This is a genomic window from Kitasatospora sp. NPDC059722 (assembly GCF_042733235.1).
GTDB lineage: Bacteria > Actinomycetota > Actinomycetes > Streptomycetales > Streptomycetaceae > Kitasatospora.
The window spans coordinates 138,054-194,418 of the sequence record NZ_JBHWGD010000007.1 but is presented as its reverse complement, the minus strand read 5'-3'; the positions used below and the strand labels follow the sequence as shown (position 1 = coordinate 194,418).

At 74.6% G+C, this 56,365-nt stretch carries 51 protein-coding genes and 1 pseudogene; 32 read left to right on the top strand and 20 right to left on the bottom strand.

What is annotated here, in order from left to right:
• Positions 1–178: 178 nt before the first annotated feature.
• Entirely contained in the window at positions 179–760 is a 582-nt protein-coding gene (locus ACFV4F_RS06950) for a TetR/AcrR family transcriptional regulator (RefSeq protein WP_380500699.1), read from the top strand.
• Positions 761–767: 7 nt separating this feature from the next.
• Here the strand turns inward: ACFV4F_RS06950 and ACFV4F_RS06945 are convergent, their stop codons facing one another.
• Positions 768–1,712: a molybdopterin-dependent oxidoreductase gene (locus ACFV4F_RS06945; RefSeq protein WP_380500698.1), complete on the bottom strand. Its 945-nt coding sequence runs from the start codon at positions 1,710–1,712 to the stop codon at positions 768–770.
• A gap of 289 nt (positions 1,713–2,001) precedes the next feature.
• On the opposite strand from ACFV4F_RS06945, the gene ACFV4F_RS06940 reads away from it, so the two are divergent.
• Together ACFV4F_RS06940 and ACFV4F_RS06935 are read left to right on the top strand one after the other, a co-directional pair.
• Positions 2,002–3,612, top strand: a complete 1,611-nt coding sequence (locus ACFV4F_RS06940; protein ID WP_380500697.1) for an alpha/beta hydrolase — start codon at positions 2,002–2,004, stop codon at positions 3,610–3,612.
• Positions 3,613–3,670: 58 nt separating this feature from the next.
• The gene (locus ACFV4F_RS06935; protein ID WP_380447912.1) at positions 3,671–3,946 is read left to right on the top strand and encodes a hypothetical protein; all 276 of its coding nucleotides are present in this window, start codon (positions 3,671–3,673) and stop codon (positions 3,944–3,946) included.
• Here ACFV4F_RS06935 and ACFV4F_RS06930 read toward each other — a convergent pair.
• Positions 3,943–4,644 carry an ABC transporter ATP-binding protein gene (locus ACFV4F_RS06930; RefSeq protein ID WP_380447910.1) on the bottom strand — a complete coding sequence of 234 codons (702 nt, stop codon included), beginning with the start codon at positions 4,642–4,644 and terminating at the stop codon, positions 3,943–3,945. The genes ACFV4F_RS06935 and ACFV4F_RS06930 overlap by 4 nt on opposite strands.
• Before the next feature lie 242 nt (positions 4,645–4,886).
• On the opposite strand from ACFV4F_RS06930, the gene ACFV4F_RS06925 reads away from it, so the two are divergent.
• From ACFV4F_RS06925 to ACFV4F_RS06915, 3 genes are read left to right on the top strand one after another with little or no spacing between them, the layout of a single operon-like run.
• A complete protein-coding gene (locus ACFV4F_RS06925; RefSeq protein WP_380500696.1) occupies positions 4,887–8,138 on the top strand; it encodes an FtsX-like permease family protein in 3,252 nt (1,083 codons plus the stop codon).
• On the top strand, positions 8,135–10,927 hold the full coding sequence (locus ACFV4F_RS06920; RefSeq protein WP_380500695.1) for a hypothetical protein: 2,793 nt from the start codon (positions 8,135–8,137) through the stop codon (positions 10,925–10,927). Before ACFV4F_RS06925 ends, ACFV4F_RS06920 begins: the two co-directional genes overlap by 4 nt.
• A 55-nt stretch (positions 10,928–10,982) precedes the next feature.
• Positions 10,983–11,969, top strand: a complete 987-nt coding sequence (locus ACFV4F_RS06915; RefSeq protein WP_380447905.1) for an ABC transporter ATP-binding protein — start codon at positions 10,983–10,985, stop codon at positions 11,967–11,969.
• Positions 11,970–11,989: 20 nt separating this feature from the next.
• Here the strand turns inward: ACFV4F_RS06915 and ACFV4F_RS06910 are convergent, their stop codons facing one another.
• Both ACFV4F_RS06910 and ACFV4F_RS06905 read right to left on the bottom strand, forming a co-directional pair.
• Entirely contained in the window at positions 11,990–12,169 is a 180-nt protein-coding gene (locus ACFV4F_RS06910) for a hypothetical protein (RefSeq protein WP_380447904.1), read from the bottom strand.
• 151 nt (positions 12,170–12,320) lie between these two features.
• Positions 12,321–13,856, bottom strand: a complete 1,536-nt coding sequence (locus ACFV4F_RS06905; RefSeq protein ID WP_380500694.1) for an AMP-binding protein — start codon at positions 13,854–13,856, stop codon at positions 12,321–12,323.
• Between the two features lie 138 nt (positions 13,857–13,994).
• On the opposite strand from ACFV4F_RS06905, the gene ACFV4F_RS06900 reads away from it, so the two are divergent.
• Positions 13,995–14,609, top strand: a complete 615-nt coding sequence (locus tag ACFV4F_RS06900) for an AAA family ATPase (protein ID WP_380447901.1) — start codon at positions 13,995–13,997, stop codon at positions 14,607–14,609.
• 215 nt (positions 14,610–14,824) lie between these two features.
• On the opposite strand, the gene ACFV4F_RS06895 is transcribed toward ACFV4F_RS06900, so the two are convergent.
• Both ACFV4F_RS06895 and ACFV4F_RS06890 read right to left on the bottom strand, forming a co-directional pair.
• Positions 14,825–15,238: a hypothetical protein gene (locus ACFV4F_RS06895; protein ID WP_380500693.1), complete on the bottom strand. Its 414-nt coding sequence runs from the start codon at positions 15,236–15,238 to the stop codon at positions 14,825–14,827.
• Between the two features lie 203 nt (positions 15,239–15,441).
• Positions 15,442–15,654, bottom strand: coding sequence for a hypothetical protein (locus tag ACFV4F_RS06890; protein WP_380500692.1), 213 nt, complete (start codon positions 15,652–15,654; stop codon positions 15,442–15,444).
• A 338-nt stretch (positions 15,655–15,992) separates the two neighbouring features.
• On the opposite strand from ACFV4F_RS06890, the gene ACFV4F_RS06885 reads away from it, so the two are divergent.
• The 9 genes and pseudogenes from ACFV4F_RS06885 to ACFV4F_RS06845 all read left to right on the top strand — a co-directional run bounded on the left by ACFV4F_RS06885 (position 15,993) and on the right by ACFV4F_RS06845 (position 24,166).
• Complete coding sequence (locus tag ACFV4F_RS06885; RefSeq protein ID WP_380500691.1) at positions 15,993–16,529, top strand: GNAT family N-acetyltransferase; 537 nt, start codon at positions 15,993–15,995, stop codon at positions 16,527–16,529.
• Between the two features lie 102 nt (positions 16,530–16,631).
• The gene (locus ACFV4F_RS06880; protein WP_380500690.1) at positions 16,632–17,867 is read left to right on the top strand and encodes a serpin family protein; all 1,236 of its coding nucleotides are present in this window, start codon (positions 16,632–16,634) and stop codon (positions 17,865–17,867) included.
• Between the two features lie 74 nt (positions 17,868–17,941).
• Complete coding sequence (locus ACFV4F_RS06875) at positions 17,942–18,712, top strand: thioesterase II family protein (protein WP_380437149.1); 771 nt, start codon at positions 17,942–17,944, stop codon at positions 18,710–18,712.
• 68 nt (positions 18,713–18,780) lie between these two features.
• Positions 18,781–18,879: pseudogene (locus tag ACFV4F_RS06870) on the top strand (NAD-binding protein); the annotation flags it as partial.
• A 128-nt stretch (positions 18,880–19,007) separates the two neighbouring features.
• Positions 19,008–20,024: a styrene monooxygenase/indole monooxygenase family protein gene (locus ACFV4F_RS06865; protein ID WP_380500689.1), complete on the top strand. Its 1,017-nt coding sequence runs from the start codon at positions 19,008–19,010 to the stop codon at positions 20,022–20,024.
• A gap of 191 nt (positions 20,025–20,215) precedes the next feature.
• Positions 20,216–20,653, top strand: a complete 438-nt coding sequence (locus tag ACFV4F_RS06860) for an archease (protein WP_380500688.1) — start codon at positions 20,216–20,218, stop codon at positions 20,651–20,653.
• Positions 20,654–20,665: 12 nt separating this feature from the next.
• A complete protein-coding gene (locus tag ACFV4F_RS06855; protein WP_380500687.1) occupies positions 20,666–22,093 on the top strand; it encodes an RtcB family protein in 1,428 nt (475 codons plus the stop codon).
• A 256-nt stretch (positions 22,094–22,349) separates the two neighbouring features.
• A complete protein-coding gene (locus ACFV4F_RS06850; protein WP_380500686.1) occupies positions 22,350–23,336 on the top strand; it encodes an ABC transporter ATP-binding protein in 987 nt (328 codons plus the stop codon).
• The gene (locus ACFV4F_RS06845) at positions 23,333–24,166 is read left to right on the top strand and encodes an ABC transporter permease (protein ID WP_380492221.1); all 834 of its coding nucleotides are present in this window, start codon (positions 23,333–23,335) and stop codon (positions 24,164–24,166) included. The genes ACFV4F_RS06850 and ACFV4F_RS06845 overlap by 4 nt, the downstream gene beginning before the upstream one ends.
• Before the next feature lie 10 nt (positions 24,167–24,176).
• On the opposite strand, the gene ACFV4F_RS06840 is transcribed toward ACFV4F_RS06845, so the two are convergent.
• Entirely contained in the window at positions 24,177–24,599 is a 423-nt protein-coding gene (locus ACFV4F_RS06840; RefSeq protein ID WP_380437136.1) for a hypothetical protein, read from the bottom strand.
• Between the two features lie 237 nt (positions 24,600–24,836).
• Positions 24,837–25,745, bottom strand: a complete 909-nt coding sequence (locus ACFV4F_RS06835) for a LysR family transcriptional regulator (protein WP_380437134.1) — start codon at positions 25,743–25,745, stop codon at positions 24,837–24,839.
• A gap of 175 nt (positions 25,746–25,920) precedes the next feature.
• On the opposite strand from ACFV4F_RS06835, the gene ACFV4F_RS06830 reads away from it, so the two are divergent.
• On the top strand, positions 25,921–26,589 hold the full coding sequence (locus ACFV4F_RS06830) for a type 1 glutamine amidotransferase domain-containing protein (RefSeq protein WP_380500685.1): 669 nt from the start codon (positions 25,921–25,923) through the stop codon (positions 26,587–26,589).
• A 148-nt stretch (positions 26,590–26,737) separates the two neighbouring features.
• Here the strand turns inward: ACFV4F_RS06830 and ACFV4F_RS06825 are convergent, their stop codons facing one another.
• Positions 26,738–27,922, bottom strand: a complete 1,185-nt coding sequence (locus ACFV4F_RS06825; RefSeq protein ID WP_380500684.1) for an erythromycin esterase family protein — start codon at positions 27,920–27,922, stop codon at positions 26,738–26,740.
• An 81-nt stretch (positions 27,923–28,003) separates the two neighbouring features.
• Between ACFV4F_RS06825 and ACFV4F_RS06820 the strand changes: the two genes are divergently transcribed.
• Both ACFV4F_RS06820 and ACFV4F_RS06815 read left to right on the top strand, forming a co-directional pair.
• Positions 28,004–28,879, top strand: coding sequence for a MerR family transcriptional regulator (locus ACFV4F_RS06820; protein ID WP_380500683.1), 876 nt, complete (start codon positions 28,004–28,006; stop codon positions 28,877–28,879).
• Between the two features lie 149 nt (positions 28,880–29,028).
• Positions 29,029–30,078 carry a TIGR03617 family F420-dependent LLM class oxidoreductase gene (locus ACFV4F_RS06815; protein WP_380437126.1) on the top strand — a complete coding sequence of 350 codons (1,050 nt, stop codon included), beginning with the start codon at positions 29,029–29,031 and terminating at the stop codon, positions 30,076–30,078.
• Positions 30,079–30,126: 48 nt separating this feature from the next.
• Here ACFV4F_RS06815 and ACFV4F_RS06810 read toward each other — a convergent pair whose 3' ends face one another.
• A complete protein-coding gene (locus tag ACFV4F_RS06810; protein ID WP_380437125.1) occupies positions 30,127–31,809 on the bottom strand; it encodes a serine/threonine-protein kinase in 1,683 nt (560 codons plus the stop codon).
• 130 nt (positions 31,810–31,939) lie between these two features.
• Between ACFV4F_RS06810 and ACFV4F_RS06805 the strand changes: the two genes are divergently transcribed.
• Positions 31,940–32,656: a hypothetical protein gene (locus ACFV4F_RS06805; RefSeq protein WP_380500682.1), complete on the top strand. Its 717-nt coding sequence runs from the start codon at positions 31,940–31,942 to the stop codon at positions 32,654–32,656.
• Between the two features lies 1 nt (position 32,657).
• Here ACFV4F_RS06805 and ACFV4F_RS06800 read toward each other — a convergent pair whose 3' ends face one another.
• The 3 genes from ACFV4F_RS06800 to ACFV4F_RS06790 all read right to left on the bottom strand — a co-directional run bounded on the left by ACFV4F_RS06800 (position 32,658) and on the right by ACFV4F_RS06790 (position 36,339).
• Complete coding sequence (locus ACFV4F_RS06800) at positions 32,658–34,361, bottom strand: urease subunit alpha (RefSeq protein ID WP_380500681.1); 1,704 nt, start codon at positions 34,359–34,361, stop codon at positions 32,658–32,660.
• Complete coding sequence (gene ureA / locus ACFV4F_RS06795) at positions 34,358–35,071, bottom strand: urease subunit gamma (RefSeq protein ID WP_380437119.1); 714 nt, start codon at positions 35,069–35,071, stop codon at positions 34,358–34,360. Before ureA ends, ACFV4F_RS06800 begins: the two co-directional genes overlap by 4 nt.
• Positions 35,072–35,142: 71 nt before the next feature.
• A complete protein-coding gene (locus ACFV4F_RS06790) occupies positions 35,143–36,339 on the bottom strand; it encodes an agmatine/peptidylarginine deiminase (protein ID WP_380437117.1) in 1,197 nt (398 codons plus the stop codon).
• 288 nt (positions 36,340–36,627) lie between these two features.
• Between ACFV4F_RS06790 and gcvH the strand changes: the two genes are divergently transcribed.
• A complete protein-coding gene (gene gcvH / locus ACFV4F_RS06785) occupies positions 36,628–37,008 on the top strand; it encodes a glycine cleavage system protein GcvH (RefSeq protein WP_380437115.1) in 381 nt (126 codons plus the stop codon).
• A gap of 59 nt (positions 37,009–37,067) precedes the next feature.
• Here gcvH and ACFV4F_RS06780 read toward each other — a convergent pair whose 3' ends face one another.
• Together ACFV4F_RS06780 and ACFV4F_RS06775 are read right to left on the bottom strand one after the other, a co-directional pair.
• Positions 37,068–38,792, bottom strand: a complete 1,725-nt coding sequence (locus tag ACFV4F_RS06780) for a protein kinase (RefSeq protein WP_380500680.1) — start codon at positions 38,790–38,792, stop codon at positions 37,068–37,070.
• Between the two features lie 128 nt (positions 38,793–38,920).
• Positions 38,921–39,511: a TetR/AcrR family transcriptional regulator gene (locus ACFV4F_RS06775; RefSeq protein ID WP_380437111.1), complete on the bottom strand. Its 591-nt coding sequence runs from the start codon at positions 39,509–39,511 to the stop codon at positions 38,921–38,923.
• 160 nt (positions 39,512–39,671) lie between these two features.
• Here ACFV4F_RS06775 and ACFV4F_RS06770 point away from each other — a divergent pair, with 160 nt between their 5' ends.
• From ACFV4F_RS06770 to ACFV4F_RS06730, 9 genes are all read left to right on the top strand, one after another.
• Positions 39,672–40,868: an agmatine deiminase family protein gene (locus ACFV4F_RS06770; RefSeq protein WP_380500679.1), complete on the top strand. Its 1,197-nt coding sequence runs from the start codon at positions 39,672–39,674 to the stop codon at positions 40,866–40,868.
• 143 nt (positions 40,869–41,011) lie between these two features.
• A complete protein-coding gene (locus tag ACFV4F_RS06765; RefSeq protein WP_380500678.1) occupies positions 41,012–42,016 on the top strand; it encodes an agmatine/peptidylarginine deiminase in 1,005 nt (334 codons plus the stop codon).
• Between the two features lie 103 nt (positions 42,017–42,119).
• Positions 42,120–43,778, top strand: coding sequence for an ABC transporter substrate-binding protein (locus ACFV4F_RS06760; protein ID WP_380500677.1), 1,659 nt, complete (start codon positions 42,120–42,122; stop codon positions 43,776–43,778).
• Positions 43,775–44,788 carry an ABC transporter permease gene (locus ACFV4F_RS06755; protein WP_380500676.1) on the top strand — a complete coding sequence of 338 codons (1,014 nt, stop codon included), beginning with the start codon at positions 43,775–43,777 and terminating at the stop codon, positions 44,786–44,788. The genes ACFV4F_RS06760 and ACFV4F_RS06755 overlap by 4 nt, the downstream gene beginning before the upstream one ends.
• The gene (locus ACFV4F_RS06750) at positions 44,785–45,657 is read left to right on the top strand and encodes an ABC transporter permease (RefSeq protein WP_380437101.1); all 873 of its coding nucleotides are present in this window, start codon (positions 44,785–44,787) and stop codon (positions 45,655–45,657) included. Before ACFV4F_RS06755 ends, ACFV4F_RS06750 begins: the two co-directional genes overlap by 4 nt.
• A complete protein-coding gene (locus ACFV4F_RS06745) occupies positions 45,654–46,610 on the top strand; it encodes an ABC transporter ATP-binding protein (RefSeq protein WP_380492265.1) in 957 nt (318 codons plus the stop codon). Before ACFV4F_RS06750 ends, ACFV4F_RS06745 begins: the two co-directional genes overlap by 4 nt.
• A complete protein-coding gene (locus ACFV4F_RS06740; protein ID WP_380500675.1) occupies positions 46,603–47,400 on the top strand; it encodes an ABC transporter ATP-binding protein in 798 nt (265 codons plus the stop codon). The genes ACFV4F_RS06745 and ACFV4F_RS06740 overlap by 8 nt, the downstream gene beginning before the upstream one ends.
• Positions 47,401–47,662: 262 nt before the next feature.
• Positions 47,663–48,862, top strand: a complete 1,200-nt coding sequence (locus ACFV4F_RS06735) for an agmatine deiminase family protein (RefSeq protein WP_380500674.1) — start codon at positions 47,663–47,665, stop codon at positions 48,860–48,862.
• Complete coding sequence (locus tag ACFV4F_RS06730) at positions 48,859–49,749, top strand: DUF4436 family protein (protein WP_380500673.1); 891 nt, start codon at positions 48,859–48,861, stop codon at positions 49,747–49,749. Before ACFV4F_RS06735 ends, ACFV4F_RS06730 begins: the two co-directional genes overlap by 4 nt.
• Before the next feature lie 33 nt (positions 49,750–49,782).
• On the opposite strand, the gene ACFV4F_RS06725 is transcribed toward ACFV4F_RS06730, so the two are convergent.
• The 5 genes from ACFV4F_RS06725 to ACFV4F_RS06705 all read right to left on the bottom strand — a co-directional run bounded on the left by ACFV4F_RS06725 (position 49,783) and on the right by ACFV4F_RS06705 (position 53,742).
• Entirely contained in the window at positions 49,783–50,256 is a 474-nt protein-coding gene (locus ACFV4F_RS06725) for a hypothetical protein (RefSeq protein WP_380500672.1), read from the bottom strand.
• Between the two features lie 8 nt (positions 50,257–50,264).
• Positions 50,265–51,467 (bottom strand): agmatine/peptidylarginine deiminase, encoded by a 1,203-nt coding sequence (locus tag ACFV4F_RS06720; protein WP_380492277.1) that lies wholly within the window; start codon positions 51,465–51,467, stop codon positions 50,265–50,267.
• 63 nt (positions 51,468–51,530) lie between these two features.
• The gene (locus tag ACFV4F_RS06715; protein WP_380500671.1) at positions 51,531–52,568 is read right to left on the bottom strand and encodes an agmatine/peptidylarginine deiminase; all 1,038 of its coding nucleotides are present in this window, start codon (positions 52,566–52,568) and stop codon (positions 51,531–51,533) included.
• A gap of 243 nt (positions 52,569–52,811) precedes the next feature.
• The gene (locus ACFV4F_RS06710) at positions 52,812–53,366 is read right to left on the bottom strand and encodes a TetR/AcrR family transcriptional regulator (protein WP_380500670.1); all 555 of its coding nucleotides are present in this window, start codon (positions 53,364–53,366) and stop codon (positions 52,812–52,814) included.
• A 79-nt stretch (positions 53,367–53,445) separates the two neighbouring features.
• A complete protein-coding gene (locus ACFV4F_RS06705; protein WP_380437085.1) occupies positions 53,446–53,742 on the bottom strand; it encodes a hypothetical protein in 297 nt (98 codons plus the stop codon).
• 189 nt (positions 53,743–53,931) lie between these two features.
• Here ACFV4F_RS06705 and ACFV4F_RS06700 point away from each other — a divergent pair, with 189 nt between their 5' ends.
• Entirely contained in the window at positions 53,932–54,390 is a 459-nt protein-coding gene (locus ACFV4F_RS06700) for a DUF5709 domain-containing protein (protein ID WP_380437083.1), read from the top strand.
• A 128-nt stretch (positions 54,391–54,518) separates the two neighbouring features.
• Positions 54,519–56,219 (top strand): DUF885 domain-containing protein, encoded by a 1,701-nt coding sequence (locus ACFV4F_RS06695; protein WP_380500669.1) that lies wholly within the window; start codon positions 54,519–54,521, stop codon positions 56,217–56,219.
• Positions 56,220–56,365 lie beyond the last annotated feature (146 nt).

Sequence of the window (56,365 nt, the reverse complement as noted above, 5' to 3'; positions counted from 1 at the left end):
TGTTCTCGCCGTTGGCAGTCTGAAAATCACCCGTCACGCCCCTCTCCGCGGCCACCCCCTCCGCCACCCCCTCCCGCAGCCCGACCCTCTCGCCTTGGGTGGGGTCGGGGGAGGGGGTGGGGTGGGTGCGTTGGTGTGGGGCGGTGGGTGGGTCCTTTTTTGCAGGTAGAAATGAGGGATGGGGCAGAAGCAGGGTGAGACTCGTGATCGGCGTACGGTGCTCGCGGACGCGGCGATCGGTGTGCTGGCCGACGCCGGGGTTCGGGGGCTGACGCACCGGGCGGTGGATGCGGCGGCGGGGTTGCCCGTGGGGACGACCTCGGCTTACCTCCGCACGCGGCAGGCGTTGCTCACCGCTCTTGTTCGTCGTCTGGTGGAACTGGACCAGGGGGAGCTGCAGTTCCTGGGGGAGCAGGCTCCGCCGATCGGTTCGGTGGATGAACTGGTCGCCGGGATCGGGGAGTTGATCCGGCGGCGGCTCACGGGCGAAGGGCGGCGCCGCTCGTTGGCGCGTTATGCGTGTGCCGTGGAGAGCGTCCGTGATCCCGAACTGCGCGAGATCCTCGTTCCCCGGGAGAACGCGGGGCGTGCCCGCGTGCGGGCCTTCCTCGTTGCGCAGGGGGTCGTCGCGCCTCTTGAGCGCACGACGACCCTCCTGGCTTGCATCGACGGGCTGGTCTTCGACCGGCTCGTGGGGGGTGGTGAGGTCGGGCAGGACGAGATTCGTGGCCTGGTCTTTGCCGCGCTGCGGAGAGACTAGGGGAGTCTCAGGAGGCCGTGATTTCTATTTCGTGGACCTCGTTGCGTGCCCCTGCGGGTGGCTGTACTCGGCCCGCGCTGTCGGTCGCCCGGCTGCGGATGCGGTGCGGCCCGGGGGTGAGGTGGTGGGTGAGGGCGAAGCGCTGCCAGGTGGGGTGGGTGCCGCGTGGTTCCAGGGTGGCTCGCTGCCATGGGCCGTCGTCTATTGCTACGTCGACGGTCGTCACGTCGGTGTAGCTCCAGGTGCGGCCTGCCAGCTCGGTTGTTCCGGCGGGTACGTGGCGGGGGGTCAGCAGTTTGCTGTTGACGTCGATCTCGCGGGCCGGGCGGGGTTCGGTCTCGCCGGGGTGGGTGCGGGTGTAGAGGCGCGTGGTGAACAGGTGGTCCGGGCGCTCCGCGGCGAGCACGATGCGGGTCAGCCACTTGACGGAGTTGGTGGTGAACATCCGGGGTGCCACCGCGCGGACCGGGAAGCCGTGTTGGGGCAGCAGCGGTTCGCCGTTCATCCGGTGGGCGAGGAGGACCTCGGCGCGTGCCTGCTCCAGGGGGAGGTCCTTGAGGTAGGAGATGTCGTGCTCGTCGGCGAAGTTGCCGGTGTCGGCGCCCTCCAGCCAGACGTGCCGGGCTTCGGGGCGCGGGCCCGCCAGGTCCAGCACGGTGGACAGCGGGACTCCGGTCCAGTCCAGGTTCGCGACGGCGCGGGTCGGCACGTCGGGGTGGAGCGGGTTGCCCAGGCACTCGTGGACGGCGGTGAGGTGCGTCTGGGGGAGTGCCAGGAGGGTGGGGAGGTCCAGTTCGAGGGGGCGGTCGACCAGGCCCTCGATCGTCAAGCTCCAGGCGGAGGCCTCCAGTTCGGGGTGCTTGCCGAAGTGCGTGCGGACGAAGACGCGGTCGACCGGGGTGATGAAGCTGTCGGGGGTCGTCGGGTCGGCGGGGCGGGTGTGCTGGGTCACGTGTCACGACATCCTTGGTCAGGTGGTTCGGTGGCGCACGTTAACCGAACGGTGAGCTTGCGTCAGGTCATTTCGGCGGCGACGCCGGCCGGCGGCACGCGCAGTCGTGGCCGGCGGTCTCGCCGTCCACCACGAGGACGACCTCCCGCGGCCGGCCGACGGGTAAATCGACCGTCAAGTCCGGCTATTCACAGAATAATTCACAGCTGATTTGCGGTGCCACAAGGTCTTCACACGGAGATCACGGGCTGACAGGCTGGGGCCGCCCTTGCATCCCGGAGGAGGTTCCTTGTCCCGCATATCCACGCTGGCCGGAGCGGTCACCTGTGCTCTCGCCCTGGTCACCGGCAGCGCCGTGGCCGCGTCCGCCGCCCCGATCGACCTGGCGCCGACGGCAGAGGCGAAGGTCGATCCCGTCGCCTGGAAGCCGTGCAACCCCGATCCGAGCAAGCCGGACCCGGGCATCTACGACTGTGCCGTCTACCCGGTGCCGATGGACTACGACAACCCGGACGGCGAGAAGGTCGGCATCGCGATGATGCGCCGCCGGGCGAGCGACCCGGCGAAGCGGATCGGCTCGCTGTTCATGAACCCCGGCGGCCCGGGCGGCAGCGGCTACCTGTGGGCCACCACCACCCGTTTCGGGGCGGAGGTCCAGTCGCGCTTCGACCTGGTCGGCTTCGACCCGCGCGGTGTGGCCCGGAGCCAGGCGCTCAAGTGCTTCAAGACGCAGGAGGAGGCGGACGCCCTCCAGGCCCGGCTGATCGGCGTGCCGCTCACCAAGGCCGAGGTCAACCAGACCCTGGACGCCGACCAGGACTACACGGACGCCTGCAGCAAGAACGCCGGCCCGCTGATCGAGCACATGTCGACCATCAACGTGGTCCGTGACCTCGACCGGATGCGCCGCGCCGTCGGCGACTCCCAGCTCACCTTCGCCGGCTTCTCGTACGGCACCCTGATCGGCTCCACCTATGCCGCCATGTACCCGAACAAGGTCCGCGCGGTCATCGTCGACGGCAACGTCGACCCGGACCTGCGCCTGAGCGACGGCCTGGAGTACGACCGCCAGCGCGCCGGCGGCTTCGAGATCGCCCTGGACGAGTTCCTGAAGCGCTGCCAGACCGCGGGCGCCCCGCGCTGCGCGTTCGGCGAGGGCGACACCCGGGCGAAGTTCGACGGGCTGCGCGACCGCCTGCACGACGGCCCGGTCACGCTGGCCGACGGCAGCAAGGTCACCCTGAGCACCTTCACCGACCAGGTCGCCAACGCGCTGTACTCGCAGTCCCGGCTGGCCGGCCTGGCCAAGCAGCTCCAGGCGCTGTACCAGGCGGTCCAGAAGCCCGCCGCGGCCACGCTGCTGGCCCCGAAGGCCGCCGCCGACGACGACGCCAAGGGGCTCGCGGTGGCCGTGCCGCACGCGCTGCGCGAGGCGCCGGCGGACTCGGAGTACACCGGCGACGACTCGTACCTGGCCGTCAACTGCCAGGACAAGCCGTACCCGTCGAACGACCGGGCCTTCGCCAACGCGGCCCGCAAGTGGGAGAAGGAGTCGCCCACCTTCGGCCGCTTCCAGGCCTTCGACGCGCCGGCGTGCGCGAGCTGGCCGGCCCCGGCGGTCGACGCCGAGCGCTTCGCCGGCCCGTGGGACCGCAAGAGCGCGAACACCGTGATGGTGATCGGGAACCTCTACGACCCGGCCACCCAGTACAAGTTCGCGCAGCGGATGCAGCAGGAGCTGGGCAACGCCGTGCTGGTCAGCGTCGACTCGATCGAGCACTGCGCGGTCGGCCGCAGCAAGGCCCTGAACGAGCTGGTCACCCGCTACCTGGTGGACCAGAAGGTGCCGGCGGCCGGTCAGCTGCTGAAGCCGGACCTGGACCCGTTCCCGGCGGTGTGACGGCCTGAGCCGATTCGAGCGTGCGGCGGCCGGCGGAGGTCTGGCGCAGGGTCGACGTATGACTGGTGTTGTGGTGATGCTGGAACTCGAACCGTCCACGGAGGTCCTGGACGCGGGCGAGGTCGACCTGAGTGCCCGGGTGCGGTTCGTGCACGCGGCGGCGGCCGACCCGGACGTGCCGGAGGACCCGGGTCCCGTCACCTTCTGCGGGCTCGACACGGCCGGCCTGGAGCGCGAGCCCTACCGGCCGTCCGGGCCCGGCGAGCCGTGGTACCCGCCGTCCCAGCGGACCCGGCGGTGCCGCGAGTGCGAGGCGGCGCTCCAGGCCGGTTAGTCGAGGATCCTGCCGTCGCTCAGCTCGATCACCCGGTCGGCGAGTTCCATCAGCGTCTGGTCGTGGGTGGCGACCAGGACCGTGACGCCCTCGCTGTGGACCACGGCGCGCAGCAGCTGCATGATCGCGCGGCCGGTCTCCGAGTCGAGCTGGCCGGTGGGCTCGTCGGCGATGATCAGGCCGGGTTCGTTGGCGAGGGCCCGGGCGATCGCGACGCGCTGCTGCTGTCCGCCGGAGAGCTCGCCGGGCCGCTGGTTGGCGTGCTCGGCGAGGCCGACGAGGGCGAGCAGGGCGCGGGCGCGCTCCTCGCGCTCGGCGGGGGCCGTCTTGCGCAGCCGCATCGGCACGCCGACGTTCTCGGCGGCGGTGAGCATGGGGATCAGGCCGAAGGACTGGAAGACGAAGCCGATCCGCTCCCGGCGCAGTGCCAGCCGGCCGTCCTCGTCGAGGCCGCCGAGGTCGGTGCCGTCGAGGGCGATGGTGCCGCCGGTCGGCGCGTCCAGGCCGCCGACGAGGTTGAGCAGGGTGGTCTTGCCCGAGCCCGAGCGGCCCTTGAGGGCGGTGAGTTCGCCCCGGCGGATCTCGAACGAGACGCCGCGCAGCGCGTGGACCGTCCGCTCGCCGCTGCCGAAGCTCCGCCGGAGGTCGGTCACGGCCACCATCGGTGCGGTGGCGATGACGTCCGGTTGCTGCGTCATGTGACGTCTCCCTTCGTTATCCGATTGTCGAACCCGCGGTCGCGGTTTGTGCGTTGAGGTCCCCGCGCGGACCGAATTCCTGAACTGTGCATGGCGTACTGACGATGTGTGGAGTCGTGGTGCAAGGAATTTGCTCACTACTCACCTGATTCGCGCAAGTCCCTTCCGTTCGTTGAACGAATCTGACAGCATCGTCCGCTATCCGGCGATCATGCGCCGTGGACGTACGGGGGAGGAACTCGATGCTCGGCTTCGTCGTGCGCCGGCTGCGCGGACGGCTGCCGCTGGCCGCCGCCGTCCTGCTCACCGTGCTGATCACGACGGCCGTGCTGACGGCGCTGGTCGCGTTCAACCGGAGCGTCGGCGATGCCGGACTGCGCCGGACGCTCCAGGGCCCCGGGCACGCCCGGACCACCGTCCTGGTGACGGTCGAACACGGCCTCGACCGGCAGGCGAAGGACGACCCCGCGCTCGACGCCTACCGCTCCGCGCTCTTCGGCTCCCTGCCCGTGCAGACCCAGGGCGTGCTCCGCAGCCGCTCCTACGGCCTGCCGGGGACCGGCGACTCCGGCGGCACGGCCAAGGCCGACCTCACCGTCCTCGCCGACCTCGACCGCGGCCGGGTGCGCCTGCTCGCCGGGGCCTGGCCGGGCGCCGCCACCGGGCCGGTCCCGCAGGCGGCCGTCCCGCAGACCACGCTGACCCGCCTCGGCCTCGCCCCCGAAGCCCTGCCCGCCGACGTCAGGCTGGACGACCGCTCCTCGGGCACCCCGCTCACCGTCCGCATCACCGGCGTCTACCGCGCCCTCGACCGGACCGACCCGTACTGGCGCCTCGACCCGCTCGGCGGCCGGGAGGTCGCCGCCGGCGGCTTCACCACCTACGGACCGATGCTCGTCGACCACAGCGCCTTCACCACGGGCGGACTCCCGCAGGACGGCCGCGGCTGGCTGCTCGACGCCGACTTCGCGGGCGCCGACGAGGCCGGCGCGAAGGCCGTCGGCGACCGCGCCCAGGGCCTCGCGGACCGCCTGCGGGACCGCGCAGGACTCCAAGCGACCACCGAACTCCCCGACGTGATGCACGAGTTGGCCTCCGGCCTGCTCGTCGCCCGGTCCACCCTGCTGATCGGCGCCCTCCAACTGAGCGTCCTCGCCGCCGCGGCCCTGCTGCTCGTCGTCCACCTGATCGCCTCCCGCCAGGAACGCGAGAACGAACTGCTCGCCGCCCGCGGTGCGTCCGGCGGCCGGATCGGCGCCTTCACCGCCGTGGAATCGCTGCTGCTCGCCCTGCCCGCCGCCGCGCTCGCGCCGCTGCTCACCCCGTTCCTCGTCCGCGCCCTCGCCGGCCGGGTGACCCTCGACACCGGGATCAGCCGGGCGCTGTGGCCGATCGCCGCCGCCTGCGCCCTCGCCTGCGTCCTGCTCGCCGCCGTGCCCGGCCTGCTGCGCGGTGCCGGCGCCGCCCTGCGCGCCCGCACCGGCCGCCGCCAGGCGCTCGTCGCCGGCGTCGCCCGCAACGGCGGCGACCTCGCCGTACTGGCCCTGGCCGCCCTCGCCTACCAGCAACTTGCCCAGTACGGCGGCGGGTTGTCCACCGACTCCAGCGGCCGCCTCGGCGTCGACCTGCTGCTCGTCGCCACCCCGACCCTGGCGCTGTGCGCGGGCACCCTCGTGGTGCTGCGCCTGCTGCCGCTCGTCGCGCGCCTCGGCGCCCGGATCGCCGCGCGCGGCCGGGGCCTCGGCCCGGCCCTGGTCGGCTGGCAGCTCGCCCGCCGGCCCGGCCGGGCCACCGGGCCGGTCCTGCTGCTCGTGATGGCGGTGTCCACCGGTGTCCTGGCGCTCGGCCAGCACGCCACCTGGTCCGCCTCCCAGCGCGACCGGGCCGCCTTCGGCACGGCCGGCGGCCTGCGCATCGCCGACTCGCAGAACTCCCCGATGGGCCAGGCCGGCCGCTACGGCGCCCTGCCCGGCGGCGACCGGCTCGTCCCGGTGCTCCGCTCCGAGCAGCCGCTGCCGCAGGGCACCGGCCAGTTCGTCGCGGTGGACGGCGCCGCCCTCGCCGAGCGCGTCCCGGTCCGCGCCGACCTGCTCGCCGGGCACTCCCGGCAGGAGCTGTTCGGTGCCCTCGGGCAGCCCGCGCCGACCGGCGCGCAGGCCGGGATCCCGTTGCCCGGCAAGCCGCTGCGGATCGACGCCGACGTGTCGGTCACGCAGCAGGACGTGGCCGGCCGCCCCGACGGGCCGCGGGCCGAGCCGGTGCGTCCCGAGGCCTGGTTGCTCCTGCGCGACCGCTTCGGGATCACCTACAAGGCCGCCCTCTCCGTGCTCCCGTTCAGCGGCGACGTCCACGCGACGGCCGACCTGAGCACGCTCGTGGACGCCCCGCTGGGCTCACCCGCCGCGCCGCTGACGCTCGTCGGCGCGATCGTGTCCTTCGGCGACCGCGCCGACGGCGAGCTGACCGTCCACCGGATCGCCGTCTCCGACACCGCCGGCGGCCCGGCCGCGCCCGTCGCCGTCCCCGCCGGGTTCGGCTGGAGCGCGACCGCGCCGAACGTCGGCAAGGAGGTGGAGAAGCCCGGCCCGGCCGCCGAGCTCGCCGCCCAACCGGCCGACCCCGCAGCGCTGTTCACCCTCCGCTACCGCTTCGCCGACGGCCGCGGCGACACCCTGCGCGCCGTCCTCACTCCGGCCGGGGCCACCGCCCCCACCGGGCTCAGCGGCGTCGCCACCCGCGGCTACCTGACCGCCGCCGGGGCCGCCGTCGGCGACACCCTGCGGGTCCAGACCGCCGGGACCGTCCTCCAGGTCAAGGTCACCGCAGCCGTCGACGCACTGCCGGTCGTCGGCGACAGCGCCCTCGTCGTCGACCTCGCCACCACCTCCCGCCTGCTCGCCGCCCAGGGCCGCGAACTGCCCGGCCGCGCCGAGTGGTGGCTGCCCGCCACCGGCCCCGGCGACCGCACCCCCGCCGAGGCCGCCGCCGCGCTGCGCGCCGCCCCCGGCGTCCAGACCGTCCAGCTCTCCGACGAGACCGCCGCCGCCTCGCTCGGCGATCCGGTCGGCGCCGCCCCGCAGAGCGCCCTCATGGCCATCGCCGTCGCCACCGCGATCCTCGCCGCGATCGGCTTCGGCGCCGCCGTGGCCGCCGCCGCCCGCGAACGCTCCCGCGACTCCGCCCTGCTGCTCGCCCTCGGCACCCCGCGCAAGCACGTGACGCGCACCGCGGCCGCCGAACAGACCCTCCTGGTCGCCCTCGGCGCCGCCGTCGGGCTCGGCCTCGGCACCCTGCTCGTCCACCTGATCGTGCCGCTGGTGGTGCTCACCCCCGCCGCCCGCCGCCCGATGCCCGAGGCGCTGATCGAGCTGCCGGCCGGCCAGACCCTCCTGCTCGCCGCCGCCATCGCCCTCGTGCCCCTGCTGTCGGCCTTCCTGACCGGACGCCGCCGTCGAGACGTGGCCGCCCGGCTGCGCCACGTGGAGGAGATGTGACCACCCAGGCCGGCACCACCGTGCCCCGCCCCCGCGTCGGCCGGCGCCCCGCGCCCTGGGTGCGGACCCGGCTGCGCTCGGCGCCGCTGGCCGCGCTGCTCATGGCCGCGCTCGCCTTCGCCACCGTCCTGCTGGCGGCGGCCTTCCCCCGCGCCGTCGACCGCGGCGCGGACGGCGCGCTGCGCGAGTTCCTGCGCGAGCGCGGCACCTCGAACACCAGGTTGCAGGCCACTTCCGGGCTGACGCGGGAGGAGACCGCGGCCCGTCTCGACCCCGTGGCGCGAAAGCTGGCCGAGCGGATCGGCCGCGACGTGCCGCTGGCGCCCTCCGGGCCGGTCTACGGCACCACGGTCCGCGGCCGCGAGCTGAGGAACCCGGGCCTGGTCCACCTCACGGAGTCCAACCCCGGGCTCGACCTGATGTACCTCCACGGCGTCGCCGGCCACGCGACCCTCACCGACGGCGCCTGGCCCGGGCCCGCCGCCCCCGGCCAGCCGCTGCCGATCGCGATCAGCAGGGCGGGCGCCGAGACCATCGGGATCAAGCTCGGCGACGTCCTCGACAACGGCGAGGAGTTCGGCGGGCCGGTCCGGACCAAGGTCGTCGGCCTCTACCGGGCCGACGAGAACGACCCGTACTGGGACGACCTGGCCTGCCAGACCCGGGCCTGCGCGCCCGGCGGCGCCTGGACGACCGGCGGCGTCGTCGACGGTTCCACCCTCGACGCCCTCCTCGCGTGGGGCGGCAACCTCAAGGACGCCCGGAACTTCTGGTCGCTCCCCCTGGACACCCCGGTCGTGCGCGCCGACCGGCTGGGCGACCTGCGCACCGCCGTCAGCGGGTACATCACCGGGCGCGGCGCCACCGACCTCGCCGCCGAGACCGGCCGCCCGGACCTGCGCGTCAACTCCTCCCTGCCCGACGTCCTCGACCGCGCCACCGCCCGGTACGAGGCCGCCGCGCCCATCGCCGCGATCGGCCCGGCCGGCGTGGCGGGCGTCGCCACCGTGGTGCTCTGCCTGGCCGCCGCCCTCGTCACCGAACGGCGCACCGCCGAACTGCGCCTGCTCCAGGCCCGCGGCGGCTCCCGCGGCGGCGTGCTGCTGCGCCTGCTCGGCGAGGGCGCGGTCACCGTCCTGCCCGCCGCCGTGCTCGCCACGACGCTCGCGCTGGTGTTGCTGCCCACCCCGCGCTGGGGCGGGTCCGTCCTCGCCGCGGGCGTGGCCACGCTGCTCGCGCTGCTGGCCTTCCCGGCCCGGGCCGCGCTGCTGTGGGCCAAACCGAAGGCCCCCGGCGGCTGGCGCCGCGTCATCGGCGAACTCGTCGTCCTGGTGCTGACCGGCGCCGCCGTCGCGGAGGTCCGCCGACGCGGCGTCGCCCCCGTCGGCACCGGCGTCGACCCGCTGCTGATCGCTGCCCCGCTGCTGCTCGCGGTCTCCGGCGGCGTGTTGCTCGCCCGGGTCCAGCCCGTCGTGGTCGGCTGGCTGGCCGCAGCCGCCGGGCGAGGGCGCGGCCTGGTCGGCTTCCTCGGCCTCACCCGGGCCGCCCGCGACACCACCGGGCGCCGCCGCCCCTCGGTGCTGCCGCTGCTCGCCCTGCTGATCGCCGTCACCACGGCCGGGTTCGGCGCCACCGTCCTCGGCGACGTCGACGGCGTGCGGCTGCGCGCCGCCCGGCTCACCGTCGGCGGCGACGCCTCGCTCACCCTGCCGGTCGGGCCCACCCTGCCGGAGGAGTTCACCCGGGCGGCCGCGGCCCTGCCCGGCGTCCGGGCCGGCACCGGCGTCTGGACGGACACCGAGACCTTCCTCATGGGCACCAGGGACGGCTCCGCCCAGGTCACCCTCGTGGTCGCCGAGCCCGCGGCGTACGCCGAGATCGCGCGCACCCTCCGGTCCGGCGCCTTCGACCCGGCCGCGCTCGCAGCCGGCCCCGGCGGCCCGGACACCCCGGTGCCCGCCCTGTTCAGCAGCGCCCTCGTGCCCAAGGTCGGCGGCGGCCCCGTCCGGCTGCGGTTGCCCAGCGGCAACGAACTGCTCCTGACCGGCGCGGGCGGCGTCGACGCCACCCCCGCCCTGCCGGGCGCCTTCAAGCCCTTCGTCGTCGTGCCGGTCGGTCCGGCCACCGCCCGGCTGCCCGAACTCGGCCGGGTCAACGCCTGGTTCGGCGTCGGTGCCATTGACGACGGGCAGTTCACCGCGCTGGTCCGCGACAAGGGGATCACCGCCGCCACCGGCCTCGTCAAGGTGGTCCGGGACACGGCCGAGGCCGCCGGACGCGACTCGCACGCCCTGCCCGGGGGCTACACCGTGCACACCAGCGCCGAGGTGGCCGCCCGGCTGGCCGCCGACCCGCTCCAGCGCTCGGCGCAGCGCCTCTTCTGGGCCGCCGTCGCCGCGGCCGCCGGCTTCGCCTTGCTCGCCGTCCTGCTCACGCTCCTCCGGGCCGCCCCCGAGCGCGGCGCGATGCTCGCCCGGCTGCGCACCCTGGGCCTGCGGCCGCGCCAGGGGCTCGCGCTGATCCTCGCCGAGGCCCTGCCCCAGACCCTGGTGGCGGCCCTCGGGGGCGCGCTCGTCGCGCTGGCGGCGGTCGGCCTGCTCGGGCCCGCCTTCGACCTGTCGGCCCTGGTCGGCGCGCCCGTCGGGGAGAAGCTGACGCCCGCCCTGCTGCCCGTGCTGCTGCCCACGGCCGGGCTGACGCTCGTGGTCTGCGCGGGCGTGGTGGCGGAGACCTTCGTCTCCGGGCGGCGCCAGCTCGCCGCCGAACTGCGGGCGGGGGACCAGCGTTGAACGGGCGTGCGCGTGACGTGACCGTCGAGACGACGAAGACGACAGGAGACCAGCGGTGAAGAGCACCCCCCAAGAGCGGACGGCCGTCGCGGTCCCCACCCTCCAGGAGCTCCAGCAGCGGGCCCTCGCCGCGGCCTCGCCCAAGGCGTACGGCGCGGGCGCGGCCATCGTGTGCGACCGGCTGGTCCGCATCTTCAGCGCCGAGGGGATCGAGGTCCAGGCCCTCCAGGGCCTCGAACTCACCATCGCCCAGGGCGATCTGGTGGCCCTCGTCGGCGCCTCCGGCAGCGGCAAGTCCACCCTGCTCACCATCCTGGCCGGCCTCGACGTGCCGACCGCCGGGACGGCCACCGTCGCCGGGTGCGACCTGCTGGAGATGTCCGCGCGCGAACGCCTGCGCTACCGGCGCGAAGTGGTCGGCTTCATCTGGCAACAGACCGCCCGCAACCTGCTGCCCTTCCTCACCGCTGCCGAGAACATCGCCCTGCCGATGCAGCTGCGCGGCCGTCGCGGGGGCGGGAACTCCCGGCAACAGGCCGCCCGGGTAGCCGAGTTGATGGAGGCACTGGAGATCGGCGACCTCGCCCACCGCCGCCCCGACGAGCTGTCCGGCGGCCAGCAGCAGCGCGTCGCCATCGCCGTCGCGATGGCCAACAACCCGCCCGTCCTGCTGGCCGACGAGCCCACCGGCGAGCTGGACTCCGAGACCGGCGCCGTCATCTTCGAGGCCTTCCGCACCGTCAATCGCGAACTCGGCGCCACCGTCGTGATCGTCACCCACGACCCGATGGTGGCCGGCGAGGTCCGCCGCACCGTCGCCATCCGCGACGGCCGGACCAGCAGCGAGGTGCTGCGCCGCACCGTCACGGACGAGCACGGCGAGGAGTCGGTCAACGAGCGCGAGTACGTGATGCTGGACCGCACCGGGCGGGTCCAGCTGCCCGTCAAGTTCCTGGAGGCGCTGGGCATGGAGCACCGGGTGGCGGTCGACCTCGCGGCCGACCACATCGAGGTCCGGCCGGACGACATCGCGGGGCACTGAGTCCTCGCGGGACGGAACAGCTAGGTCTCGCCGCCGCCCATGTGCTGGAAGAGTCCGCTCCGCTCGGCCTCCTCGCGGAGGTCGGGCGGCTCCCCGGCGCGTTCGCCCCGGGCGGCCGCGGTGCAGAGGGCGAAGACGAGCAGGGCACTGCCGGCCACGGCGAGGATGCCGAGCGCGGTCAGGACGCGGAGCCAGGTCACGGAGGTGCCTCCTGGGGACGGTGCGAGGGAACGCCGCCGGAGCTTTATCGGCACATCGGTCCGCACGGACGAGTGTCCACCTGCGGTTGTTCCCGCCGAGCACCGCGCGAGAGGTCGCCCGCGCGGGCGCTCGAAGCATCAAGGGGGCGCGTCACACCCCTTCGCGCGCCCCCAGGGCGGCGGACGCGTACCCCGGGGCGCCGTCCACCAGCGCCCGCAGCACCGCCAGGTCCGGCTTGCCCGTCCCCGTCAGCGGGATCTGCGGCAGGACCAGGATCGACGTCGGCGCGCTGAGCGGACCGCTCCGCTCCCGCACCCACCGGTGCAGCTGCTCCTTCGTCACCCGCGCGCCCGGCGCCGTCGTCACCGCCGCGTGCACGCGCTCCAGCAGGTCCGGCCCGGACGTCGCGAACATCACCGCCTCCCGGACCTCCGGGTGCGTGAGCAGCGGCCCCTCGACGTCCCGCGGGTACACGTTGTGCGCGCCCACGATCGCCATCGGCTCGCGCCGGCCGGCCACCGTCAGGTAGCCGGACGCGTCCAGGCCGCCGAGGTCCCCGGTGCGCAGCCAGCCGTCCCGCAGCACCTCGGCGGTGAGCTCCGGGTCCCGCCAGTAGCCCTCCATCACCGTCGGCGTGCGGACGTGGATCTCTCCGGTCCCGCCGGGCGGCAGCGGTGTGCCGTCCTCGTCCAGGATGCGCACCTCGGTGTCCGGGTACGGGCGGCCCGCCGTGCCGAGGAGCCGCGGGTCGAGGTGCTCGTCCGGCGTCAGCCGCGCCACCGGGCCGCACTCCGTCAGGCTGTAGGTCTGGTGCAGCACCCGCCCCAGGCGGCGCGTCGCCTCCGCGAGCCGCCGCGGGGCGGCCGGGCCGCCCGTATAGGTGACGCGGCGCAGGCTGCCGACGTCCGTCCGCGGCAGCATCGGGTGGTCCAGGACCCGGTACAGCAGGTGCGGCGGCAGGTGGACCCGGGAGACGGCGTGCTCCTCGACGGCGGCCAGGACCGCGTCCGCCGAGAAGCCGTCCTGGAGCACCACCGAACCGCCCGCCGCGAGCGCGAGGTCGGCCGACGTCCCGCCGCCGTGGCCCAGCGGCGTGCACAGCAGGAACACCGACGAGGCCGGCAGCTCGGGCCTCGGCGGGCGGGCGAACCGGCGCACCACGCCCTTCGGCCGTCCGGTCGTGCCGCTCGTGAACCGCACCGCCATGACGTCCTCCGGCCGGCCCCGGGGCGCGAGCGCGGCGGGGGACAGCGGCGCGGCGAGCTCCAGGAGGTCCGTCCCGAGGTCCGTCGGGCCGAGCGCGAACAGGCCGGCGGCGGGGAGGGCCCGGGCGATGTGCGCGGCGGCCGTCCCGAAGCGCGCCGGGTCGAACACCAGCGCGTCGGTGCCCGCGAACGCGGCCGTCGCGACCTGTTCGGCCACCGGCCGGTCCAGGTACAGCGCGGCCACCCGGCAGCCGAGCACGTTGGCGGCCAGCCGCACCAGCACCGTCTCCGGCCGGTTCCCGGCCAGCACCGTCACCCCGTCCCCGCGCCCCAGCCCGGCGCCCTCCAGCGCACGCGCCAGGCGGTGGACGGCGTCGAGGCACTCCTGCCCGGTCAGCGCGCGCTCCCCGCAGCGGATCGCCACCCGCCCCGGATCGCGCGCCAGCCCCGCCAGCACCAGCCCGGTGTACGTCGCGGTCACGTTCGGCCTTCCTGGTTGTCGACGACCGGTCGTCGATGACCGGCCGTCGATGAACTGACGCACCATCATGTCGGTAGGCGGCGCGATGATGGCGCGCGGGGCTGTTATGGTTCCCGGTCGAGTACGAACGGGGGCCGGATGGGCAGCACGACGGACGGGACGCGGGTGTCGCCGCGCGGGGTGGTCGACCTGCGGGGCGCGGACGGGCCGGGGTTCACGGTGCGGTACCCGGCGGGCGCGGTCGTGGTCGTCTCGGGGCTGCCCGGCGCGGGCAAGAGCACGTTGCTGCGGCGCTGGTCGGCGGCGGCTGCCGTCGCGGTGGTCGATCCGCGGGCCGTCCACGAGGCGTGCGAAGCCGTCATGCCCGCGTGGCTGCCGTACGCCGCCTACCGGCCGTGGGCCCGGTTGCGCCACGTGCTGCTCCTGCGGAGTTCCGTCCGGCGGGGCGGCCCGCTGCTCGTGCACGACTGCGGCAGCCGCGCGTGGATGCGGCGGTGGCTCGCGCGCGAAGCCGGCCGCCGGGGGCGCGAGTTGCACGTCGTCCTGCTCGACGTCGGCGCCGCCGCGGCCCTCGACGGCCAGCGTGCCCGGGGCCGGCACGCCTCCGCCCGGGTCTTCGCCCGCCACCGGGTCGGGCTGGCCCGGCTGTCGGCGGCGCTCGACCACGGCGATCCGGTGCCCGAGGCGGCGTCCGTGCTCCGGCTCGACACGGTCTCGCGCTCGCGAGCCACGGCGGTGCGGTTCGGCGGTTAGGGGCCGTTGCGGAAGTAGCCGGGTTTCACCGGGTTTTCACCGGCCGCCGGCACTGTCGTCCGGTAAATCCGGCTAGCCCTTTTTCAAGACCGATGGCACCCGAAGAGCCCCAATCCTGACGGAGAGGTCGTTCAGTTCCGTCGGGGTGGTGCACGGGAAGTCGGCGGGGCCGACTTCCCGTGTGCGGCCGGAGGACGGCGGCCCAGCCTGCGGTGTCAGCGCTGGATCTCGGCCCGCGCCCTTTCGGCCGGCGTGCCGATGTTCCAGAAGCGGACGGTGCCGCGCGCGGTGGCGTAGGAGCCCGTACCGCCCGTGACGGCCATGTCGAGCGGGGCGCTCGACCTCTTCGTCCAGAGCGACTGCAGCGTCAGGGAGCCGCCCTCGACCTCCAAGGTGATCACGCACTGAGCCGTGACCACGCCGCCGTCGAGCTGCACGACCTGACACGATCCGCCCCCGCGCCCGACGCTGCGGCCGTCCTTGACGATGGTGCCGGAGTAGACGTCCATGTCACCCAGGCTCGGCCCGGCCGGGCCGAGGTCCACCGCCTGGTACTGGTCGTTCCGGACCGTGAGTTCGAGGACCTCGACGCCGCCCCTTCGCGGGGTGCCGGCGTCCGCGTTGCCCACCGCGACGAATCCGCGGCTGTGGCCAACGAGGTGGCGAGGAACCTCTTGACCATCGTGTACCCACTGCTGCGTCCGTTGGTGACCATGGTGGATTCCCTTCGCCGTGACCTCGTGTGCGAACGCCCTCGACGCTATGACGTGCGAGTCGGTCGTTTCCAAGACCAATCGCGTTATCGCGCCATGCTCCAGCGGGCATGATCGGCTCAGCCTTCGCGGCGCGCGCGGCGTTCGGCCTCGGCGTGCCACCACCCGGGCGGGGACGGCTCGTTGGCGGTCGCCGTCGGCTGGTCGGGGTGGAGGCCGAGCGGGCGCAGCGCGTCCGCGGGCAGGCGGATGTCGTACCAGCCGTGCCAGCGTCCGTCCGCGTCACGCCCGCAGACCAGGTTCACGAGGAAGTCCTTCGCCGGCCAGGGCATCCAGTCGACGCCCCGCTCGCGCAGTCAAGCGCGGACGGCCGCCATCGGGCGGGGGCTGCCCGGGAGGTTCTCGTAGGCGACGACGGTGATCCAGTCGGGATCGGCTGCGGTCATGTGGTCCAGGGTAGGCTCGTGGCCCTTCGCGGGGGAGGGGATTTCGTGATGGGCGACGGTGATCGACGGCGTTTGCCGGAGCGGGTGATGGCAGCGCGGCGCGGGGCTGCCGCGCACCCCGACCTGGAGGCGGCCGAAGTGCCGGCCACGCCCACGAGTTCGGTGCGCCCGGCCACGCGGAAGGACGCTCGCATGGACCGGACGGATCGGAAGGAACGGACCTCATGGTGACGATCGAGACGCCCCGCCTGATCCTGCGCCGCTGGCGGGAGGAGGACGTGGCCCCGATGGCGGCCATCAACGCCGACCCCGAGGTGATGCGGTGGATCGCCGACGGCCGGCCGCTGGAGGAAGCGGCCGCCCGCCGCTTCACCACGCTGGTCGAACAGCGGTGGGAGGAGGAGGGATTCGGCCTGTTCGCCGTCGAGGTGCGCGGGACCGGCGAGCTGGCGGGCTTCACCGGCCTCGCCGTCCCGCGCTTCCTGCCCGAGGTGCTCCCGGCCGTCGAGGTCGGCTGGCGCCTGGCCCGCACCTTCTGGGGCCGGGGCTTCGCCACCGAGGCGGCGCGGGAGGCCGTCCGCTTCGGCTTCGAGGACTGCGGCCTGGACCGGATCGTCAGCATCGCCCAGATCGGCAACACGGCGTCGGAGCGCGTGATGGACAAGCTGGGCATGCGGGTGGAACGCGAGACGACCACCCCGGCCACGGGCCGCCGCGTGCGCGTCCACGAGCTGACGCGGGAGCAGTACGACGCCCGCTGACCACGCCCGCTGACCACGCCTGCCGGGCGCGGCGAAAACCGCTGGCCGCGAGCGGCCGGGCACCCCTACGCTCCCGTGCGACGGCCGAGGACAGGGGACTTGATGAGCAGGGCCGGGATCGTACGCGGGGTCAACGAGCTGGGCGTGCGGTGGGCCGGGCACGCGCTGGCGGAGGGGCGGCAGACGCTGCTCATGCCCGCCGGCGTGTGGCCGCTGCTCGGGCTGGTGGCACCTGCGGGCAGCCCGGCCGTCCGGCGGGACTTGGCGGACGCGCTTGGGCTGCCGGCCGACGCCGCCGCCGACCGGGCGCGCCAACTGCTCGGCCTGCTGGACGAGTTGCCGGGCATATCCGCCGCGCTGGGGCTGTGGACGGCCCAGGGGGTGCGGCCCCGGCCGGAGTGGCTTGCGGGCCTCCCGGCGGACGTGATCGGCCGCCTGACCGGGGACGGCGCGCAGGACCGCAAGGCGCTCGACGCCTGGGCGTCCCGCCGTACGGACGGGCTGATCGACGCCATGCCGGTGCAGGTCGACGACGACACCCGGTTCGTGCTGGCCAGCGCCCTGACCGTGCGGACCGAGTGGATCCGCCGCTTCGACGTCGGCGGCCGGGTGGACGGCGACGCGTGGGGCCGCAAGGTCGAGTACCTGTCGCGGTACACCTCCCTGCTCGACCGGGCGGCCGTCGCCGACACCCCGGCGGGGCCGGTCACCGAGGTGCGGGTGATCGGCAGGAACGACATCGACGTCCACCTGCTCCTCGGAGAGGCGGACGCCCCGGCGGCCGACGTCCTCGCCGCCGGCTTCGGCATCCTGGCGCACCGCCACCCCCGGGTCACCGCCGACCGCCTGCCCACCGGCACGCCCGGCCCAGGACTCACGGTCGCCTGGCGGCGCAGCTACGAGCGCGAACCGGTCCTGGGCGTCTGCGTCCCGCAGTTCACCGTCGAGGCCGACCACGATTTGCTGGAACGCCCCGACCTCTTCGGCCTCACCAGGGCGTGCCTCCCGTCCGTGACCGAGAGCCGCCTCCCGGGCCTCTCCCAGGACGACGAGCCGCTGTACGTCTCCAGCGCGCGCCAGACCGCCACCGCGTCCTTCGGCCCCCGCGGCTTCCGGGCCGCGGCCGTCACCGCGTTGGGCGTCGCGGCGGGGGGTGCGGCCGCCCTTCCGCCGTACAGCGTCCGCCACGTTCAGGCGGAATTCGGTCGTCCCTTCGGCTTCCTCGCCGTCCACCGCACGACGGGCCTCGTCCTCGCGGCGGGCTGGGTGACGGACCCGGACGCCTACAACGACCCGTGGGCCGCCTTCCTGGACCCGGACGACGAGATGCCCGAGTGACCCCTGGGGCCGGCCGGGCGGTCCTGCGAGACTGGGGGTGGCAGAAGATCGTCCGCTGAGAGAGGTCGCCCCGCATGTTCGGTAGTGCTGCTGTCGAGAGTCCGTGGTTCCGGCGGTTCAGTCCGAGTGACTCGGCGCCCTCGCGCGTCGTGTTCTTCCCGCACGCGGGCGGTGCTGCGAGCTTCTTCGTCGACTACGCGACCGCGCTGGCGCCGCACGCCGACGTGCTCGCGGTGCAGTACCCGGGGCGGCAGAACCGGTTCGCGGAGCCCGGGATCGACTCGGTGGCCGAGCTCGCGGAGTGCGTGTACCGGGAGCTGCGGGCCTGGGCGGACCGGCCGTTGACGTTCTTCGGGCACAGCCTGGGGTCGGCGGTGTGCTTCGAGGTCGCCCGGCGCTTCGCGCGGGACGGGGTGGCGGGGCCGGAGCACCTGTTCGTGTCGGCCGGGCGGGCGCCGTCGGAGCCGCGGGACACCGAGGTGCACCTGATGTCGGACGACGGGCTGCTCGCCGAGATCGGGCGGCTCGGCGGCACCGACCAGCGGCTGCTCGCCGATCCGGAGCTGCGCGCCCTGATCCTGCCGGCGCTGCGGGCCGACTACACCGCGATCGAGACGTACCGCTGCGCGCCGGGGGACACCGTGCCGCAGCCGATCACCGCGCTGGTCGGCGACGCCGACGACCGGGCGACGGTCGCGCAGGCGCGGCCGTGGGCCGGGCACACCACGGGCGGGTTCGACCTGCGGGTCTTCCCCGGCGGGCACTTCTACCTGACCGACCAGGCCCCGGCGGTGCTGGACCTGCTCGTCGCGCACCTGCGCGGCCGGTCCGGTTCGGGCTGGTGACGGCGCCCTACCGTTCGACTACCGTACGCATCTGACGTCCAGTCGGTCGAGCCGCCCGGGAGGCGTGCATGCGTCGGATCGCCGTCGTCGGAGCGGGCCAGGCCGGGCTGCAGCTCGCGCTCGGGCTGGTCGCCGCCGGGTACGAGGTGACGCTGGTCGCCGAGCGCACGCCCGAGCAGCTGGTCGGCGGGCGGGTGCTGTCCACGCAGGCGATGTCGGCCCGGCGCGGCGCATCGAGGCCGCGGCCGGGCTGGACCTGTGGGCCGCCGACGCGCCCGCCGTCGACACGCTCACGATGGTGCTGGCCGTGCCGCCGGGCGTGCGGGCGCTGGAGATCACCGCGACGCTGGACGAGCCCGCGCAGTCCGTCGACCAGCGGCTCAAGCTGGCGCGCTGGCTGGAGCTGCTGGCCGAGCGCGGCGGCCGGGTCGAGTACCGCACGCTCGACCGGGACGGGCTGCGCGCGCTCGCCGAGCGGCACGAGCTGACGGTGGTCGCGGCCGGGCGCGGCGGCCCGGCCGGGGTCTTCGAACGCGACGCGGCCCGGTCGCCGTTCGACCGGCCGCAGCGGTCGCTGTCCTGCCTCTACGCGCACGGCGTCGGCGCCCCCGACCCGGCCGTCGAGCCGCGGGCCCGGATGTACGCGCTGCCCGGCCTCGCGGACCTCTACCTCCAGCCGGCCCTGACGCTCTCCGGGCCGTGCGCGATCCTGCTGTGGGAGGCGGTGCCCGGCGGGCCGCTGGACGCGTTCACCGACGCGCCCGCGCCGGACGTCCAACTGGCCCGGATCCGCGCCCTGTTGGCGGAGCACCTGCCCTGGGAGGCGGAGTTCTGGCGGCACGCGGAGCCGACGGACGCGGGGGCGGGCCTGTTCGGGGCGGTCACGCCGACGGTGCGGCGGCCGGTGGCCGCACTCGGCGGCGCGCGGGACGTGCACGTGCTCGGCATCGGCGACGCGGTCGTGGTCAACGACCCGATCACCGGCCAGGGCGCCAACAGCGCCGCCCGCGCGGCCGACGCGTACCTGCGGGCGATCGTCGAGCACGGCGACGCCGCCTTCACGCCGGCCTGGATGGCGGCGACCGCCGAGGACTTCTGGCGGCAACACGCCCGGCACACCGTGGAGTTCACCGCCACCATGCTCACCGCGCCGGAGCACGTGCAGGGCGTGTTCGCGGTCGCCGCGCGGCACGAGGGGGTGGCCCGCAGGCTCGTCAACACGTACCCGGAGCCGAGCGACCACGCGGAGTGGCTGGCCACGCCGGAGCTGACGGCGGCGTACCTGGCGGCGGTGGGCGTGCACGGTCGGTGACCGCCCGGCGGCACTCGCCGCTGCCCGCCCGGCCGCACTCGCCGCCGCCCGCCCGCCCGGCGGCACTCGCCGCTGCCCGCCCGGCCGCACTCGCCGCTGCCCGCCCGCCCGGCGGCACTCGCCGCCGCCCGCTCTTGCCGGCGCCCGCCCCACGGGTCGACGCTGGGAGGAGACGGCAGAGGAGGCAGGTCGTGGAGAGTGCCGCGAGCGGCCACCGGACCGTGCCGCACACGGCGGACCTCCAGGTGGAGGCGTGGTCGCCGACGGCCGAGGGCTGCATCGGCGAGCTGGTCCGCGGCGTCGTCGACAGCTTCGCCGACCTCACCGCCGCCGGCCCCGCCGGCGAGCGCGCCTGCACCGTCGTCGCGGCGAGCGACGCCGACCTGCTCGCGGGCGTCCTGGAGGAGGTCGTCTACCGGATGGACGCCGACGGCGAACTCCCGACGGCGCTCGCCCTCGGTGCCATCCACGACGCGGACGGCGGCCGGACCCTGGAGGTGCGCTTCGAGATGGCCGACACCGCCACGGCCGCGCTCGTCGGCGCCGTGCCGAAGGCCGTCTCACTGCACGGTCTGGATCTGCGGCCCGGCCCCGGCGGCTGGACCGGCCGGGTCACCGTCGACGTCTGAGAGGCACCGGCCGTGGAGATCACACTCACCGAGGAGACCCGCCACCGCTGGCGGATCGACCGGACCCCGCCGATGCGCGTGCCCGGCGTCGTGTTCGCGAGCCGCGAGCTGCTGCCGCAGGCCGCCGGGGACAAGGCCCTCGAACAGGTCGCGAACGTCGCCACGCTGCCCGGGATCGTCCGCGCCTCCTTCGCCATGCCCGACGTGCACTGGGGCTACGGCTTCCCGATCGGCGGCGTGGCGGCGACCGACGTCGAGCAGGGCGGCGTCGTCTCGCCGGGCGGGGTGGGCTTCGACATCTCGTGCGGCGTCCGGCTGCTGGCGGCCGGCGCCGGCCGGGACGAGCTCGACGCGGAGCGGCTGCGCCGGCTGATGGACCTGCTCGACCGGGCCGTCCCGCGCGGCCTCGGGCGCGGCGGCCTGTGGCGGCTGGACGGACCGCGGGAACTGGACGAGCTGCTCGTCGGCGGCGCCCGCTACGCCGTCGAGCACGGCCACGGCGTGCCGCGCGACCTGGAGCGCTGCGAGGACGGCGGGGTCCTGGCGGGCGCCGCGCCGGGCGAGGTGAGCACGCGGGCCGTCGAGCGCGGGCTGCAGCAGGTCGGCAGCCTCGGCTCGGCGAACCACTTCCTGGAGGTGCAGGCGGTGGACGCGGTGTGGGACGCGGAGACGGCGGCGGCCTTCGGGCTGCGGCCGGGGCAGGTCTGCGTCATGATCCACTGCGGGTCGCGCGGCCTCGGCCACCAGGTCTGCACCGACCACGTCCACGCCATGGAGCGCGAGCTGCACCGCTACCGGATCGACGTCCCGGACCGCCAGCTCGCCTGCACGCCGGTCGACTCGCCGCGCGGCCGGGCGTACCTGGGCGCCATGATCGCCGCGGCCAACTACGGCCGGGCGAACCGGCAGCTGCTCTCCGAGGCGGCCCGCCGCGCCTTCGCGACGGCCCTCGGGGTCGGCCTGGAGCTCGTCTACGACGTCTCGCACAACCTCGCCAAGCTGGAGACGCACGACGTGGACGGCGTCGCCCGGCGGCTGTGCGTCCACCGCAAGGGCGCCACCCGCGCGCTCCCGGCCGGGGACCCGGACCTGCCCGCCGACCTCGTCCGGGCCGGCCAGCCGGTGCTCGTCCCCGGCACGATGGGCACCGCGTCGTACGTCATGGTCGGGCTGCCCGGCAACGACGCGTTCCACTCCGCCTGCCACGGGGCCGGGCGGGTGTGGAGCCGGCACCAGGCGCTGCGGACGGTGCGGGGCGAGACGCTGCACGGCGAGCTGGAGGCGCGCGGGATCGCCGTCCGGCCCGCCTCCTACCGGGCGCTCGCGGAGGAGACGCCGCAGGCGTACAAGGACGTGGACGCGGTGGCCGCCGTCACCGAGGAGGCCGGGCTGGCGCGCCGGGTGGCCCGGCTGGTGCCGCTGGGCGTCTGCAAGGGTTGAGCACCGCGCCTGCGCGTGGTGCTGCCGGGCGTCTGCACGGGTTGAGCGCCGCGCCTGCGCGTGGTGCTGCCGGGCGTCTGCACGGGTTGAGCGCCGTTGCTGTGCGTGGTGCCGCCGGGCGTCTGCACGGGTTGAGCGCCGCGCCCGTCCGGCGGTGTTGCTCGACACCTTCCGCGGGGAAGGCTTTGATGTCCCGGGGTCGGGCCCGGGACCGGGCCCGTCGAGGGCCGCGGGGCCGCGAGCGGAGGTGCGGGCCATGCCCAGCAGCAGACCGGTGATCGAACTGCGCGAGCTCACCAAGCGGTACGGCGCCACCGTCGGCATCGACCGGCTGGACGTCGAGGTCGCCGCCGGGGAGGTCTTCGGCCTGCTCGGGCCGAACGGCGCGGGCAAGACGACCACGCTGCGCTGCCTGGTCGGGCTGCTCCAGCCCTCCGGCGGCCGGGTGCGGGTGCTCGGCCTCGACCCGGTGGCCGACCACCGCCGGCTCGCGCCGTCGATCGGCTACCTGCCCGGCGAACTGCGGCTCTACCCCGAGCTCACCGGGCAGCAGACGCTCGACCTCCTCGCCGCGCTCCAGGGCGCCCTGGTGCCCCGCCGGCGCGAGCTGTGCGAGCGGCTCGCCCTCACCCGCGCCGACCTCGGGCGGGCCGTGGGGGAGTACTCGCGCGGGATGAAGCAGAAGCTGGGGCTCGTCCAGGCGCTCCAGCACCGGCCCGGCGTCGTGGTGCTGGACGAACCGACCGAGGGCCTCGACCCGCTCGTCCAGGAGACGTTCTTCGAACTGCTCGCCGAGGAGACCGCCGCCGGGCGGACCGTCCTGCTCTCCAGCCACGTCCTGCCCGAGGTGCAGCGCACGTGCGAGCGGGTGGCGATCGTCCGGCGCGGGCGGCTGGTGACCGTCCGCTCGGTCGCCGAGCTGCGCCAGGCGCGGGCGCGGCGGGTGCGGCTGGTCCTCGCCGACGGGCGGGGCGCCCGGCCGCTCGGCGCCGCCGACCGGTGGTCCCCGCGGTGGGAGGGGCAGCGCGTGGAGCTGGTGGTACCACCGGACGAACTCGTCGAGACGGTCCGGGAGTTGCTCGGGGCGTTGCCGGTGGCGGACCTCACCGTCGAGGAGGCGGGACTGGACGAGGCGTTCCTCGACCTCTACCGCAACTCGGAAGAGCCGGAAGAGGAAGAGCCGGCAGAGGAAGAGTCGCAAGCGGACGAGCCGCCGGCGGAAGAGCCCGAGGAGCGGCCGTGATCGCGCGCACCGTCAACCGCCGCCTCCCGCTGGTCTGGCTCGCCCTGCACCGGCGGCGCCGGATGTTGCTCGGGCTGCTGTTCGGCATGGTCGTCTTCGAGACCCTGATCACCGTGATCACCAGCACCGTCCCGCACGGCGACCTGTTCGGCGCCCGCCGCACCCCGCCCGGCGCGTTCAAGGCCTTCAGCGGTTCCAACGGCGACGTCTCCATCGCCAGTTACCCGGGGCTGCTCGGCGCCGGACTCACCCACCCGTTCTGGATCGCGCTGCACCTGACCGTCATCGGCTCGCTCGGCGCCGCCGCCGTCGCGGCCGACGTCGAGTCCGGCACCATCGAGCTCCTGATGACCCGTCCGCTCTCGCGCCGCCGCCTGCTCGCCGAACGGGCCGGCGCCCTCGTGGCGGCGTCGGTCCTGCTCAACGCGGCGGCGACGCTGACCATCGCGCTCGGGGTCGCGTTCTCGCCGACGCTGCGCGCGGCCGTTTCCGAGGGCGGGGTGTTCGCGGCCGGACTGATGGGCTGTGCACTGGCGTTCAGCCTGACCGGTCCGGTGCTCGCGGTCTCGGCGTTCAGCCGCCGCCGCGCGTACGTGATCGGCGCGGCGGTGGCCCTCGGCGCGGTCGGCTTCGCGCTCAACTTCATCGCCCTGGCGTGGTCCCCCGCCGCGCCGCTGCGGTACCTGAGCCCGTTCCACTACTACGCGCCCGGCGACGTCCTGGCCCACGGGGGCGTGCCGTGGCACTCGTTGGGCGTGCTGGTGGGCGTCGGCGCGGTCGGGCTGCTCGCCGCGTTCCGGCTGCTGGAGCGGCGGGACCTGGCGATCTGACGCCCGGGCTTCATGCCTGTGGGATGGCGCGGGCGGTGCCGGCGGTGCCGGGTGCTCCGGCGGCGCCGGGCGCACTGGAGCGGGCGGCATGCGCGGCGATGGCCTCGGCGGCGGTGAGCGGGAGACCGAGGTGCCGCGCGAGGCAGTCGGGGCCGTGGCCCTGGAGCGCGAACAGGTAGGCGGTCTGTACGCGGGCGTCGTACGCCACGTCGGGGGACGTGGTGGCGGCGAAGTCGCGGTGGTCGAGCAGGTACAGGCGCGGGGTGCCGTCCTGGAGCGTCAGGCGCAGCCGACCGCGGACGATGGGGGCGTCGGCGGGCAGCGCCCCGAGCGGCGGCAGGTGCGGGGACGTGCGGCGCAGGCCGCGCAGCAGGCCGGTGCCGCGGGTGGGGGCGTGCGACGGGGAGAAGCGTGGGAAGGACAGGCGGGTCATGGCGAACCTCCGACGGCCGGGGGCCGGGGGGAGGGCGCGCGCGAGCGGACCGACTGGCGTCAGCGCGCGCCGGGGCGGGGTGCGGAAAGCGGGGAACAGGGCCGACTGTGGCCCGGACTACTACTGGAGTCCATTTCTCTCGCCTCCCTCCCGGTAGGTGCCGCTACGAACCACCAGTAGCGTAGCCCCCCTTTGTGAACTGACCGCCGATCTTGACGGAACCCTGGCGAAGGGGCCTCAGCAGGTGTGCGCGGCCGCGACGAGCCGCTCGCGGACCAGGGCGACGTGCGGATTGGCGGACGCGGCGGGGCGCTGCACCAGGTACGCGGTGTTGATCGGCGGGTCCTCCGGCCGGTGCAGCAGGCGCAGCGCGCCCGAGGCGAGTTCGGCGCGGCACAGGTAGCTCGGCAGGACGCTCCAGCCGGCGCCCGCCGCCGTCGCGTTGACGACCGCCCGCAGGTCGGGGGCGGTGAGGGCGGCGCGGGCGTGCAGGCGCTCGCCGAACACGTGCCGCCAGTACCGGCGGGCGATCGGGAGGTCCGCGGCGTAGCTGAGCAGCGGGACGTCCGCGAGGGCGGCGGGCAGCTCCCGGCCGTCCAGGCGCTGCGCCCAGGCCGGTGCCGCGACGAGGACGAACTCCTCGTCGGCGAGCGGTTCCGCGTGCAGCGTCCGGCCGCGCGGGCGCCGGGTGGCGACGACCAGGTCGTGCCGCCCGGCGCGCAGCTCGGCGAGCAGGGGGTCGGTGAGGCCGGTGGTCACGCGCAACTGGACGCCGCCGGCGACGAGCGGTGCGAGCGCGGGGAGCAGGACGGTGCCCAGGTACTCGGCGGGCCCGGCGAGGTGCACGGGCTCGGGGGTGCCGCCCGCCCGCTCGCCGGTGGCGTCGGCGAGCCGGTCGAGGGGGTCGGCGAGGCGGGCGGCGAGGTCGTCCGCGTACGGCAGGGCGGCGACGCCGCGGGCGCCGCGCTCGAACAGCTCCCGGCCGAGCCGCTGCTCCAGGGCGCGGATCTGCGCGGTGACCGTCGACTGGGACAGTCCGAGCCGGTGGGCGGCGGCCGTGAACGAGCCGGCGCGGTGGACGGCGAGGAAGGTCCGCAGCTGGTTCAGGTCCAGCGGGCCGGAGCCATGGATTTCCCGATCGCTCATGGCGCGAGCCTACGGGACGGCGATGGCCGGGGTGTCGTCCGGAGCCATCGGATTCCCGATACCGGACATCGCCCAGGCCATTGGTGGGCGATGGTGGAGCGCGTCTAGCGTCGGGCCGTGAGCACTCCGGCGGAGGACCGCCGGAGCGTCGGACCGCACCCCTGGAGACTGCACCATGGCCACCATCCTGTTCGTCGTGACCGGCGCCGACGTCTGGACGCTGAACGACGGCACCGCGCACCCGACCGGCTACTGGGCCGAGGAGGTCCTCGTGCCGTACCGCGCCTTCACCGAGGCCGGCCACCAGGTCACCGTGGCCACCCCGGGCGCCGTGGTGCCGGTCGCCGACCGGGCGAGCGCGCCGGACCAGGCGACGGCCGAGGCGATCGCCGCCGTCGCCGAGCTGCGGCGGCCGGTGAAGCTGGAGGACACCGACCCGGCCGACTACGACGCCGTGTTCTACCCCGGCGGCCACGGCCCGATGGAGGACCTGGCGGTCAGCCCCGAGTCCGGCCGGCTGCTGACCAGGGCGCTCGCCTCCGGCCGCCCGCTCGGCGTCGTGTGCCACGGCCCGGCGGCGCTGCTGGCCGCGCGGACCGAGGACGGCGGGTCGCCGTTCGCCGGCTACCGGATCACCGCATTCACCAACGACGAGGAGCGCCAGGCGGGTCTCGCGGACAAGGCGCCGTGGCTGCTCCAGGACCGGCTGGTCGAGCTGGGCGTGGACTTCGCCGCGGGCGAGCCGTGGGCGCCGCACGTCGTCGTCGACCGCAACCTGGTGACGGGCCAGAACCCGGCGTCGTCGGCGGGGGCGGCCGAGGAGCTGCTGCGCCTGCTGGGCTGATCCGCCCGGCTGGTCACCGGAGTTGGCCGGCGATGGGGAATCGCGGTACCGGCGGCGCCCGCCCCACAGCGGTCGGGCGCCGCCGGTCCGCTCCGGCCACCGTATCGAGCCTTCGCGGACGTCGGAGGCACCGACCCGCCGCCGGGGACTACCGGATGTCGCGGACGAAGACGATCGCGTCGGCCTGGCCGGTGGTGGCGGGATCGAGGGCGGCGTAGGTGTGGTCGGCCGGTACGCGCGGCGTCAGGTGCGGTGTGAATCGCGCGAGTTGGGCCGGTTCGAGGACGGACGTGTCGTGCGGGAGCGTCGACAGGAGCCCTTCGAGCGTGTCGGCCGACGGGACGTCGGAGCCGCGGCTGCCGAAGGTGGTGGCCGCGTAGGCGTACCGGTCGCCGAGGCGGGTGCCGATGATCGCGCCCGCGCTCCACCACCGGGTGAGCCGGCCGGCGAAGCGCATGCTGCTCTCCTCCCGCTGGAGGTGGCCGTTGTGGGCGTAGGCGAGCGTCGGGCCGCGGTGCTCCTCGCGGCGGAGGACGGCGTCGAGGTTGTCGGCCATCATCGCGTCCCGCCGGGACAGGAGTATGGCGATGCGGGCGGGGCCGGTGTCGGCCATGGCGGCGTGGTAGCGCAGGAGCCCGATGCTGGTGCGGGCGTGCAGCTCGGCGCGCCAGAAGGCGTCGGGGGAGGTCGCGGTCGTCAGGTGGGGAGCGTGTGCGGTGAGGAGCGCACTCAAGTCATCGGCGATCACGCGCAGTTCACGGGCCTCGGGGGTGCGGCCGATGGATTTGGCCGGGTCGTACATGATGGCCTCGTCCGTCCAGCGGCCGTCGTCGCCGAGGAGGGCGTCGAGGGTCGTGCGGTCGTACGGCGGGTCGAGGTGGGCGGCGACGTAGTCGTGCAGCGCGAGCAGGGACGGGCGCGGGCAGGCGGCACCGGTGATCTCCAGCGGGCCGTCGAAGCCGTAGAAGCGGACCCGCTCAGCGTACGGGCACTGCCGGTTGAACTCGCGCATCCAGCGCAGGAGTTCACGATTGGCGGGCGAGGCGCCGAAGCCGTGGCTGAAGCCGTGGGCGACGGCGTCGTCGAGCGTGCCCACGCCGTCGGTGACGTACGCGTCGACGACGAGACCGGTGAGGCAGTCGCTCTCGATGGCGATCGAGCGGTAGCCCTCGTGCTCGACGAGGTGGCGGAACAGCTCGTTGCGCAGCTCGGGGAAGGCCTCGACACCGTGGGTGGGCTCGCCGAGGCCGAGGAGGCGGGTGGCGGGGGAGAGGAGCGCGGTGAGGGCGTGGCCCGAGAAGGGACGGGCCGCGTCCCGGATCGATGCGGTCATGACGTCAACCGTATCGTCGAAGCCCCGGTGTAAACTTTGGTGCCGTTTTACGCGGTAAGAGGGGAGTGAAGTCTCAAAGTGATGTTGCGACCCGTCGATCTGGCGCGCGAGCACGGCCTGTCCACGCAGGCGGTGCGCAACTACGAGGAAGCGGGTTCCCTGCCGCCGGCCGGGCGCACGCCGAGCGGCTACCGCGTCTACGGCCCGCGCCACGCCGCGGCGCTCAGGGCGTTCCTGGCGCTGCTGCCCGGGCACGGCCACGCGACGGCGGGGGCCGTCATGCGGGCCGTGCACGCGGGCGAGGTCGACGAGGCGCTGCGGCTGATCGACGCCGGTCATGCGCAACTGGCCGGCGACCGGGCCACGTTGGACGCGGTGGAGGAGGCGCTGCACGACCTCGTCCCGCCGGCGGGCCCGGAACCGACACGCGCCCCCGAATCGACACGCGCCCCCGAATCGACACGCGCCCCCGAATCGACACGCGCCCCCGAACCGACACGCGCCCCCGAACCGACACGCGCCCCCGAACCGACACCCGACCCCGACCCCGAACCCGGCGGCACGTTCATCGGCCCGCTCGCGCACCGCCTCGGCCTGCGCCCGGCGACCCTGCGCACGTGGGAGCGCGCGGGCCTGGTCGTGCCCCGGCGCGACGCGCGCACCGGCTACCGCGTGTACGCCCCCGCCGATGTGCGCGACGCCCTGCTGGCCCACCAGCTGCGCCGTGGTGGACACGGCCTGGAGCGCATCGCGCAGGTGCTGGAGCGCGTCCGGACGGCTGGTGGGCCGGAGCCCCTCCGGGCGACGCTGGGCGAGTGGCGCGACCGTCTGACGGCGCGCGGCCTGGCCCTGCTGGCGGGCGCGGCGGCACTGCACGCCTACCTGGCCGAGTTCCCCGTGGGCGAGTTCCCCGTGGCCGAATTCCCCGAGGGCGAGTCCTTCCAGGGCGGCGCCTGACCGGCGAGGTCGTACGGGTGGGCAAGCGCCCGGCCCGGCACGCGGCCGACCCGGGAGCCGGGGAGCCGGGCCACCCGGCAGGTGAGGGCATGGCAGGCTGGCGGCGTACCACCGACGTACCGCCGAAGCCCGTGACCAGGAGCCCCGCCATGGACCGCCCGACCGCCGCCCTCCGCCTCGACGCCACCGCCTCCGGGCACCCGGCGGGCATCCTGGACGCCGCCGAGCAGGCCGAGCGCCGCGGCATGGACCGGCTGGTCGTCGCCGAGACCGCGTACGACCCGTTCCTCCAGCTCGCCCGCGCCGCCGACCGGACCGAGCGCATCGAGCTCGCCACCGGCATCGCGGTCGCCTTCGCCCGCACCCCGATGACGCTCGCCTACCAGGCGTGGGGCCTGCACGCGGCCTCCGGCGGACGTGCCGTCATCGGGCTGGGCTCGCAGGTCAAGACGCACATCGAGAAGCGCTTCGGGATGCCCTGGGACCGCCCCGCCGCGCGCATGCGCGAGTACGTCCACGCCGTGCGCGCGATCTGGGACAGCTGGCAGACCGGCGCGCGGCTGCGCTTCCGCGGCGAGTTCTACACGCACACGACGATGACCCCGGTCTTCTCGCCGGACCCGGTGCCCGGCGGGGTGCCCCGGATCCTCCTGGCCGGCGTCGGCCCGCTCATGACCCGCACGGCCGGCGCCGTCGCGGACGGCTTCCTCGGCCACCCGTTCTCGTCCCCCGCCTACCTGGCCGAACAGGTGCTGCCCGGCCTGACCGAGGCCCGGACGGCCGCCGAGGCGGAGGGCGCCGCGTGGACGGCGCGCCCGTTCGAGATCGCCGGGAGCGTCCTCACCGCCACCGGGCGGACGGAGGAGGAACTGGCCGCCAACCGCGCCGCCGTCCGCGAGCGGCTCGCCTTCTACGCGTCGACGCCCGCCTACCGCCCGGTGCTCGCCCAGCACGGCTGGGAGGACCTCCAGGAGCGCCTGCACCCGCTCTCCGTGCGCGGGCGCTGGCAGGAGATGGCCGCCATGATCGACGACGAGGTCTTCGACGCCTTCGCGGTGTCCGGCCCGGTGGAGGACGTCGCCCGCGAGATCACCCGCCGCTACGCGGGCCTCTTCACCCGGCTGTCCGTCAGCCTCCCGGAGGACGCCGACCCGGCGCTGGGGCTGGACGTCCTGGCGGCGGTGCGGGCACACGGGTGAGAACGCGGGGGCGGGGGCGGGTGCAGGGGCGGGGGCCGGGGCCGGGGGTCAGCCGGTCTTCCGCAGCAGCGCGATCTGGGTCACGACGCCCGCCCGGCTGACTCCGTAGTGGATCGTGCCGTCCCGCTCGATGACGAGCGTGCGGCGGTCGGTCGCGTCGCCGCCCGTGCACGCGCCGCCGGGCGTGCCCCGCACCAGCCGCGAGGTGTAGGTCAACGAGATCGACGAGACCTCGACGAGCGTCCACACGGCCTCGCAGCGGATGGCTCCGTTGTCGAGGCGCGATCCCGTGCTCCGGTCGCCGATGCCGCCCGTGCCGACGGTGAGGGTGACGACGCCGGCCGGAGTGTTGTTCGGGTAGAGGGCCTGACCGCTCCAGGTCCCGAGGTAGGCGGCCGGCACGACGTTCCGTCCGGCGCCGCCGCCGGGCACCCCGGGCGCCGTCGCGCTGGTGACCGGGGCGGATCCGGAGGTGGACGTCTGCGCCTCCCGGTGCGTCAGCGCGTACCCCGCGGCGGCGATCAGCAGCACGACCAGCACGACGAGCACCAGGACCAGCCACCCGCGCCGCCGGTGCGGGGGCCGGTACCGCGGCGGGCCGTAGACCGGGATGGGCTGGGGCGGGAGGTGCCGCCAGTGTCTCGTGGGGGCGGGTCTCGTGGGGGCGGGGCGCGTCGGGGCGGTGGGGTGGCGGCGGGGCACGGTCGGGGCGGGGCCCGGTGGCGGCACCGTCGGCCTGCGCGGTGTGGGCGTCGGGCGGGGCGCCGGCTCCGGCCGGGGAGGTGCCGACGTCGGCCGGGGCGGCACGGCGTGGGTCGTCCCGGTCCCGTCCGCCTCCAGGTCGAGCAGCTGGGCGGCCGCCCGTCCGATCGCGGCGGCCACCGGCGCCGGCAGCCAGCTCCCCGTCGCCAGGTCCCTGGTGGCCTCGCGGTCGTCGTCCAGCCAGGCGCGCAGCAGCTGTGGCGACGGGCGCGCGGCCGGGTCCTTGGCGAGGCAGCCGAGGAGGTTCCGGCGCAGCGTCTCGTCCACCAGCAGGAGATCGGGCTGCTCGTACACCGCGCGGAAGAGCACCGCCGGGGCCACCCCCTCCCCGTACGGGAGCACACCCGTCGCCGCGTACGCGAGCACGGCGCCGAGCGAGAACACGTCACTCGCCGGCCCGACCTTGCTCCCCCGGGTCTGCTCCGGCGACATGAAGCCGGGCGAACCGACCGTGTAACCGGGCCTGGTGAGACTCGTGTTGGCGTCCAGGGCGCGGGTGATGCCGAAGTCGATCAGGCGCGGGCCGTCCGGGGCGAGCAGCACGTTGGACGGTTTGACGTCCCGGTGCACCAGCCCGAGCGCGTGCACGTGGGCGAGCGCCTCCGCGAGCCGGGCGCCGAGCGCCCGCACCGACGCCCCGGGCAGCGGCCCGAACTGCCGCACGGCGGCGCTCAGGGACGGTCCGGCGACGTACCCGGTGGCCACCCAGGGCCGGTCGCCCTCGGTGTCCGCGTCCAGCACCGGTGCCGTCCACTCCCCGCCGACCCGCCGGGCGGCGTCCACCTCCCGCCGGAACCGCGCCCGGAACTCCCGGTCCCCGGCCAGTTCCGGGCGCACCACCTTGACGGCCACCGTCCGCCCCCGCGCCGACCGCCCGAGGTACACCCGCCCCATCCCGCCCGCGCCGAGCCGGCCCAGCAGCCGGTACTCGCCCACCCGCCGCGGATCGTCATCCTCCAGCGACTGCATGCGCCACGCTCCCCTCGGCCCGCCCGGAGGCACACGGTACCGGTCCCAATATCCGGGTGTGGCAGGGTTGTTGTCACAGATCGGCGACCACGGCGGGTGCGCCTCCCGGACCTGCCGGTACGCTGGGCCGATGCTGCTCCCCACCGTCCCGCGCACACGCGTGCGGGCCGCCGCCAGGCCCGTCATGGACACACCCTTCGGCGCGGTGGCCTTCACGACGACGATCGGGGACACCGCACTCCCGCCGCTGCCCGACGAGCTGTTCGCCCTGCCGGGCGGGAGGACGGTCGCGCGCTGGAGGCACCGCGCGGCGCGCGTCGAACTGCTGCTGACCCCGTACGACCCCGAGCTGGACCCCGAGGTGTGGGGCCCGCTGACCGACTGCCTCGCGGCGGTGTGGCGGATCGACGCCGGGTCGCCGCCGGGAAGGGTGACGTTCTCGGCGGGACTGCCCGCGCGGCTGCCGGACGGCGCCGACGCCGGCTGGGACGGCGGACAGGGCCTGGCCGCGGTCACGGTGGAGCACGACACGACCCGCCTCACCCTCGGCGGCCCCGACGAGGAGGGGATCTGCCACGCCGCGGCCACGACGGCCGCGGCGCCCCGCCGCTGGGCGGGTCTGATCGGCGAGGTCTACCGGAACTCCTGCACCACGTGGGGCGTCGACTTCGCCGACCATCACGGCATGACCTGGACCCTCCCCCCGCTGGAGGCCGGCGACCACTGCGAACTGCCGGTCGTGGCCGCCTGGACCTCGGTGGAGGACGAGACGGAGAACACCTGGTACGCCGTCGGCTCGTCCTCAACCGTGCTGCTACGTCAGGTGGTTGACTCGTGCATGCGCTGACTCAGAGGAAGTAGAGGCGGCTCAGCGGCACCTCCTCGGCCGGGTTGGAGTGGAGAGGGGTGCCGTCGAGGGTGACCAGGCCCGTGTGGGGGTGGACATCGACGGCGCCCAGGCGGGTGTTGTGGATGAGGTCGGCCGGTCCGATGCCCCGGGTGCCGCGGACTCCGACCCGGCGGCGGCGGGTGGTCATGGTGTCGTGGGGGCGGTCGAAGGTGCCGGATTCGGCGGCGGCCTGGCTGGTGAAGGCGACGGAGAGGTCGGCCGGGGTGGCGCCGTGGGCGCCGAACAGGGGGCCCAGGACGAGGGGTTGGCAGGTCTCGGTGGCGGCGTTGGGGTCGCCGGTGACGCCGTAGGCGGGGAAGCCGGCCTTCAGCACCATCTGCGGCTTCGCGCCGAAGAACGCCGGCTGCCACAGCACGATGTCGGCGAGCTTGCCCACCTCGATCGAGCCGACCTCGTGCGAAAGCCCGTGCGCGATGGCCGGGTTGATGGTGAGCTTCGCGACGTAGCGCAGCACGCGGGCGTTGTCGTCGTCCGGGCCGTCGCCGGCCATCGGGCCGAGCTCGGCCTTCATCTTCCCCGCGACGGCGAAGGTGCGCCGGACGGTCTCGCCGGCGCGGCCCATGCCCTGGGCGTCGGAGGAGGTGATGCCGATGGCGCCGAGGTCGTGCAGGACGTCCTCGGCGCCCATGGTGCCGGCGCGGATGCGGTCGCGGGCCATGGCGGCGTCGCCGGGGAGGTCGGTCTTGAGGGCGTGGACGGAGACGATCATGCCGTAGTGCTCGGCGATCGCGTCCCGTCCGAAGGGGAGCGTCGGGTTGGTGGAGGAGCCGATGACGTTCGGCACGCCGGCCATCTTGAGGACGTTGGGGACGTGCCCGCCGCCGCAGCCCTCGATGTGGAAGGCGTGGATGGTGCGGCCATCCAACACGCTGAGGGTGTCCTCGACGGACAGGCACTCGTTCAAACCATCGGTGTGCAGCGCCACTTGGACGTCATGGACCTCCGCGACACGCAGCGCGGTGTCGAGCGCGCGGGTGTGCGCGCCCATGTCCTCGTGCACCTTGAACCCGCACGCGCCGCCCTCGGTCAGCGCCTCCACGAGCGGTGCCGGGTGGGAGGACGAACCCCGCGCCAGGAAACCGATGTTGACCGGCCACGCGTCGAACGCGTTGAAGGCGTGCCGCAGCGCCCAGGGGGAGTTGACGCCGACGCCCCACGCCGGCCCGATCTCCTGGCCGATGATCGTGGTGACGCCGGAGGCGAGGGAAGCCTCCATGATCCGCGGCGACATGAGGTGCACGTGGGTGTCGACCGCCCCGGCGGTGGCGATCAGGCCCTCGCCGGAGACGATCGTCGTGCCGGTGCCGACCACGACGTCCACGCCGTCGAGGGTGTCGGGGTTGCCGGCGCGGCCGATCGAGGCGATCCGGCCCTCCCGGATGCCGATCGAGGTCTTGCGGATGCCCTGGACCGCGTCGATGACGAGGACGTTGCTGATGACGACGTCGCAGGTGTCGCGGACGGCGGCGGCCTTGAGGTGCAGTCCGTCGCGCCCGGTCTTGCCGAAGCCGACGAGGAACTCGTCGCCCGGCCGCTGGGAGTCCGACTCCACCCGGACGACGAGGCCGCTGTCGCCGAGCCGCACCCGGTCCCCGGCGCGGGGGCCGTGCACGGCGGCGTACTCGGACGGTTCGATGCTCATCGCGCGTTCTCCTGGTCGTCCGTGGCCTCGGTGACCCCGAGGTAGCCCTGCTCGGCGGCCCGGCGCAGGGCCTCCCGCCGGACCCGGGGCGAGTCGAGCGGTCCGTCGACGAGCCCCGCGAACCCGATCGCGACGCGCTCGCCGCCGATCGGCACCAGGCCGGCCTCGACGACCGCGCCCGGGTCGAACCGGACCGACGACCCGGCCGGGACGGCCAGGTGCATGCCGTACGCGGCGGCCCGGTCGAAGTCGAGGCGCGGGTTGGCCTCGAAGAAGTGGAAGTGCGAGGTGACCGAGACCGGCACGTCGGCGGTGTTGCGCACGGAGACCGTGCACACCGGCTCGGGGTCGCCGGGGGCGTCGCCGGCGGGGAGCACGGCGCCGGGCGCGGCGTCGGCGAGGGTGGCGCCGTCGAACGGGTCGGCGACGACGGCCAGCCGGGTGCCGTCGTCGAACACCGCCTCGACGTGGATCTCGGTGACGAGGTCGGGCACGCCGGGCAGGACGTCCTCCGGGCCGAGGACGGAGCGCCCGCGCGCGACGGCCTCGGCGAGCCGCAGGCCGTCCCGGGCCGCCTCGCAGACGGTGTCGGCGATGAGCGCGGTGGCCTCGGGGACGTTGAGCCGCAGGCCGCGGGCGCGGCGGGCGCGGGCGAGCTCGGCGGCCGTGAAGATCAGCAGCCGGTCGCGTTCGGTGGGGGTCAGCCGCACGGTGGGTCGTTCTCCTCGGGCACGTGGGTGGGGGTGGGGCGCCGGGCTCCGCCGGGGGTGGGACGCCGGGCTCAGCCGGCGGGCTGGTCGTGGGTGGAGCAGTGGATGCCGCCGCCCCCGGAGGCGATGGTGTCGATCTGGAGCGGGACGATCTCGCGGCCGGGGAAGTGGTCCCGGAACACGTCCTGGGCGTGGTCGTCGGCCTTGGGGTCGCCGAAGAGCGGCAGGTAGACGCCCTTGTCGCCGATGTAGAAGTTCATGTACGACGAGACGAAGGCGTCGCCGCGCCCGGTGATCCTGTCCGGGTTGGGCTGGCTGATCTCGATGACCTTGAGCTTCTTCCCGGTGGCGTCGGTGGCGTCCGCGAGGACGGAACGCGCCTGGTCCGCCGCGCGGGACCACACGTCCGGCGGGGTGCCGGGGAAGGCCCGGTCGAGGAATACGACACCGGGTGCGGCGAAGCGGGCGAGGCAGTCGACGTGGGCGTCGGTGATGTCCTTGCCCTTGACGCCGGCCAGCCAGATCACCTTGGTGATGCCGAGGGCCTGCTTGAGCTCGGCCTCGACCTGGTCGCGGGTGCGGCCGGGGTTGCGGTTGTCGTTGACGACGGAGCTCTCGGTGATCAGCAGGGTGCCCTGGCCGTCGCTCTCGAAGGAGCCGCCCTCGGCGGTGATCGGGGTCTCGATCCGCTCGATGCCGTACCTGTCGAGCACCGCGCGGGCGAGACGGGCGTCGTTGGTGTGCTCCTGCTTGCCGCCCCAGCCGCTGAAGTTGAAGTCGACGCCCTTGACCTTTCCGCCCTCCTCGACGAACACGGGCACGGTGTCGCGGGCCCACAGGTCGTCGACGGGGGCGGAGAGCAGTTCGACGGCCGACCCGCAGGCCTTGCGGGCGGAGGACTCCTGGCCGGGGCGCACGAGCAGGACCAGCGGCTCGCGCTCGGCGATCGCGTTGGCCACCTCGGCGATGTCCTTGCGGACGCCCCCGAGCTGCTCGCCCCACACGTTCTCGGAGGCGGGCCAGGCCATGAACGTCCGCTCGTGCTTCTCCCACTCGCCGCCGAGCCGGCGCCCGCGCGCGGCGGCCGGGGCGGTGGGCGACGGCTCGACGGGAGCCGCGCCGGTCGGCTGGTCGGCGGCCCCGGAGGACGGGGCGGCGGGCTCGTCCGGGTCGCCCGTGGAGGCGCAGGCGGTGGCGCCGAGGGCGAGCAGACCCGCGCCGGCGAGGGAGCGCAGCACCGTGCGGCGCGCGAGGGGGGAGAAGGACACGGTGTACTCCGGTGGGGCTCTGGGCGGCGGATCGGCTTCGGCGGGGGAAGCGGCTCGCTGGGGCGGCTTCTCGACCTCGCCTGGCTCGAACTCTCGCACTGACTGAAAAATCAGTCAAGCCTGCTCGTGGGGCGTGCACCGGAGGCCGACTTCTGCCGGCCGAAACGTCGGTTGTGCGGGCGCGGCCGACTTTCGGGTGTGGTTTCCCCGGAAGTCGTCGCGCGCGCACCGCTGACGTGGCATCCTGCCACCGGTCGATCACACTGCGTATCAGAGGAGTTGCTTGCCATGTCCAACGTCCCCGCGGAGCTCAAGTACACCGACGAGCACGAGTGGGTGCGTACGGAAGCCGACGGAACGTTGACGATCGGCATCACCGACCACGCCCAGTCGACGCTCGGGGACATCGTGTTCCTGGAGATGCCTCCGGTGGGCAAGCAGGTCAAGGCGGGTGACGCCATCGGCGTCGTGGAGTCGGTCAAGGCCGCCTCGGACTTCTACAGCCCGGTGAGCGGTGAGGTCGTCGCGGTGAACGCCGATGCCGTCGACACTCCCGAGGAGGTGAACGCCGACCCGTACGACGTCTGGCTGTTCAGGATCAAGCTGGCGAAGGACGCCACCACGAACGGCCTCCTCGACGCCGCCGCGTACGCGAAGCTGGTCGGCTAGCGCTCCGGCACCGGCGCGGGTGACGGCTCGGCAACCGCCTCGGCCGGTCGAGCCGTTGCTCAGCCGGTGCGGCGGTAGCGGTCGAGGGAGAGGGTGACCGGGCCGTCCGAGCCCGCCGTGGACAGGACGCGGACGATGGCGAGGTCCTGGCCGTCGGCGGAGCGCAGGCAGAAGGCGCCGCGCGGGCCGAGGGTGCCGAAGGGGACGCGGGCGGCGGGGCGGCTGCCGAGGCCCTTGAGGCACTCGGCGAGGCCGAGGCCGGAGTCCCGCCCGATGTAGGAGTCGGCGGTGTCGGGGTAGAGGAACTCGCCGGCGCTGCGGGCGACGTACCAGGTCGCGCTGTCGGTCGGGACGACGGTGCCGGTGGCGAGGTCGAACTCGTAGCCGGAGTCCGCCGAGGTCAGCTCGACGCCGCGGTAGGCGGCGGTGTAGCCGGTGGGTGCGGCCGAGGTGCTGGACGCCGCGCCCGTCGGGGCCGGGGTCGGGGCGACGGAGGTCGGGGCCACCGAAGGCAGCGGCGCGGGCGGGGTGGACGGCGCGCCCGCCACCGGCGGCTCGGCCGGTGCCGCCTCCGTGTCGGGGATGTCGAGCAGGTACAGCATCCCGGCGGCGCCGACGGCCAGGGCCACCGTGGCCGTGAGCGCCGTCCGTCCGAGCGCGCGTTTGCGGCCGCCCTTGGCCCTGGCCCTGCCTCTCGACTCGAGGGTGACGACAGGAGCGGGGGCGGGTGCGGGCGCGGGCGAGGGCACGGGCATCGCGACGGCCGTGGGGTTCGGCGGCGTCGCCGGCCCCCGCACCGTCTCGGCCGCGTGCACGCCCGCGCGCGGCACCAGGGCCGTCGGCGCCTCCGCGGGCACCCGGGGCAGATCGGCGTGGCGGGTGATCTGCCCGGCGACCGGGTGCGGCAGCCAGTCCTCGCCGAAGGTGAGGTGCCCGCCCACGGCCGGGTGGCTGCGCGCGGCGGCGATCACCTCGGCGGTGGTCGGCCGGTCCTCGGGCCGCTTGGCGAGGCAGCGTCCGAGCAGCTCGCGCAGGCCCGGCGGGACGCGGCCGAGGTCGGGTTCCTCGTGGACCGTCCGGTACAGCGCGGCGAGGTCGGGGCCGTCGCCGAAGGGCGGGGTGCCGCCGGCCACGTGGACGGCGAGGGCGCCGAGGGCGTGGACGTCGGTGGCCGGGGTCGCGGTGCGGCCCATGGCCTGCTCGGGGGCCATGTAGGCGGGCGAGCCGATGCGCAGCCCGGTGCCGGTGAGGGCGCCGGCGTCGGCCGCGCGGGCGATGCCGAAGTCGATCACCCGGGGGCCGTCGGGGGCGATCAGGACGTTGCCCGGCTTGAGGTCGCGGTGGACGACGCCGCTGGCGTGGATCGCCTGGAGCGCCTCGGCGATGCCGGCCACGAGCAGCAGGACGGTCCGTTCCGGGAGCGGCCCGAAGCGCTGGACCACCTGCTGGAGCGAGGGGCCCGGCACGTACGTCGTGGCCAGCCACGGGGTGGCGGCCTCCACGCCCGCGTCGACGACCTGCGCGGTGTAGAGCCCGTGGATGCGCTGCGCGCTGGCGACCTCCTGGGCGAACCGGGCCCGGAACTCCGGGTCCTCGGCCAGCTCGGGCCGGACCACCTTGAGCGCGACGGGCCGGCCGCCCGGGGTGTACGAGAGGTAGACCCGGCCCATGCCGCCGGCGCCGAGCCGCGCGTACAGCCGGTAGCCGCCGACCTCGCGCGGGTCGTCGCCGGTCAGCTCCTGGAAGGCCGACGGCAGGGCGAAGGGGGATCGGTCAGCGGACATGCGGGCTGCCTCTCTCGGCGGACGGGGCGGACTGCGGCCCGACGGCGGCAAGGACAGCGCGGGTCGGCGCCGCAGAGTTTAGAGGTTCCCTCAGGATCGGCCGAATCCGGGTCCGCCGAAGGCGCGCGCTACGGCCGGGAACGCTCCAGCTCCGCCTCGACGGCCCCCCGCAGCAGGCGCCGGGCCTGGTCGAGCGGCAGTGAGCCGCTCAGCCAGCGCACGCTGAGCCCCTCGACGAGGGCGGTGAGCCGCTCGGCGGCGGCCGCGTGGGCCGGGGCGGTGCCGAGCGGGTCGGCGCGGGCGAGGAGATCGGCGACGTCGTGCACCCAGCTGTGGGTGCTGCGTGCCAGCTCCTCGCGCAGGTCCGGCTCGAAGACCGCGGTGGCCCGCAGTTCGCCCCAGGCGATGCTGTTCTCCCGCACGTCGACGGTGTCCTGGAGCTCCAGGAGGAGGACCTGCTCCAGATCGGTGCGGGGGTCCGCGGCGCGCGGCGGTGCGTCCGGGCCGCCGGCGTCGCCCGCGGTGTAGCGGTCGGCGCGGTCGCTGATGAACTCCAGCGTCTGCTGGAGGACACCGGCCCGGTCGGTGAAGTGGTAGTAGATCAGCGAGGTGGACACGCCGGCCTCGGCGGCCAGCTCGCCCATGCGCAGCCCGCGTACGCCGCGCCGGGCGATGACGCGGGTGGCGGCTTCGAGTATCCCAGTCCGGCGGTCCGACATGAGTGGTGACTCTACCCGCCCCGGGGCCCGCGTGCCGGAAATCCTGATCGTTTGTTCAGGTTCCCTGGTCCGAGTGCGCTCAGAGGGTTGACTGAATTTTCAGTGCGGTAGAGGATGCGGGGCAACCCCCACACCTCCCACCTCTTCCAGGGAGTGCTGCATGACCATCCCCACGCCCTCAAGACGCCGTCTGCTCCAGTACGGCGCGGCGGCCCTGCCCCTCGTCGCGCTCGGCGCGGCCCTACCGGCCGCGGCCCACGCGGCCGGGGCGGACTTCGATTCCGGTACCGCCCCCGACAGCACCGCCGCCGTCACCCCCAGGCTGCGGATGCCCGCGGAGACCGACCGGCACGACCGCACCTTCATGGCCTGGCCGGCCCTGTCGTCGATCTGGGGGAACCAGCTCTCGGCCGTCCGCGACAGCATCGCCCGCGTCGCCTACGCGATCTCCCGCTACGAACCGGTCGTGGTCGTCGCCCGTCCCGGTCAGGCCGCCGACGCGCGGTACTGGCTCGGCGGCGGCGCCTACTACCCCATCACCGTCCTGGAGATCGCCAACGACGACCTCTGGATCCGCGACTTCGGCCCCACCTTCGTCGTCGCGCCCGGGGCCGTCGCCGGCGTCGACACCAATTTCAACGGATGGGGCAAGACGGGCACGTCCTACTACCAGCGCTGGACGGAGGACGCCGCCGTCGCCGCCGCCCTGCTCGCCGAGTACGGCGTCGACCGCGTCCGCGCGCCCTTCGTCGGCGAGGGCGGCGCGCTGGAGACGGACGGCCAGGGCACCCTGCTGGCCACCGTCAGTTCGCTGGTCAACCCCAACCGCAACCCCGGCATGAGCCAGGACCAGGTCGAGCAGGCCCTGAAGTCCTCGCTCGGACTGGACAAGGTGATCTGGCTCGCCGGCCTGGCCGGCCAGGACATCACCGACGACCACGTCGACTGCCTGGCCCGCTTCACCGCGCCCGGCCAGGTGATCCTCGACAAGCCGGGACCGGGTACGGACCGGATCTGGATCGACGTCTACCAGCAGGCCAAGCAGGTGCTGCAGAGCGCCACCGACGCCCAGGGCCGCGCGCTGACCGTCACCGAACTCCCCGGCCCTGACCGCAGCCTGATCCGCGGCACCGGGAAGGACTTCCTCTCCAGCTACACCAACTTCTACACCGCCAACGGGGCCGTGTTCGTGCCCCAGTTCGGCGACTCCTACGCCGACGCGACCGCCTACGCGATCCTCCAGGCCGCGTTCCCCGGCCGCGACGTCGTGCAGCTGAACATCGACGCCATCGCCAGCGGCGGCGGCGGGATCCACTGCGCCACCCAGTCGCAGCCCACCCGGCCGCCCGCGGCCTGAGACCCCCTGGCGGCCCGCCCACGACCCCACGGAGGGCGGGCCGCCAGGGCCCACCACCCGGCCATGCCGAACACGCCCGGCCATGCCGAACATGCCCGGCCATTCCCACCACCCCCAGCCATCCGACCGGAACGAGGTTCCCCGTGACGTACCGAATGCCCGCCGAGTGGACCGACCACGAGGGCTGCCTGATGGCCTGGCCCGTGCGCCTCGACTTCTGGGGCGACACGCTCGCCGAGGTGAAGCGCGAGTACGCCGAAGTCGCCCGCACCATCGCGCAGTTCGAGCCGGTGACGATGGCGGCCCCGCCCGGCCACGGCGACGAGGCGCGCGCGATGTGCGGCGAGGGCGTCACCGTCGTCGAACTGCCCATGGACGACTCGTGGTTCCGCGACTCGGCCCCGATCTTCGTCCTCGACGCCGAGGGCCGCCGCGCCGGCGTGGACTTCCGCTTCAACGCCTGGGGGCGCAAGCACCACCCCTGGGACGCGGACGACCGGGTCAGCGGCCTGCTGCTGGAGCACCTCGGCGTCCCCGCGGTCCGCTCCGAGATGATCCTCGAAGGCGGCGCGATCACCGTCGACGGCGAGGGCACGCTCATCACCACCGAGCAGTGCCTGCTGCACCCCAACCGCAACCCCGGCATGAGCCGCGAGGCGATCGAGGCGGAGCTCAAGGCGCGCCTCGGCGTCACCAAGGTGATCTGGCTGCCGTACGGCGGCCTGCTGGACACCGAGACCGACGGGCACGTGGACGGCGTCTGCGCGTTCGCCGCCCCCGGCCGGGTGGTCGTGCAGCTCCCGGCCGACCCGGAGCACCCCGATTACGCCCGGATGCGCGCCAACCGCGCCGTGCTGGAGCACTCGACCGACGCGCAGGGCCGGCCCTTCGAGATCGTCGACGTCCCGCAGGCCGCGTTCGTCGAGGTCGACGGCCGGGAGGTCGAGGTCGGCTACCTCAACTACTACCTGGCCAACGGCGCCGTCGTCGTGCCGGTCGCCGGCCACCCCGAGGACGAGGGCGCGCTCGCCGTCCTCGCCGCGGCGCACCCGGGCCGCAAGGTCGTCGGCGTCCGCTCGCGGGTGATCGCGTGGGGCGGCGGCGGCATCCACTGCATCACGCAGCAGGTGCCGGCCGCCCGCGCCTGACCGGTGCATCCCGCGCCTGACCGGTACATCCGGACACCGCGTACCCTTCCCGGATCCCACGGACCGCATCCCTCTCCCCGGACCGAACGGACGTAGAACCCTCATGACCCCCACACCCGCGAGACGAGCCGGCGCCACCCCGCGCGGCCGGCTCGCCCTCGCCGGCACCGCCCTGCTCTCGGCCGCGGCCCTCGTCGCCGCGTGCTCCGGCCCGCCCCGCGGCGGCACCTCCGACCAGGCGGGCTTCCAGCTGTCCGCCTCCACCCCGCCGGCCAAGGGCGAGATCCAGTCCTTCACCTGGGCGACCTACGCCGAGCCGCCCACGCTGGACTACGTCCAGGCCTTCGACTACCCGCAGAACACGATCCTCGCGAACGTCTGCGAGAGCCTGATGCGCTGGACGCCCCAGCTCACCCCGGCCCCCGGCCTGGCGGAGAAGGCGTCCAACCCCGACCCCACCACGTGGGTCTACGACCTGCGCTCCGGCGTGCACTTCCACGACGGCACGGTGATGACCGCCGACGACGTCGTCTACAGCCTGGGCCGCCAGACGAACCCGGACAACGCGTCGGCGTGGGCGCAGGTGTTCCAGAACGTCGACTCCGTCACGAAGACCGGGCCGCTCCAGGTCACCGTCAAGCTCAAGCAGCCGGACTCCCAGTTCCCCCAGTACATGGCGACGGCGGCGGGCGTCGTCGCGGCCAAGGCGGGCGTGGAGGCGGCGGGCAAGGACTACGGCACCACCGGCAGCCTGGACTGCACCGGCCCGTTCACGATGGGCACCTGGGCCAAGGGGCAGTCGATCGAGCTCCAGCGCTTCGACGGCTACTGGGGCACGAAGGCGAAGTCCGGGAAGGTGGTGTTCAGCTTCCTCACCGACCCCTCCGCCCGCACCAACGCGATGCTCAGCGGCGACGTCGACGGCGGCTACCTGATCCCCACCGAGAGCTACGACCGCCTGAAGAAGAGCGGCGCCGGCACGCTGTACTTCGGCGAGGGCCTGAGCACCGTCAACGTCAACGTCACGAGCATGCAGGGCGCCCTCGGCGACGTCCGCGTGCGCAAGGCGCTGTCCCTCGCGCTCGACCGCGGCGGCTTCGTCCGCACCGGCCTCGGCGGCTCCGGCAGCGTCACCGGCTCGCTCACCACCAGGGCGGCGTGGGCCACGGCCCCGGACGACGTCCGCAAGGCGGCCTTCGACGGTCTCACGCCCACCGCCCAGGACATCGAGCAGGCCAAGTCCCTGGTCAAGGAGGCGGGTGCGAACGGCAAGACGCTCGTCATGGCCACCAGCACGATCGGCCAGGACGTCTCCCTGCTCGCCACCGCCGTCCAGGCCGCCGGCGCGCGGATCGGCCTGGACATCCAGCTGAAGACGATCGCCCCGAACGCCTTCACCGCGCTGTTCACCGACCCGAAGGCCCGCGAGGGCATCGACATGTTCCCCGAGACGTACTACGACTCGATCACCGACCCGCTCGACCTGCTCACCAACTTCAAGACCGGCGCGTACCAGAACTTCGCCGGCTACGGCGACAAGGCCTACGACGACCTGGTCGACCGCGCCACGGCCGAGTACGACCCGGCCAAGCGCGCCGCGATCGAGGCGCAGCTCCAGAAGACGGCCTCCGAGCAGCTCCTGTGGATCCCGGTCGCCGAGTGGCCGACCGCCGTCTTCCTCAACAAGCGGATCACCGGCGCCCCGACCACGATCTCGTACATGTACTACCCGTGGGCGGCCGACGTGGGGGCCGCCCAGTGAGCCCTTCCCGCTCGGAGAGCTCCTCCGGCACAGCACGACTCCCCGGTGCGGCGGCCTTCCTCAGGTTCGCCGCCCGGCGGCTGGTGGAGATGGCCCTCACCCTGCTCGGCGCCTCCTTCGTGGTCTTCGGCGCGATGTACCTGGCGCCGGGCAGCCCGGCCAGCTTCCTCCTGTCGGGCCGGTCCGCCTCGCCGGCCGCGCTCCAGGCGATCAACGAGCAGTACCACCTCGACGACCCCTTCCTGGTGCGGTACTTCCGCTGGCTCGGCCAGGTGCTCCAGGGCGACTTCGGGCGCTCCATCACCTACCGCACGGACGTGTCGAAGCTGCTCGCCGACCGGCTGCCCGCGACGCTGCTGCTGGTCGCGATGGCCCTGCTGGTGGTCGCCGTCATCGGCGTGGCGCTCGGCTGGGCCGGTGCGGTGCGCGGCGGCGCGACGGACTCCGCGATCCTGGTGTCCACCACGCTCGCCGTCGGCACGCCGTCCTTCGTCGCGGCGGTCCTGCTGCAGGGCCTGTTCGCGGTGAAGCTGGGCTGGTTCCCCACCAGCGGCGCGGGGGACGGCATCGGCGACATGCTCTGGCACCTCACACTGCCCGCGATCGCCCTCGCGCTGTACCTCATCGGCATGCTCGCCCGGGTCACGCGCTCGGCGATGCTGGACGCCCTGGAGGGCGAGCACGTCACCGTGGCCCGCAGCCGCGGCGTGCCCGAGCGCGAGGTGGTCCGCCGGCACGTGTTCCGCAACTCGCTCGGCACCGTGCTGACCACCGGCGGGCTGATCGTCTCCACCCTGCTGGTCTGCACGATCCTCGTGGAGTCCGCGTTCAGCATCGGCGGCATCGGGCAGCTCCTCGAACTGTCCACCACCACCAAGGACTTCCCGACCGTCCAGGCCATCTCGCTGATCATCGTCGCCCTGTTCATGGCCGTGAACCTGGTCGTCGACCTGCTCCACCCGCTGGTCGACCCCCGGGTCACGCTCGGTTCGAGGAGGTCCGACGCATGAGTACCGGTCTCACCCAACGGTCTGGCCTCACCCGCCGCCCCGGCCTCGGCCGGGTCAGGGCCGCCCGCGCGCCGCTGTACGCGGTGTGCCTCGGCTTCGTCGTCCTCGTGGTGCTCGCCGCGCTGCTCGCGCCGTGGCTCGCCCCGTACGACCCGAACGCCGTCGACCTGTCCGCCGCCCTCGCCGGACCCGCCCCGGACCACCTGCTCGGGGTCGACGCCGCCGGCCGCGACACCCTCGCCCGGCTCCTGCTCGGCGCCCGCACCTCGCTGCTCGGCCCGCTCGGCGTCGTGGTCTTCTCCACCGTCGCCGGCGTGGCGGTCGGCATCGTCGCCGGCTGGCGCGGCGGCTGGCTCGACTCCGTCCTGTCCCGCAGCACCGAACTCGTCTTCGCCTTCCCCGGGATGCTGCTCGCGATCCTGATCGTCTCGGTCTACGGGGAGGGCCTGCTCGCCCCCGTCATCGCCCTCGCGATCGCCTACCTGCCGTACGTCTCCCGCCTCACCCGCTCACTGGTGCTGGCCGAGCGCGAACGCCCGTACGTCTCCGCGTACACGGTCCAGGGACACTCCGCGTGGCAGATCTGCCTGCGGCACGTCCTGCCCAACATCGCGCCGATCGTCCTCGCCCAGTCCACCATCAACTTCGGATACGCCCTCATGGACCTCGCCGGCCTCTCCTTCCTCGGACTCGGCGTCCCCGCCCTCACCCCCGACTGGGGCCGCATGGTCTTCGACGGCCAGACCGCGATCCAGCACGGCTACCCGCTCTCCGCGGTCCTGCCCTGCGCATTCATCGTGCTCACCGTCGTCGCCTTCAACGTCGTCGGCGAGCGCTGGGCCGACCGGGTCGCCCGGAGGACCCCGTGAACGCCCTCGACATCCGCGGACTGCGGCTGCGACTGCCCGGCACCGCACGGCCCGTGCTCGACGGCGTCGACCTCACCGTCGGGCGCGGCGAGACCGTCGCCCTGGTCGGCGAGTCCGGCTCCGGCAAGACGCTCACCTCGCGCACCGCCCTCGGCCTGCTGCCGCCCGGCGCCGCCGCCGAGGGCGAGGTCCTCGTCGACGGCGAGGACGTCCTGACCATGGACGCCGCCCGGCTGCGCGCCCTGCGCACCGGCAAGGCCGCGATGATCTTCCAGGACCCCCGCACGGCCATCAATCCGCTGCGGCGCATCGGCGACTTCCTCACCGAGAGCGTCACCCTCACCGGCACGATGGGCCGGGCGGACGCGCGGCACCGGGCCGCCGAGCTCCTCGACGCCGTCGGCCTCGGCCCCGAACTGCTGCGCCGCCACCCCGGCCAGCTCTCCGGCGGCATGCTCCAGCGCGTCATGATCGCCGCCGCCCTCATGGGCGACCCGATCCTGCTGCTCGCCGACGAGCCCACCACCGCGCTCGACGTCACCAGCCAGGCCGAGGTCATCGCCCTGCTCGGCCGGCTGCGCGAACGCTTCGGCACCGGTCTGCTGTTCGTCACCCACGACCTCGGGCTGGCCGCCGCGATCAGCGACCGGGTCTACGTCATGTACGCCGGGCGGATCGCCGAGACCGGGCCCGCCCGGGCCCTGTTCGACCACCCGCGCCACCCGTACACGGCCGCGCTCCTCGCCTCCACCCCGCGCCTGGACACCCCGCCGGGCCGCCTCGCCGCCATCGACGGCCAACCGCCGGACCTGCGGCAGGAGTTGACGGGCTGCGCGTTCGCCGCGCGCTGCCGGTACGCGACCGACGTGTGCCGGGAGCAGGTGCCCGAGGCGCACGGCGAGCAGTCCGCGGCCTGCCACCACCCGCTCGACAGGAGCCGCACCGATGCCTGAGCCCGTGCTGCACGTCACCGGCCTGTGCTGCGCCTTCGGCAGCGTGAAGGCCGTCGACGACGTGTCGTTCACCCTCCCGGCCGGCGGATCGCTGGGCATCGTCGGCGAGTCCGGCTCCGGCAAGACCACCACCGCCCGCATCGTCGTCGGCCTCGACCGGGCCGACGGGGGCGAGGTGCTGGTGAACGGCCGGGCCCGGACCGGCCGCGTGCGGGGCAGGGCCGAACGGCTGGCGCGCGCCCGCGAGGTCCAGATGGTCTTCCAGGACCCGTACCTCTCCCTGGATCCCCGCACCAGCGTCGAGGCCGTCCTCCGGGAGACCCTGCGGCTGCACTTCCCGGGCACGGACCATGCGGCCCGGATCAGGGAACTGCTCGACCAGGTCGGCCTCGGCACGAGGGCGGCGGACGCGCTGCCGCGTCAGCTCTCCGGCGGCCAGCGCCAACGCGTGGCCATCGCACGGGCGCTGGCGGTCGAGCCGGCCGTCATGGTGCTGGACGAGGCGGTCGCCGCGCTGGACGTCTCGGTGCAGGCCCAGGTGCTCAACCTGCTCGCCGACATCCGCGAACGGACCGGCATCGGCTACCTGTTCATCACCCACGACCTCGGCGTGGTGCGGTGCGTCACCGACGACGTCGTCGTCATGCGGCACGGACGGATCGTCGAGGCCGGCCGCACCACCGAGGTGCTCGACGGGCCGCGGCACCCGTACACCCGGCTCCTGCTGGAGTCCGTGCCGCGGCCCGGCTGGGACCCGGACGGGATCGCCGCCGCCCGCCGGGCGCTGTAGGCCGGGCGCCGGTCGCTGTGGGGCCGGGCGCCGGTCGCTGTGGGGCCGGGCGCCGGTGGCTGTGGGGCCGGGCGCCGGTGGCTGTGGGGCCGGGCGCCGGGCCCGCCGAAAGCGTGGCCGCTCCGGATCCCGCCGGGCCGGGGCGGCCACCGGCCGTTTCGCCCGGATGGCGGATGCCTGTCGGACCGGATCCTGACCGTTCCTTCAGTAGCGTGCTGGTCCGTACGCCAGGTACCCCAGGCACCTACCCGAACGAGGCCCCATGGCTCACCCCCGGCCGTCCCGTCGCTCGCTCCTGCGCTCGGGGGCGGCGCTCGCCGCACTGGCCCTCACCGACGCCTGCTCCTCCGGCGGCGGGGACGAACCGTCCGGCCCGGCGCCGTCCGGCGGCCCGTCGGGCGCCCCGGCCTCCGGTGCGGCGAGCGGTCCGGCGGCGTCGGGCGGCTGGGCGATGCCCGCCGAGTCGGGCCCGCACACCCGCACGTTCATGGCCTGGCCGGCCCTGGAGGAGGTGTGGGGCGACCAGCTCCCGGGCGTCCGCCAGGACATCGCCGGGCTGGCCCGGGCCATCGCGGGCTTCGAACCGGTGGTGCTGATGGCCCGCCCCGACCAGGCCGACCAGGCCCGGCAGGCGTGCGGCTCCTCGGTCGAGGTGATCGAGCTGATGGTCGACGACCTGTGGGCGCGGGACACCGGCCCGACCTTCGTCACCGGCCCGCAGGGCCTGGCCGGGGTCGACTTCGACTTCAACGGCTGGGGGAACAAGCAGACGCACGCCAACGACGGCCAGGTCGCCCGCAACCTCCTCGCCCACTACGGCATCACCCGCGTCCAGGCCCCGATCACGGGGGAGGGCGGCGCCATCGAGGTGGACGGCGAGGGCACCCTGATGGCCACCGAGAGCTCGTGGGTCAACGACAACCGCAACCCCGGCAAGAGCCGCGACCAGATCGAGGCGAGCTTCAAGGACCTGCTCGGCGTGCAGAAGGTGCTGTGGTTCAAGGGCGTCGCGGGCCAGGACATCACCGACTGCCACGTCGACGCCCTCGCCCGCTTCGCCGAGCCCGGCACCGTCGTCCTGCACCGCCCGGCCGCCGACACCCCGCCGGACATCTGGAGCACGGCCTCCGACCAGGCCCTTCAGGTGCTCAAGTCCTCGACCGACGCCAAGGGACGGAGCCTGAAGGTGGTCGAACTCCCCGAGCCCAACTTCGACCTGATCCAGGGCGCGGGCAAGAACTTCCTCGCCACCTACATCAACTACTACGTGTGCAACGGCGGCGTGATCGTGCCGCGCTTCGGCGACCAGAGCGCCGACGACAACGCGGCCCGGATCATCGGCGAGCTCCACCCGGGGCGCAAGGTCACCCAGATCTCCATCAACCACATCGCGGGCGGCGGCGGGGGCATCCACTGCGCCACCCAGCAGCAGCCCGCCACCACCGGCGCCTCCCCGTCGTGAGGCTCCCGGCCCGGCTGCGCGGCAACCGCTTCGCCGTCGTCCTGCTGATCCTCGCCGTCCTGTGCTCGGCCGGCATCGCCCTCTACCTCAACGAGCGCAACACCCGTCAGCAGACCCACGAACTCGCCCTGCCCACCGCTGGCGACTGGGTCGAACTCGACGTCACCTCCCAGGACATCGACCCGGGCACCGGCCAACTCACTCTCTACGTCTCGCCCGTCCCGCACGGCGGCCTCGCGCAGGGACCGGAGTCGTCCGTCTTCAGCCGCCAGATCGACATCACCGTCCGCTCCACCACCAGGACCGACCTGCGGGCCACCCCCGGCGAGGAGGCGCCGCCCCAGCCCGTGCAGGCCAACCTGTACGACGGCACGGAGAGCGACTACCCGTTCGACCGGTACCACTTCTCGCTGGCCTTCTCGGCCTCGGACGGCACCGGCGCCGTGCCCGTCGGCGTCGTGTTCGTGGACGCCGACCCGTTCTTCTTCGTCCGCCCCACCAGCACCCCGTTCGGTGCCGGGGCGGCCGAGCTGGCGGGCCGGGTCAGCCGGGCGCGCAGCACCTTCATCCTCGCCTGGTTCATGATCGCCGCGATGTGGGCCCTCGCCCTGGCCGTCATGGCCGGGGCCGAGGTGCTCTACCGCGGCGGGCAGGGCCTGGTCTGGCCGTCGCTCGGCTGGATGGCGGCGACGCTCTTCGCCCTGATCGGCATGCGCAACGCCGCCCCCGGCTCTCCGCCGATCGGCTCGCTCATCGACTACGTCGCCTTCTTCTGGGCCGAGGGGATCATCGCGGCGAGCCTGACCGTCACCGTCGTCGCGGGCACCCGGGTCGAGCACCGCAAGCGCGCGGAGGCCGGGAGCACCGAGCCCGCCCCCGGGACGTGAGGGCGGGCCCGGGCGCTGTGCACGCCGACGGCGTCACCGGCGGGCCGCCGGCAGGGTGAGGACGAGGACCAGGCCGCCGGCGGGGTTGTCCTCGCAGGTGAGCCGGCCGCCGTCGGCCGGCGGCAGCCGCGAGACCAGCCGGTGCTTCGCCTCGCCGGCCACCGTCGGCCCCCGGTCCGCCACCGTCACGCGGACCGCGTCCGAGCCGCCCCGGCCGGGGACGGCGTCCGCCCGCACCAGCACGCGCACCCCCGGCGGCGTGCGGCCGAGAGCCGCCCGCACCAGTGCCGTCAGCAGGTCGTCCAGCGGGCCCGGGGCGACGGCGACCGGCGGCAGCCGCTCGGGCAGCCGGACGGTCTGCGATCCCGCCGGAACGCCGGCCAGGGCCTGCCGGACGGCGGGGACGACGTCCGCGCGCGCGGACGTGTGCGCGGACGTGTGCGCGTACGTGTGCGAGGACGTGTGCGCGGCGCCGGCCCGCGGACGCCGATCGGTGGGGAAGGACACCGGTCGGGTCAGCCGACGGCGGGGATGTCGTGCGTGGCGCAGTGGATGCCGCCGCCGCCCGCGGCGATCGCGTCGATCTTCACGGGGACGATCTCGCGGCCGGGGAAGTACTGCTTCATGATCTGCTGGGCGCGGTCGTCGGCCCGGCCGTCGCCGAACCTGGGCAGGTAGACGCCCTTCGAGCCGACGTAGAAGTTCATGTACGAGGAGACGAAGGCGTCGCCGCGCCCGGTGATCTTGTCCGGGTCGGGCTGCTGGAGCTCCACGACGGTGAGCTTCTTCCCGGTCGCGTCGGTCGCCTGGGCGAGGACCGTGCGCGCCTGGTCGGCCGAGCGGGACCACACGTCCGGCGGGCTGCCGGGGAAGGCCTGGTCGAGCAGGACCACGCCCGGGGCGACGAAGCGGGCCAGGCAGTCGACGTGGGCGTCGGTGATGTCCTTGCCCTTGACGCCGGCCAGCCAGATCACCTTCGTCACGCCGAGGACCTTCTTGAGCTCCGCCTCGACCTGGTCGCGGCTCATGCCCGGGTTGCGGTTGTCGTTGACGACCGAGCTCTCGGTGACGAGCAGCGTGCCCTGCCCGTCGGTCTCGAACGAGCCGCCCTCGGCCACCAGGCGGGTCTCGATCCGCTCGACGCCGTACTTGGCGAGGACGGTGCGGGCGACCTTGGAGTCGTTGCCGCGCTGCTGCTTGCCGCCCCAGCCGTTGAAGTTGAAGTCGACGCCCTTGACCTTGCCGCCCTCCTCGACGAACACCGGCAGGGTGTCGCGGGCCCACAGGTCGTCGACGGGGATCGGCACGACCTCGACGGCCGGGCCGCAGGCCTTCTGCGCGGCGTCCTTCTGCTCGGGGCGGGCCATCAGGACGACCGGCTCGCGGGCCGCGATCGCCTGGGCGAGACCGGCGACGTCCCGGCGGACGTCCGGGAGCTGGTCGCCCCACACGTTCTCGGACGCGGGCCAGGACATCACCGTGCGGACGTGCTTGTCCCATTCGGCGCCGAAGCGGCGGGCGCCGGTGCCGCCGCCCGGCTGCTGCGTGGGGGAGGAGCCGTCCCCGGGGTTGGCGCCGCCGCCGGTGCCACCGGAGCCACCGGAGCCACCGGTGCCGTCGGGGTCGTCGAGGTCCGAACAGGCGGTCAGGCCGAGGGCGAGGACGCCCGCACCGGCGAGGGAGCGCAGGAGGATGCGGCGGGACAGGTCGGTGGGCATGCGTGATCTCCGGCTGGGGTCGGTTCTTCCGTACGGGCGGTCGAGCGGGGCTGGGGCGGAGGGCTACGGCAGGGGCTCGTGCATGGTCGAGCAGTGGATGCCGCCGCCGCCGGTCATCAGGCGGTCGACGTCGATCTGCACCACCTCGCGGCCGGGGAACGCCGCGGCCAGCGCCTCGCGCGCGGCGGCGTCCTTGTAGGCGTCCCCGAACTGGGCGGTGATGACGCCGCCGTTGACGACGTGGAAGTTGAGGTAGGAGTCGACGAAGTTCGAGCTCCGCGAGCGGACGGTGTCCGGTCCGTGCACGGGGATCACCTGGAGGCGGCGGCCCCGGGCGTCGGTGGCCGAGGAGAGGATCGCGAACTGCTCGCGCGCGTCCTTGGCCCAGGCGTCGTTGCGGTCCGCGGGCGGCAGCTGCACCATGACGACGCCGGGGCGCACGAAGCGCGAGGTGACGTCGACGTGGTCGTCGGTGATGTCCTTGCCCTTGATCCCCGGCAGCCAGATCATCGTGTCCGCGCCGTAGGCGTCCAGGACGGCGTCCTCGATCTCGTCCCGGCTCATGCCGCGGTTGCGGTTCTTGTTGACCAGGCTGCTCTCGGTCGCCATCACCGTGCCGTCGCCGTCCGTCTCCACGGCGCCGCCCTCGCCGACGAAGTCCGCGTAGGTGTGGCGCAGGCCGCGGCGCACGGCGATGCGTTCGGCGGCGAGGGCGTCGTCGTCGTGGATCTGCTTGTTGCCCCAGCCGTTGAAGTTGAGCACGACGGCGTCCAGGCCGCCGTGGCCGTCCCGGCGGAACACCGGGGCGATGTCGCGCATCCACAGGTCGTCGGTGGGGATGGCGGTGGTCACCTCGACGGCGGGGCCGCACTTCGCGCGGGCCTTGCCGGCCGTGTAGTCGTCGGGGGCGCACATGACCACGGGCTCGAACTCGGCGATCGTGCGGGCGATCAGCGCGATGTCGTCCTGCACCCCGCCCAGGCGCAGGCCCCACACGCCCCGCCGGGACGGCCAGGACATCCAGGTCCGCGCGTGCGGCACGTCGTCCGCGGGCACCCAGGGGAAGTTCCCGGTGGAACGGTCATCACGGTAGTGGCTCATGAGGGTCTCCAGATCGCGCGACGGTGCCGAGGGAGGGGCGGGGGCCGCCGGGTCCACTCTTCGCGCCGCAACGCACCGGCGCACCGCGGAGCGGCCGGCGGCAGCACCCCTGCCTGCGGGTTCAGGCTCGCACTGACTGAAAAATCAGTCAAAATCTTTGGGCAAATCCTGACGCAAAGGGACACGGTGGTGCACGCAGTGCGACAGCGGGCCCGTCGCCGGGCCCTCGGCGCGGTCAGGACCTCAGGAACCGAGCCGGGCCACCTCGGCGTCGATCGCGTCGACCATGAGCGTGCGGGCGTGCGCCAGCGGGAGGCTCCCGCTGAGCCAGCGCACGCTCAGGCCCTCCAGCAGCGCGGTCAGCCGCTCGGCGGCGCCGGCCAGCGCCACCGCCGACGACATCGGCCGCACGGCGCCCAGCAGTTCGGCGATCTCCTGCACCCAGATCCGGGTGGCCCGCGCCAGGTCCTCGCGGAGCGTCTCGTCGAACACCGCGCTCGCCCGCAGCTCGCCCCACGCGGTGCTGTTCTCGCGCACCTCGACGGAGTCCTGGAGCTCCAGCAGCAGCGTCTGCTCCAGTTCCTCGCGCGGCGTCAGCGGCGGCGCGTCCGCGGCCCGTTCGGTCGTGTAGCGCTCGGCCCGGTCGTTGATGAACTCCAGGGTCTGGCGCAGGATCCCGGTGCGGTCCTTGAAGTGGTAGTAGATCAGCGCCGTGGACACCCCCGCCTCCGCGGCGAGCTCCTCCACGCGCAGTCCGCGCACCCCGCGCCGCGCGATCACCCGCGCGGCTGCTTCCATGATCGACGTTTTACGACTGGCCACGACCCACCACCTTACCCGGGCGCGGCCGCGTGGGACCCACCCCCTGAAAAGCGCGTCAGTCGGACCGTCTGCCGAGCGCCCGGTCCAGTATCCAGCAGCAGCGGCGCGCGACCCGGCACCACGTCCGGGCCAGGCCCCCGACGACGCGGTACCACCCGGTTCCGAAGGGGAGCGCGATGGCGAACCACGACGGCGGCGCCATCTCGCCCGGCCGCTGCGCGCCTTCCCTGGCCCACGCGCGGCACCGCTCCACACCCCGGCGCGTCCAGGCGGCGCAGCGCTCGGCCCGGTCGGCCCAACGGGCGGAGGCGAGCAGGAGCCGGGCGTGCAGGTCGTCGCGGCGGCCGGTCATGCGGGCGGCTCCGGGTGCGGCTCGGGGACGTGTTCCTTGGGTGTCCTGGGGTGTCCTGGTTCCAGCCTGCCACCGCCTCGGCCGCCGTTCCCTGCGGGTCCGGCCGCCGCGTGGGACTCTGGGGGGAGTGACGACGGACGGGCGGTGACGGCTCGGCGCGGTGGTCGGTGGTCCGTGAAGGAGGACCTGATGTCGGACGAAGCGTTGATGGGCGACCAGGTGTACCAGCCCGACGGCTCGGAGGTGCAGGACGACGTCGGCCCCCTGGAGCCGGAGGACACCCTGATCGACCGCGGCCTCGAATCGGCGCTCGACGAAGGCTACGCGCCCCCCGAGCGCCCGCTCGCCGTGGAACGCCACGGCGTCACGGCGGCGGAGCAGCACACCCGCGAGAGCCTGGCGCAGCGCCTGGCGGAGGAGCTGCCGGACGTCGCCGCGCCCGACTGGGACGGCATCGGCGACGCCTACGGCATGGACGGCGAGCCGATCGACACCGAGGCGGGCGAGGTCCGCTCCGGCCGGCTGATCGCCTCCTCCGGCTCGCGCAGCGACATGATCGCCGAGGACGTGGGCATCTCCGGCGGCGCCGCGAGCGCCGAGGAGGCGGCCATGCACACCACCGACGACCCCGAGGCGCTCATCGACTGAGACGGCCGGGGGCGGCGTCGGCCGTCTTCCGCAGCGTTTCGCCGTCTTCCGCCGCGTTTCGCCCTCCTCCGCCGTCTTCGACCGAGTGCGCCGATGACAGCGCGGGGCCCGTGCGCGAGCATGGGGCGATGCCCGAGACGTCGCACTCCCCTCGCCGGATCGCCGACGACCACGTCGCGCAGGTCGCGGCCCTCGACCCGTCCACCGCCACCCGATTGGGCCTCCGCCCCGAGGACGACCGCCTGCCGGACCTCTCCCCGGAGGGCCACGAAGCGCTCGCCGAACTCTCGCGGCGGACGCTCGCCGCGCTCGACGCCGCCGAGAAGGAGGCCACGGAGAAGGGGACGGACGCGCAGGAGCCCGCCGACCGGGACTGCGCCCGCCTCCTGCGCGAGCGCCTGACCGCCGAACTCGCCGTGCACGACGCCGGCGACGGCTTCCTCCAACTGCGCAACGTCAACTCCCCCCTCCACCGCGTGCGGGGCGTCTTCACCCTGATGCCCACCGACACCGACGAGCACTGGGCCGCCGTCGCCGGCCGCCTGCGCAACCTGCCCGGCACGCTGGACGGTTACCGCGCCACCCTCACCGAGGGCATCACCCGCGGCCTGCTGTGCGCGCCCCGCCAGGCGCGCGCCGTCATCGGCCAGCTCGACGCCTGGACCGGCCGGTTCGACGGCGGGGCGGGCTGGTTCGCCGGCTTCGTCGCGGACGGCCCCGCCGGGCTGCGGGCCGAACTCGACACCGCCGCCGAGCGGGCGACCGCCGCCGTCGACGTCTTCCGCGACTGGCTCCGCACCACCTACCTGCCCGCCGCCGACGGCACCCCGGACGCCGTCGGCCCCGAGCGCTACCAGCGTTCCGCCCGCTGGGCCAACGGCGCCGACCTCGACCCGGCCGAGGCGTACGCGTGGGCGTGGGAGGAGTTCCACCGGACGGCCGCCGAGATGCGGGCCGAATCCGAGCGCGTCCTCCCCGGCGCCGGCGTCCGCGCCACCATGGACCACCTCAACGAACACGGCCACGCGATCGAGGGCGAGGAGAACATCCGCGCCTGGCTCCAGCAGATCATCGACGAGGCGATCGACGCGCTCGACGGCACCCACTTCGACATCCCGGGACCGATGCGGCGCGTCGAGGCCAGGATCGCGCCCCCGGGCAGCTCCGGCGCGCCCTACTACACGGGCCCGAGCCTCGACTTCACCCGCCCCGGCCGCACCTACCTGCCCACCCTCGGCCAACGGACCTTCCCCACCTGGGAGATCGTCAGCACCTGGTACCACGAGGGCGTCCCCGGCCACCACCTCCAGACGGCCCGCTGGACCGCCTCCGCCGACCGCCTGAGCACCTACCAGATCACCCTCGGCGCCGTCAGCGCCAACAAGGAGGGCTGGGCGCTCTACGCGGAGCGGCTGATGGACGAACTCGGCTTCCTCACCGACCCCGCGCGCCGCCTCGGCTACCTCGACAAGCAGATGCTCCGCATCATCCGGGTGATCGTCGACATCGGCATGCACCTCCGGCTGGCGATCCCCACCGACTCGGGCTTCAGCCCGGGGGAACGCTGGACCCCGGAACTGGCCGACGCGTTCATGGCCGCCCATCACGGCAGCGAGGCCCCGCGCCGCACCAGCGAGATCGACCGCTACCTCGGCTGGCCCGGCCAGGCCATCGGCTACAAACTCGGCGAACGCGCCTGGCTGGAAGGCCGCGAGGCCGCCCGCCACCGCCTGGGCCCCGCCTTCGACCTCCGCACCTGGCACATGCACGCCCTCTCCCAGGGCTCCCTGGGCCTGGACGACCTGACCGCCAACCTGGCCGCCCTGTAGGCGACTTCGCAGGCGACCTCGTAGGCGAGCGAGGAGTGGGGGGGGGGGGGGGGGGGGGCGGCGGGGGCGGCGGCGGGGGGGGCGGGCGCGGGGGGCGCGGGGGGGGGGGGGGGGGCGGGGGGGGCGGCGGCGGGGGGGGCTCTCTG

Coding starts and splice junctions, on each gene's coding strand:
- ACFV4F_RS06950 (WP_380500699.1), top strand. CDS start 179: ATGGGGCAGAAGCAGGGTGAGACTCGTGATCGGCGTACGGTGCTCGCG.
- ACFV4F_RS06935 (WP_380447912.1), top strand. CDS start 3,671: ATGACTGGTGTTGTGGTGATGCTGGAACTCGAACCGTCCACGGAGGTC.
- ACFV4F_RS06930 (WP_380447910.1), bottom strand. CDS start 4,644: ATGACGCAGCAACCGGACGTCATCGCCACCGCACCGATGGTGGCCGTG.
- ACFV4F_RS06925 (WP_380500696.1), top strand. CDS start 4,887: ATGCTCGGCTTCGTCGTGCGCCGGCTGCGCGGACGGCTGCCGCTGGCC.
- ACFV4F_RS06900 (WP_380447901.1), top strand. CDS start 13,995: ATGGGCAGCACGACGGACGGGACGCGGGTGTCGCCGCGCGGGGTGGTC.
- ACFV4F_RS06890 (WP_380500692.1), bottom strand. CDS start 15,654: ATGCCCTGGCCGGCGAAGGACTTCCTCGTGAACCTGGTCTGCGGGCGT.
- ACFV4F_RS06885 (WP_380500691.1), top strand. CDS start 15,993: ATGGTGACGATCGAGACGCCCCGCCTGATCCTGCGCCGCTGGCGGGAG.
- ACFV4F_RS06880 (WP_380500690.1), top strand. CDS start 16,632: ATGAGCAGGGCCGGGATCGTACGCGGGGTCAACGAGCTGGGCGTGCGG.
- ACFV4F_RS06875 (WP_380437149.1), top strand. CDS start 17,942: ATGTTCGGTAGTGCTGCTGTCGAGAGTCCGTGGTTCCGGCGGTTCAGT.
- ACFV4F_RS06865 (WP_380500689.1), top strand. CDS start 19,008: ATGGTGCTGGCCGTGCCGCCGGGCGTGCGGGCGCTGGAGATCACCGCG.
- ACFV4F_RS06850 (WP_380500686.1), top strand. CDS start 22,350: ATGCCCAGCAGCAGACCGGTGATCGAACTGCGCGAGCTCACCAAGCGG.
- ACFV4F_RS06840 (WP_380437136.1), bottom strand. CDS start 24,599: ATGACCCGCCTGTCCTTCCCACGCTTCTCCCCGTCGCACGCCCCCACC.
- ACFV4F_RS06835 (WP_380437134.1), bottom strand. CDS start 25,745: ATGAGCGATCGGGAAATCCATGGCTCCGGCCCGCTGGACCTGAACCAG.
- ACFV4F_RS06830 (WP_380500685.1), top strand. CDS start 25,921: ATGGCCACCATCCTGTTCGTCGTGACCGGCGCCGACGTCTGGACGCTG.
- ACFV4F_RS06825 (WP_380500684.1), bottom strand. CDS start 27,922: ATGACCGCATCGATCCGGGACGCGGCCCGTCCCTTCTCGGGCCACGCC.
- ACFV4F_RS06820 (WP_380500683.1), top strand. CDS start 28,004: ATGTTGCGACCCGTCGATCTGGCGCGCGAGCACGGCCTGTCCACGCAG.
- ACFV4F_RS06815 (WP_380437126.1), top strand. CDS start 29,029: ATGGACCGCCCGACCGCCGCCCTCCGCCTCGACGCCACCGCCTCCGGG.
- ACFV4F_RS06810 (WP_380437125.1), bottom strand. CDS start 31,809: ATGCAGTCGCTGGAGGATGACGATCCGCGGCGGGTGGGCGAGTACCGG.
- ACFV4F_RS06805 (WP_380500682.1), top strand. CDS start 31,940: ATGCTGCTCCCCACCGTCCCGCGCACACGCGTGCGGGCCGCCGCCAGG.
- ACFV4F_RS06800 (WP_380500681.1), bottom strand. CDS start 34,361: ATGAGCATCGAACCGTCCGAGTACGCCGCCGTGCACGGCCCCCGCGCC.
- gcvH (WP_380437115.1), top strand. CDS start 36,628: ATGTCCAACGTCCCCGCGGAGCTCAAGTACACCGACGAGCACGAGTGG.
- ACFV4F_RS06780 (WP_380500680.1), bottom strand. CDS start 38,792: ATGTCCGCTGACCGATCCCCCTTCGCCCTGCCGTCGGCCTTCCAGGAG.
- ACFV4F_RS06775 (WP_380437111.1), bottom strand. CDS start 39,511: ATGTCGGACCGCCGGACTGGGATACTCGAAGCCGCCACCCGCGTCATC.
- ACFV4F_RS06770 (WP_380500679.1), top strand. CDS start 39,672: ATGACCATCCCCACGCCCTCAAGACGCCGTCTGCTCCAGTACGGCGCG.
- ACFV4F_RS06760 (WP_380500677.1), top strand. CDS start 42,120: ATGACCCCCACACCCGCGAGACGAGCCGGCGCCACCCCGCGCGGCCGG.
- ACFV4F_RS06750 (WP_380437101.1), top strand. CDS start 44,785: ATGAGTACCGGTCTCACCCAACGGTCTGGCCTCACCCGCCGCCCCGGC.
- ACFV4F_RS06740 (WP_380500675.1), top strand. CDS start 46,603: ATGCCTGAGCCCGTGCTGCACGTCACCGGCCTGTGCTGCGCCTTCGGC.
- ACFV4F_RS06735 (WP_380500674.1), top strand. CDS start 47,663: ATGGCTCACCCCCGGCCGTCCCGTCGCTCGCTCCTGCGCTCGGGGGCG.
- ACFV4F_RS06720 (WP_380492277.1), bottom strand. CDS start 51,467: ATGCCCACCGACCTGTCCCGCCGCATCCTCCTGCGCTCCCTCGCCGGT.
- ACFV4F_RS06715 (WP_380500671.1), bottom strand. CDS start 52,568: ATGAGCCACTACCGTGATGACCGTTCCACCGGGAACTTCCCCTGGGTG.
- ACFV4F_RS06710 (WP_380500670.1), bottom strand. CDS start 53,366: ATGGAAGCAGCCGCGCGGGTGATCGCGCGGCGCGGGGTGCGCGGACTG.
- ACFV4F_RS06705 (WP_380437085.1), bottom strand. CDS start 53,742: ATGACCGGCCGCCGCGACGACCTGCACGCCCGGCTCCTGCTCGCCTCC.
- ACFV4F_RS06700 (WP_380437083.1), top strand. CDS start 53,932: ATGTCGGACGAAGCGTTGATGGGCGACCAGGTGTACCAGCCCGACGGC.
- ACFV4F_RS06695 (WP_380500669.1), top strand. CDS start 54,519: ATGCCCGAGACGTCGCACTCCCCTCGCCGGATCGCCGACGACCACGTC.